Source organism: Bacillus sp. AFS040349 (genome assembly GCF_002577655.1).
Lineage (GTDB): Bacteria > Bacillota > Bacilli > Bacillales > Bacillaceae > Metabacillus.
Map to the genome: position 1 here is coordinate 1 of NZ_NUMC01000113.1, position 45,969 is coordinate 45,969.

Sequence of the window (45,969 nt, forward strand, 5' to 3'; positions counted from 1 at the left end):
TGGTCCGGTAGTTCAGTTGGTTAGAATGCCTGCCTGTCACGCAGGAGGTCGCGGGTTCGAGTCCCGTCCGGACCGCCATATATTGATTGCTTGCGAAACAATGATGTTTCGTTTTTTTTATGTTTATTCATAATATTTTTGTACATAGATAAGAATTTAAATAATACCACCATAAAGCCTTATATGGTACGATAGAATAGATAAAACTTGGTTAAACTAAGTTTAAATGCTTACACGCTAACAGTGACTCCTTAGGAAACAATTCCTAAGGTTTTTTCGTAATATTAGCGAATAACTAAAAAAGATGGAGTATGAAATGGATGAATTTGATTTTATTCTTAAAGTAAAACCAAATCGTACTTTTCAAAAGAATGTAAAAGTAGCAATTGGGGATGATGCAGCTGTTTACGAACCGAGTCTGAATCGCAACCAAGTTGTTTGTGTAGATACTATGGTAGAAGGAGTTCACTTTCTTAAACATTTATCTACTCCTTTTGAAATAGGCTATAAAGCATTGGCAGTTAATATTAGTGATATTGCTGCTATGGCAGGTATCCCTCTTTATTATCTAGTTTCTATTACTGTTCCCTCTAGTTGGAAAGAAGAGGAACTAGTAGGGATTTATAAAGGCATGGACGAGCTTGCAAAGGAATATAAAATGGATCTATTAGGTGGAGATACAGTTTCTACATCTGACAAACTTGTTATATCGGTTACTGTTATAGGAGAAGTTGAACAAGAAACACAGACTCTTAGAAACAAGGCTTGTGATGGAGATATTGTTTTTGTAACAGGTAATGTAGGAGATTCATCTGCAGGTTTAGCTATTTTATTAGATCACGTACAAATACATAATCAACAATCGAAAGAATACCTTATAAACCGTCATAAAAAGCCTACACCTCGTGTAAATGCAGGTAGACTTATAGGTGGATTATATCGCGCTTCATTAAATGATGTTAGTGATGGGCTAGCTAGTGAATTAAATGAAATTAGTGAAGCAAGTAATGTTGGTATAACAGTCTTTAAAGATCAGCTTCCTGTCAGTGATGAACTTTTATCATTGAGTTCATCAAATGATATTTACAAATGGATTCTTTATGGTGGCGAAGATTTTGAATTAGTCGGGACCACCTCACGGAACTCATGGGAAAAGTTAAAACAAACTTGTGATAAAATGGATTTGAAAATAACACAAATTGGTTTAGTAGATCAAAAACATTCTGGAGTTATGCTACAGACTGTTAATCAAGAATTAGTCAGAATTGAAAAATCAGGGTATAACCACTTCAGAAATAAGTAAGGTGAGTAGAAGAGTGGAAAAATATGAGTTTATAACAAAAAGTACTGAAGATACAACTATGATTGCCATAAATCTTTCAAAAAAACTAGAGCCCAATGCTGTCATTACTTTAGAGGGAGATTTAGGTGCCGGTAAGACTACTTTTACTAAAGGCTTGGCAAGGGGGTTGGGGATTAAACGTAATGTTAACAGCCCGACATTTACTATTATAAAGGAATATCATGATGGACGACTGCCTTTATATCACATGGATGTTTATCGAGTAGAAGATTCTGATGAGGACCTAGGTTTCGATGAGTATTTTCATGCAAGTGGAGTTACTGTTGTAGAATGGGCTCATCTGATAGAAGAACAGTTACCTAGTGAACGGTTAGATATAAAAATTCTTTATGTAGATGATACAACAAGAACGATTATCATGAGTCCTAAGGGATCTTATTATGTTGGACTGTGTAAGGAGTTAAATGATGAAAGCATTAGCCATTGATACAACCAATAATGTGTTGGGAATCGCAATTGTTGAAGAAGATAAAGTCATTGGAGAATATATCACAAATTTAAAGAAAAACCATTCTGTACGAGCAATGCCAGCTGTTGAAAGACTTTTAAGTGATTGTGATATAACACCGAAACAGCTAGATAAAATTATTGTAGCAACTGGTCCTGGGTCTTATACTGGTGTTCGGATTGGTGTTTCAATTGCTAAAACAATGGCATGGGCCCTTCAACTTCCCATTGTAGGTGTTTCAAGCTTGGAAATATTGGCGGCAAATGGGCGTTTCTTTAATGGACTGATCTCTCCAATATTTGATGCTAGAAGAGGACAAGTTTACACAGGTTTATATCAATATGATAATCAGGAATTAGTTACTGTGGAGAATGATCAAAATTTATTGTTAACAGATTGGTTAGAGATGTTAAAGTCTAAAAATGAGCGTATTCTATTTCTAGGTAATGATCTCCCTATACATGAGAAAGCAATTACACATGTACTTGGTGAAATGGCGGAAAGTGCACAAGTAGCTCTGCATAATCCGAGACCAAGTGAGTTAGCAATTATAGGGCTTAAAAAGAATGCTGAAGATGTTCATAGTCTTGTACCAAATTACATAAGACTAGCTGAAGCTGAAGCGAAATGGCTAGAACAGCAAAAATAAGATGGTGGCTATTGTGGATAACGAGTTTACAATAAGAAAAATGGTAAGAGAAGATATTGAAGAAGTATATCAAATAGAGTGTCAATCTTTCTCAGCACCATGGACGAAGGAATCTCTATATTATGAGCTTGAGCAAAATTTATTTGCCAAATATCTAGTAGTTGAACTGGATGGTAAAGTGGTTGGCTATTGTGGCTTATGGGTCATCATGGATGATGCCCAAATAACAAATATAGCAGTTCACCCTGAATACAGAGGGAGAAATATAGGTGAAGCTCTTTTAAGATTTACTATTCAATTAAGTAGAGAAATGAATGCAAAAAGACTATCTTTAGAGGTTAGAGTGTCTAATCACATCGCACAGTCCCTATACAAAAAGGTGGGATTTTTACCTGGTGGTATAAGGAAGCGTTATTATACAGATAATCAAGAAGATGCTTTAGTAATGTGGGTGAATTTAATATGATTGAAAAAGACCAATATATACTGGGAATAGAGACAAGCTGTGATGAAACTGCTGCTGCGATTATTAAAAACGGCCGTGAAATTGTCGCAAATGTTGTTGCATCACAAATTGAAAGTCACAAACGGTTTGGTGGGGTAGTTCCAGAGATTGCTTCCCGACATCATGTTGAGCAATTAACAATTGTTTTTGAGGAAGCAATGAAACAAGCAGATCTTACTTTTGCGGATCTATCAGCAATTGCAGTTACTGAAGGACCTGGACTAGTAGGAGCACTATTAACAGGCATTAATGCAGCAAAAGCCTTAGCCTTTGCACAGGGTATTCCTTTAATAGGAGTCCATCATATTGCCGGCCATATTTATGCTAATCGACTTATTCATGAATTGGAATTTCCTTTACTTGCTCTGGTGGTTTCCGGTGGACACACAGAATTAGTATATATGAGAGAGCATGGAGATTTTGAGGTAATTGGTGAAACTCTCGATGATGCTGCCGGGGAAGCTTATGACAAGGTCGCACGAACTCTTGGCCTTCCATACCCGGGTGGTCCTCATATTGATAAATTAGCTCATGAAGGTCAAGCCTCTATCGATTTACCAAGGGCTTGGCTAAGTGAAGGGTCCTTTGATTTTAGCTTTAGTGGCCTTAAATCTGCCGTTATTAACACACTCCACAATGCAAAACAAAAGGGGATTGAACTTGATCCCAAAGATGTGGCAGCAAGCTTTCAAGCAAGTGTTATCGACGTTTTAGTCACAAAGACTGCACAAGCTGTGGATAAATATCATGTTAAACAGTTGTTATTAGCAGGCGGTGTTGCAGCTAATAAGGGTTTAAGAACTGCTTTAGAAAAAGAATTTTCTTCAAGAGATGGATTAACATTAACAATCCCACCACTATCTTTATGCACAGATAATGCTGCCATGATTGCTGCTGCTGGAAGCATTTTATATGAAAAGGGAGTAAGAAGTGATTTGGCACTAAATGCAAATCCCGGCTTAGAATTAACATCTTATCAACAAAAGTGAATAAATAAATAAAATAAAACAGGATCTGAGGGTCCTGTTTTTTCTATTTCTTTTGACAAAAGCTGAGTGTATTCACAGAGAATCTCCTAATTTCTATAAAAATAGGATTATTCACATAGTTATCCACAGAATGTACACGATTTTTGTAGAATTGTGTAAAACTATTTAAAATGCTGTCAAATCAATGTTTTTTAGAATGTGTATAACTTAAACAAATTAAAGAAAATATGTGGATAATGTGTATAAGTCTGTTGATATGTTGGAAATAAAGGATTTGTAGTGTGGATAAAAAGTGTAGATGTGAATAAATAATAGTTATTCACATGAACTTAAGAGAAGATTGTCGAATACGTTTTTGAGATCTTACTTTTCTGAATGAAACAATAAAAAAACAGCGAGGAACCCGCTGTTTATTAAATATTACGTTGATTACCTAAAAATTAATGTAATTGCTCCCATTCTGCCATTAGATCTTCTAGTTTGGAATGAATTTGTTCATTTTCTTCGTTAATTTTTTGTACTTTTTCATGATCTTGATAAACATCTGGATCACAAAGCAGGGCTTCGTTACCTTCAACTTTTCCTTCAAGTTCACTTATTTCATTTTCAATTTCTTCAATTCTTCTTTGCTTTTGTCTTTCAAGTTTTTTTAATTCTTTTTCTTGTTGATAACTTAATTTCCCCTCAGGTTCTTGTCCTGATTTTTTTTGTGTGGGAGAGTTATTTCCTTCTTGCTCTAATCGTTCATGTTCAAGTTGTTCTTCCTTTTTTGTAAGATAATAATCATAATCTCCTAAGTACTCAGTAAGATGAGTGCTAGAAAGCTCATAAACTTTTGTGGCAATTCTATTAATAAAGTATCTGTCATGAGAAACAAAAAGGATTGTACCTGGAAAGTCAATTAAAGCATTTTCTAAAATTTGCTTACTATCTAAATCAAGATGGTTTGTTGGCTCATCAAGAATTAGGAAGTTCGCTTTTTGTAGCATCAGTTTAGAGAGTGCCACTCTTGCTTTCTCTCCTCCACTTAGAGCAGAAACAGGCTTTAATACATCATCACCAGAGAATAGAAAGTTTCCTAGTATTGTTCGAATTTCTTTTTCGGTCATTTGTGGATATTCATCCCACAGCTCGTCTAAAACTCGTTTATTTGATGTAAGATCGGCTTGTTGCTGGTCATAGTAACCTATTTGTACATGTGAACCAAGAGAAAAGGTACCAGTCAACGAATCTAATTTCTGAATGATTGATTTTAGTAAAGTTGATTTACCTATTCCGTTTGGTCCGACTAAGGCAATGCTATCACCGCGAGATATAGAAAAGGAAATGTTTGAGATAACAGGATGAACATTGTCATAGGAAACAGAAATGTGATCGGCTTTTAGCACATCGTTTCCACTTTGTCTGTTAATATCAAACTGAAAGCTTGCTGATTTTTCATCGCCAAGGGGTTTGTTCATTAACTCCATCTTTTCTAGCTTTTTCCTTCTACTTTGGGCAAGCTTTGTTGTTGAGGCACGAGCTAGGTTTCGTTGAATAAAGTCCTTTAGCTTGGCAACTTCTTCTTGTTGTTTTTCAAAGCTTTTTAACTCTTTTTCATATAAGTCAGCTTTTTGTTTTAAGTATCGACTATAATTTCCAATATATCTTGTGCTTGTATGACGGCTGATTTCATATACTTGTGTAACAATCTTATCTAGGAAATATCGATCATGGGAAACAATTAGAATTGCTCCAGGATAGTTTTGTAAATATTGTTCTAACCAGGTTAATGTTTCAATATCAAGATGGTTTGTTGGCTCGTCCAATATTAATAGATCTGGCTTAGTAAGTAATAGCTTACCTAAAGCAAGCCTTGTTTTTTGGCCACCGCTTAGAGAAGAAATTTTTGTCAGCGGATCAAAATGATGAAATCCAAGGCCATGAAGAACAGAACGTATATCAGCTTCATATTGATATCCGCCTTCTTCCTTAAATCTAACTTGAAGGGTGTCATATTCTTTTAAAAGTTGTTCAAACTTTTGTGTTTCATTACTTGGATCAACTGTTGCCATTCTTTGTTCTAGATTTCTCATTTCTTGTTCCATTGATTTGAGATCTTTAAATACTAAATTCATTTCGTCCCAAATCGATAATTGAGATTCTAGTCCGGTGTCTTGAGCTAAATATCCAATTGAAACATCTTTAGGCTTAATAATTTCACCCGAATCATGGGACATGGCTCCGGAAATAATTTTTAAAAGTGTTGATTTCCCAGCTCCATTGCGACCAACAATCGCAACTCTATCTCTAGTTTGTACTTCCAACTTAATATTCGATAAAATAGGGTCAGCACCAAAGTATTTACTAAGTTGATTTATTTGTAACAATATCATTGTTTTCACCTCTACTAATGCTTTAAGTGTAGCTTAGTTTTGGGGTGCCTGTCACCACCCGAATTTTGTCGACGGAAAAGAAAAGTGCTCTTGATTCAAGTGTGTCATATACTCTTAGATGTTAAACGGGTGATTCTTGCTTTTTGTATCCATATAATTGTCACAATAACAAAACAGACAGAACCTAAAAAATAGTGTATAGTCTAATTTAAGGAGATTTGTATATGTCAGAGTTTACTCATTTTAATGAACAAGGCCGAGCAAAGATGGTTGATATTTCGGCTAAAGAAGAGACTGTTAGAACAGCTCAAGCTAAGACAAGTATTCAAGTAACAAAAGAGGTTTATGAAAAAATGATCAACCATGAAATAGGGAAAGGTGATGTATTATCGGTTGCACAAGTAGCTGGAGTTATGGCAGCTAAGCAAACATCACAGGTTATTCCTATGTGTCATCCAATTTCAATAAAAGGTGTAAACATTGAGTTTGAATGGGATGTTCGTGATACGAATCATTATACTCTATTGATCTCAGTTACTGTGAAAACAAAAGGAAGTACAGGTGTTGAAATGGAAGCGTTAACCTCTGCTAGCATAACAGCACTAACTGTTTATGATATGTGCAAAGCAGTGGATAAAGGAATGATTATAGGCCCAACCTATTTAGTAGAGAAAACAGGTGGTAAAAGCGGCGATTTCCTAAGAAACGAAATATGACATGGATTTTACTAGTATCTCCAAAATCCTATAAGCATTGTCATATGTGTTTGTGTGAATGTGAGGGATAAGATTGAATATAGACCAAACGAAAATACCACAGGCAACTGCTAAGAGATTGCCTTTATATTATCGGTTTTTAAAAAATTTACACTCGTCAGGAAAGCAACGTGTCTCATCTGCCGAGTTAAGTGATGCAGTAAAGGTAGATTCCGCTACAATCCGAAGAGATTTTTCATATTTTGGAGCTCTTGGAAAAAAAGGATATGGATATAATGTGAATTATTTGTTATCCTTTTTTAGAAAAACATTAGATCAAGATGAGATAACGAAAGTATGTTTAATTGGAGTAGGGAATTTAGGAACGGCATTTTTACATTATAATTTCACTAAAAATAACAATACTGTTATTTCTCTAGCTTTTGATGTAGACGAAGATAAGGTAGGTAGTGAGATTGGCGGGGTACCGGTCTTCCATTTAGATGAGATGGAAAACCATCTTCCTGATGATGTTACAGTTGCGATTTTAACTGTACCAGCTCCAGTTGCACAATCAATCACAGACCGTCTCATTACAAAGGGTATTAAAGGAATATTAAACTTTACACCAGCACGGTTAAACGTGCCGGATGAAATAAGAATTCATCATATTGATTTAGCAGTGGAGCTACAGTCTCTAGTATATTTCTTAAAACATTATCCTCATGAGGAGAAATAAATAATAGCCCAGAAAAGGAGGTGGATTCGATGCCAACAGTAGGAATCGGAAGCCTTTTACTTATCGTATTCGTAGCATTACTTATCTTTGGACCAAAAAAGCTACCTGAACTTGGAAAAGCAGCAGGTAATACACTTCGTGAATTTAAAAATGCAACAAAAGGTTTAGCAGATGATGATGATGAGCAAGACAGCAAAAAAGAGAAAAAGGAAGAAGTCAAGTAAGATAGGATGAACCGATATGAAACATGATGATATGTCGGTCATGGAACATATAACCGAACTAAGAAAACGACTCGTTATTGTTGTCGTTTTCTTTTTCGTAGCGGTTATTGCCGGATTTCTCCTTTCCAGACCGATCATTATTTATTTGCAGCAAACTGATGAAGCAAAATCACTAACATTAAATGCTTTTAATTTAACAGATCCATTAATGGTTTATATGAAGTTCGCTTTCATAATAGCATTTGTTATTACTTCACCGATTATTTTGTATCAGCTCTGGTCGTTTGTTAGTCCAGGTTTATATGAAAAAGAAAGAAAAGTAACACTAAGCTATATTCCTATTTCACTTATGTTATTCTTTCTCGGGATTTCCTTTTCTTACTTTATCCTATTTCCGTTTGTGATCGACTTCATGGAAAGAATATCAACTGACTTGGATATTAATCAAGTCATCGGAGTAAATGAGTATTTCTCGTTCTTATTACAGCTAACGGTGCCATTTGGTATACTGTTTCAATTACCGGTTGTAATAATGTTTCTGACTAGATTAGGAATTGTTACCCCAATGTTTTTATCAAAGGTTAGGAAATACGCATACTTTATATTATTGGTTATTGCAGCTTTAATCACACCGCCTGAACTAGCATCCCATTTGATGGTTTCCATACCGTTGTTTATTTTATATGAAATTAGCATATGGATTTCTCGTATTTCCTATCGAAAAGCACAGAAGATGCGTTTTGAAGAAGAAAACATAAAAAAATGAGACTCGTGAAAAGTCTCATTTTTTTATGTTCATTTTTTTAATTTTTCTTGATAAAGTAAACATACGAATCGCAACACCAATATCGAAGGTTGCGATCAGCATTAATAAAATAGTTGGAAAGGTAAAGATCCCATTCTCGGCACTGTTTATTGCTAAGTAAGTAAATAGTAACCCCATGACCAAATAAAATATGGCCATAGAAATAGGATTAGTTCTCATGATAAAAAGCCTCCAATAATTACTTGCATTTGTTCCATTTGCTTCATCATTCTTTCTATATCTTCCTGGAATACAGTCTGGATAATCACGACCATTGTATTCATAGCGACATGAGCAAAGATTGGGACGAGTATTCGTTTTGTTTTAACATAAAGAAACGCGAACGTAAATCCCATTGAACCGTACAACAGAACATGCTGTGGTTCACCATGTAATAGTGAAAAAATAAGTGAACTAATAACAGCAGCAATAAAGAAGTTTGTTTTAGTATAAAGTACCCCAAAAAGAATTTTTCGGAAAATAATTTCTTCAAGTATAGGACCTAAAATTGAGGTCACAATGATAACCAGGGGTGAAACCTTAATAACATTAACAATCATTTGAGTGTTCTCAGACCCGGCTTCGACCCCAAATACATTTACTTCTATGTTTGCTGCAACACTTTGTACAAATAAAGCTAAAAAGAAACCTGCAACAGCCCACCCGATTGAAGCCCCAACAGAAGATGGTTCCCCTCGGAAGCGGCTTTCTGTATGACGTTCGTGTCTTAAAAGAAAGAGAATAATGAAGAAAGCCAATGAAAAGCTGAGGATTGTCCAATATGCAAACCTCTCAACTGTGGTTTCTCCTATATTTAATAGGTCTAATAACCTTATTCCTAGAAACGATGATAGCTGTAGTAGCATATATGTTAATAAAATAAACCAATAATGCCTTTTCATATTAGCCTCCTTGTAAACCATCGGTGATATAACAACGAATAATTATACCAAACTTTATTGTAACATACCCACATTCAATCTTATGTATGATATCTCTTTTCATGAGACAAAATGGTGAAATAATAACGTTTTCGATAAGAAGTTAGCCGAGTCGAAAAATAATAGAAAAAGTTCTCAAAAAAATTAAGCTTCATACTTGAAATTAAAAAGGATCTTATATAATATATTAATTGTGTTAGCACTCAAGATTAGCGAGTGCTAATAAAAAGGAAAAATTAATCAATTATTTATGAAATTGAGGAGGTTGTTTCACTTGTTAAAGCCATTAGGTGATCGCGTTATTATCGAGTTAGTTGAATCAGAAGAAAAAACTGCTAGTGGTATCGTCCTTCCTGATAGTGCGAAAGAGAAGCCACAAGAAGGTAAGGTAGTTGCTGTTGGTACAGGTCGTGTACTAGATAGCGGAGAAAAAGTGGCGCTTGAAGTAGCAGAAGGCGATCGTATTATCTTCTCAAAATATGCTGGTACTGAAGTGAAGTATGAAGGTACTGAATACTTAATTTTACGTGAAAACGACATTTTAGCTGTTATCGGTTAATAGAACAGCCCTATATCATAGAACATTTTATAATCTTGAGGAGGTTATGTAAAAATGGCAAAAGATATTAAATTTAGCGAAGAAGCTCGCCGTTCGATGCTTCGTGGTGTTGACGCTTTAGCGGATGCTGTAAAAGTTACATTAGGACCTAAAGGACGTAACGTAGTATTAGAAAAGAAATACGGTTCACCTTTAATCACAAACGATGGTGTAACAATTGCTAAAGAAATCGAATTAGAAGATGCATTCGAGAACATGGGTGCAAAACTAGTAGCTGAAGTTGCTAGCAAAACAAATGATGTTGCTGGTGACGGTACAACTACTGCAACTGTTTTAGCTCAAGCAATGATCCGTGAAGGATTAAAGAACGTAACTGCTGGTGCTAACCCAATGGTAGTTCGTAAAGGTATCGAAAAAGCTGTAGCTGTTGCATTAGAAGAGCTTCAAGCGATTTCTAAACCAATCGAAGGTAAAGAATCAATTGCACAAGTTGCTGCGATTTCTTCTGCTGATGATGAAGTGGGTCAATTAATCGCTGAAGCAATGGAGCGCGTTGGTAACGACGGTGTTATCACAATCGAAGAGTCTAAAGGTTTCTCTACTGAATTAGAAGTAGTAGAAGGTATGCAATTCGATCGTGGGTATGCTTCTCCATACATGGTAACTGATTCTGACAAAATGGAAGCAGTTCTTGAAAACCCATATGTATTAATTACTGACAAAAAAATCACAAACATTCAAGAAATCCTACCAGTATTAGAGCAAGTGGTACAACAAGGTAAACCACTATTACTAATCGCTGAGGATGTTGAAGGTGAAGCATTAGCAACTCTAGTTGTGAACAAGCTTCGTGGAACATTCAATGCTGTAGCTGTTAAAGCTCCAGGATTCGGTGATCGTCGTAAAGCAATGCTAGAAGACATTGCGATCTTAACTGGCGGTGAAGTGATTACTGAAGAACTAGGCTTAGATCTTAAATCAGCTAACATCGATCAATTAGGACGCGCTTCTAAAATTGTTGTTACAAAAGAAAACACAACAATCGTAGAAGGTGCTGGCCAAGCAGATCAAATCGCTGGTCGCGTAAGCCAAATCCGTTCTCAATTAGAAGAAACAACTTCTGAGTTCGATAAAGAAAAATTACAAGAGCGTCTTGCTAAATTAGCTGGCGGTGTAGCAGTTATCAAAGTTGGTGCTGCAACTGAAACTGAATTAAAAGAGCGTAAACTACGTATTGAAGATGCCCTTAACTCTACTCGCGCTGCAGTAGAAGAAGGTATCGTTTCTGGTGGTGGTACTGCTCTAGTGAACGTATATAACAAAGTTGCTGCTATTCAAGAAGAAGGTGACACTCAAACAGGTGTTAACATCATCCTTCGTTCTCTTGAAGAGCCAGTTCGTCAAATCGCTCACAACGCTGGTCTTGAAGGATCTGTTATCGTTGAGCGCTTGAAAAACGAACAAGTTGGCATCGGCTTCAACGCAGCTAACGGCACATGGGTAAACATGTTCGAAGCTGGTATTGTTGACCCAACTAAAGTTACTCGTTCTGCACTTCAAAACGCAGCATCTGTAGCAGCTATGTTCTTAACAACTGAAGCTGTTATCGCTGACAAACCTGAAGAAGGCGGCGGCATGCCAGATATGAGCGGCATGGGCGGCATGGGTGGAATGGGCGGCATGATGTAATAACGCCCTCAAACCAAGTTATTACTAACATTGAGGTTTTAATAGAGGCTCCTCATAAGTTGACCAAACTTATGAGGAGCTTTTTTATTATTCCTAAAGGTAACTTTTCCGCGATCTGATTAATCATCCGAATAACTCTTCAAGATTTACAGCCTACATAAATTCCTTAGAGGGAAACTAGGCCTCCTATTCTTATTCTATATTTAGGTATTTCGAATGATGAATAAAACTCACAATTCAATAAATGGTTTTTATTACCCATTTATTATAATAATTACCATTTGATATCATAAACACGAAACAACTTCCGAATTATTCATGGAAGGAGCATATGATATGTCCTATTTATCCTATTTGCTTCAGCAATTAATTGAGAAAAGGGAACAGCTTATTAGACTTAAAAATACGAAAACTACTATACTAAATCTTCAAGATATACTTGTTAAGCAGGAATTATCGGTTGATGAACCTGCATTAACTGCTTCTCTATGGAATGGGAATACAGCTAGGAGCTTTGTTGATAAACGTGAAGTTGTAAAGTCTTCCTATATAGACATTACCTATTCGCAAGTAGGGAATGCAATTAAGGTGATTGATGATAAAATTTCCTCAATTCAAGTAGATATTCAAACATTAGAAATAAAAATAGAAATGGAGAAAGCTCGGATTGAAAATGAAAGGAGAGTTGAAAATCGTTGAATCAGCCAATCAAGGTTGTATACGAAGACGTCATAAAGTTAGTCTCGAATATCCAAAACGCTAATGAGCATTTTGATACATCAATCAAAGATGATTTTGCCCTACAAAATGAATTGGAAGTTGTGAAAACAATAAATGGACTAAATCAAATGTTAGAGAGAATTCGGGAGGAATATAAACACATACTTTTACAAAATAATCAATCAGCTATTCAGGCTGTTGAGTCAAATAAAGAAACCGATCAATCAATTTCTCAATCTTTCTTTCTAAACTCTGGAGAATAACATATGAAATTATTAGATAACCATTCATTACAATATAGTATTTCTGATTTAATATCCAAATTAGATTCTCAAAAAGCGCAATTGAACCAAGTAATCATTTCGATAAATGAACTTTTTAACTATCAAGATTCTTTTACTGGCAAAACCGCAGACGCAATAAGGCTATTCTATCAGGATATACATATCCCCTTCCTTACTTTTTATTCTACTCTTCTTGAAGATTATAAAAAAGTACTTATAACACTAAAAGATCGTTCTTTAGATTTAGAAAATGAGCCTAATGGTCTTATTAAACAAAGTTTCTTAGAAGGGGAACTAAGTGATGGGTTAACTCAATCGGAAAAATCCTTGGTGAAACTAGTTAATGAAACTAATGAGAACTTAAACACTATTGAAGATATTGTTCATGTACCTAGAGTCAATGATCAAGATTTTCTAAATGCTACGGAAGATGCCCATAAAGAGATTAATCAAACAGTTACTGATTTGATTAGCTTTGATACTGAAAATAGTAAAAACTTAGAAACCGTGGGTAAGGATATCCATATGATGGAACAGTATATCCTTGAAATGCAGAGTATTTTAAGATCAGGCAGAATAAGTGTGGGGAATTATTCCACCGTTCAAACAAGTGTATTCACCCAACGTTTGTCTTTACTTCAATCACTACATCAAAAGCAAAATTTTGACTATATGTTATTGCGTAGTACAGTTCCAAGTGAATATGAATCTATGCGTAAGCTCCTCTATCTAAATAATAATAGCTTCTATAGAATAATGACTAACTCTGAGGACATAGCGATTTCTGGTACAGGAGTTGCTCAGAATCCCGATGGAGCAGGTACTAAAAGGAAAAGTGATAACATTATAACTATTGAAGATAAAGTAGAAGATGGTTGGGGTTCGGATGGAGTTGGTAACGCAGGCTACTCACTTGAAGCTGATATAGAAGAAAGAAATATTCAGGGAGAAATTGGCGCTTCAGTCGTTAACACTGATAATATGGATGATATTCCAGATCATGTTAGCCAGAAAATCTTATATGGCGATATGGGAATTTCTGTTCCTTATGGTCTGGAATCTTTTACCAAAAGTACAATTTATGGGCAAAACATTGGATTTAAGTCAGAGGCAGGAGTGGCGAAGTCTTCTTTTTCGCACGAAAACTCACCATTAAATGGTACATTTAATTTTGCTCAAGGAGAAGCAAAATTAAATTACGAAGATTATACATATAGTGCAGGAGCTGGAGTTTCAGCAGCAAAAGTAGAATTAAAGGTGGAGCCACTAAATTTCTTTGGCTATGAGCCACTAGAGGAATGGTTTGGATTTAATTATGACCCGTTTGTTGGTGTAGATATTTCATTAGGAAGCATAGGTGTAAGTGGTTCAGTAGGTTTAGAGACTAGTATCTATGCTGCATACGGTGTAGGTGTTGGCGTAAAAGCAGGACTAGAAAAAGATGAGAATGAGTAATTATAAAAGTGTTTAATAAGGTGGAGATTTATAACATGTTTCCAAATAAGCCGCAGGTAAAAAAAGCAACAAGGTTTGCGTTATTATTTTATAGTATTTTTATGGGGATTAGTGGAACAATCTTCTTATCAGTACTGATATTCTGGGGTATACCAAAAGACCAACTTTCTGATCTTTTTGTTCCTTTACTTTTTATGTTTATTCCTTTATATGGAACATGTATAGCGGCTTTAATCATCCGTGCAATATTTTTTAAGAAAGAGGGGATTTCTAGTGACTGACTTATCATTAGACCTTTTACCAATAGGAACGGTTGTAAAATTAAAAGATATCACAAAGCCTGTCATGATCTACGGAAGGCATCAGATACAAACTAAAACGAAAGAAATCTATGATTATATTGCTGTTCCATATCCAGAAGGGAATCTATCGGAGGAATTTAATGTATTCTTTAACAGGCAATTAATCGAGAAAGTTATATATAAGGGTTTCATCTCTCCAGAAGAAAACCTGATGAAAGAAAAAGTGGAACATGATTTGAAAATAGGTCAAGGAAATGGTGTAAATATATGAAATCAAAGTTCTTTTTTTTATTTATTATTTTAGTACTTACACTGATAGGCTGTAGCGAACAAAAGGCAAGTCAAAAAGTCGAATCGGAAAAGGAAGAGGAACAAACCGAGAGTCTCGACCCTGCTAAGCTGGTTCCGATTGGTACCGTCGTAAAATTAAAAGAAATGGATAAGCTTGTCATGGTTTATGGCTATAATCAAATTCAGACAAGTACTGGTAAGCAATTTGACTATATTGCAGTACCATACCCTGAAGGAAATATCTCACCAGATTATAATGTCTTTTTTAACAGAAATATGATCAAAGATATAATACATAGTGGTTATGTCACTTCAGAGGATAAAGAAAATCGTGAAAATGCTGATAGTGAAGGCCATACATATTGATCCAAAATAAGGAAGATTTTAATGTGTTAGCAGATCATTGAAATCTGCCCCTTAAACCCTTGATATGAAAGGGTTGAAAGTCATTTGCTAACAAAATGCTAACATTCGGTTTATAAAAGAGGCTTCTCAATTAGTTGATTGAACTTATTGAGAAGCCTCTTTCTTTAGTAAACGGACCAGTTGGGGCAAGACTTGTTATATTATGAGTGCTTGAAGTGAATCTGTGTAATGCTCTTGAATATGCTAAAATATGATTAAGCTTGAATTGAAAGGGATGATTTAATGACCATTCCGGATAAAAAAGAGAAGTATTCGTATGCCGATTATCTAACATGGGACGAAGGTGGAAGATTCGAATTAATTGATGGGGAAGTTTTTAATATGTCTCCTGCTCCATCACGCAGGCATCAACAGGTTCTCCGAGAGCTATCTACAGCTTTTTCGATTTTCTTGCGAGAAGAAGAATGTGAAGTTTTTTTTGCGCCATTTGATGTACGGCTATTAGTGGAAAATAAACAAGATGATGATATAAATAATGTTGTTCAACCCGATTTATCGATTGTGTGTGACCAGAAAAAGCTTGATGACAAGGGGTGCAATGGAGCACCGGATATGATTATTGAAATCCTTTCACCTTCATCTGTTAAGTTAGATCGTTGGATAAAGTTCCAACTTTATGAAAAAGCAGGGGTGAAAGAGTACTGGCTTGTTGACCCGGTTAACGAATCTGTAGAAATATATCTTTTAATCAATGAGCAATACAAATTTCAAGGAGTCTTTACAAAAGTTGATAAAATTTCTGTAAATATATTAACCGGATTAGAATTAGACCTAAATCAAATTTTTGAATAAATTAATGTGACTGACCCCAGTACTATAACGCCTTATCGTACTGGGGATTGCAGGCCCCTTTTTTCATTTAAATATTTATCACAGCGACAGCCTGGATATTTTGTTCCAATAGATTTCTTATATTCATTAGTTGATGAAACTTTTAGGAAAGCTCTTTCTATTTTTTACATGTTTTAGTTGTTTATAATTGGACAAATTCAGGGGCGTCACTATTTCCTGAGTCAAAAATCTAAGAAATAGTTAATCTTTTTCACCTTTTTTTAAACTAGTCATGTAAATGTATAGACTACTTCCTGATTTGAGGAGATAGTCTCTTTTTGTTTAATTTTACCTTCCGAGAACTCTAGGATGCCAGACGCTATAAGGCTTTCTCGTGTATAATTAAAACGCAATGTTGGAAGAGTAAACGCGGACCTTAATATACTCAAGGGGGAAATAGAATGCGAAGGATCATCTTATCGACCGAAAGCGGTGCCGACGTACCGAGTGATTTAGCTGAAAAGTACGATATTCAAATAGTTCCAATGCATATCATTATGGATGGAAAAGATTATTTAGATGGTTATCTTCCAGTACAGGATATTTATGACTATTACGGACGTACGAAGAAAATACCCTCTACTACCTCCACAAATTCACATGAGTATCAAGAGTTCTTTGCAAATATAAGAGAGAGTATCCCAGATTGTATTATTGTACATATTGGTTATACATCAAAAGCTTCTTCTTCTTTTCAAAATGCTGTTATTGCTGCGGAAGAATTTGAAGATATTTTTCTCATTGATGCTCTGAACGTTACTGGAGGATTAGCTGCGATTGTACTGTATGCTGCTGAGTTACTAGAAAGGGAACCTTCCATTGAACCGGAACATTTAGTTGAAAAAGTAGAGGCAATCGTTCCTAAATCAAGATTGGTTTTCATCCCAGGGAGTCTTGAGTTTCTTAAAGCAGGAGGACGAGTAAGTAATATGGCTTCTTTGATTGGGACTTTGTTGAAAATAAAGCCATGCATAGAGTTGAAGGACGGAAAGCTTATGTCTACAAAAAAGTACCGCGGGAATATGAGTGGAGCTACTGAAAAACTTTTTAGTGATTACTTAAATACATACAACATCGATAGAAAGCAGCTATATTTTATTTACTCAATAGGGTTTGATGAAAGAATCAAGCAGCGGATGGACGAGATTGCCAAAGAAAATGGATTCCACAATATAAGATGGATCCAAGCGGGCGGTATGATTTCAACACATTCTGGAGCTGGGGGCTTCGGGGTAGCGGGATTGGAGCGATAATACGGGAGAGAGATTATATGCCAATAAGCAATTGATTGAAATGATTGGAATTATGAAAATTAAAGTGTAGAAAAATGAGAAAAGTATCTTCTCTAACTGCTAATATCTTGCTAACGGTCTAGTGAAAAACGGTTAATTCTGTTAAAGATGTTACAGTAGGAATTTAATAATACATTGAATATTGTACTCTATCCACACCAAATAAGAGAGGCTTTTCATAAGTTGACTAAACTTGTGGGAAGCTTTTTTTGCTATTTGATCATTGCACTTGTTTTGAAATTTTTCTAACTTCAAAAGTGCAATGGAATAACTTAATTTATCGGTTCAGCCTTGGCTTATAAGAAGGGTTCAATCTCCACAATAACTTCAACCCAGAGTGTGGTTTTTAGTAGGAGATATATGTATTGGTGAACATATACTTACAAGTTAAATATGGTAAATGTAGTTGTCATGATGAATAGTTAAATGCTGGTTTTATTTTAAGGGCATGCATAAATAGTCCTAAATATAGCCGAATAACAAGATTAGACAAATTTTTCATTATATACAAAATAATCAGAAAGTACTTGAAATTAAATATTCAGTTATTTATAATCAAGATGTACCTAACATATGCGTATGAGTGGGTGAGAAATTATCTTTATATTTGTTCGTACAAAATTAATTACATTATTATTGGTACGTATGTAATATTTTTTGGTTAGTAGTGTAAGCGTTGTCAATTTTAATCTCAAGGGGAGGTCGTTTAATGTAATTCAAATATTATAAATAACATGACTTTCATACTTTTATTCTAGAACTCATTTCTATCTCGCTTTAAACAGTCTTAGGCCATGATGAAAATGTATTGTGTGTTTTTGGCATGCTCCTAAGAGGTTTTCAGCTACTATGTATCAAAGGGAGGTTTTTTACATGTTACCTACTTCGAAGAATACATCACCTGAAATGACAGTAACAGCAAATAGATCAAATAAAGTGTTGAAATTTCTCAATTCAAAAAAAGTAGTACCGTATATTTTTGTCTCTCCGTTTATCCTTTCTTTTTTGGTTTTATCTTTATATCCTTCAATACAAGCAATCATCATGAGCTTTCAGCGAGTACTTCCAGGACAAACAACATTTATAGGAATGTCTAATTATTCGCGGGTTCTTAATCCAACCTTTTATAAGGCACTATCAAATACATCAATCTACGTTTTACTAACCGTTCTCATTTTAGTCATAACACCAATCATTTTAGCTGTATTACTAGATTCAAAGCTTGTTAAATTTAAAACATTTTTCAGGGCATCTTTGTTTTTACCTGCATTAGCTTCAACGATTGTAGCTGGTATGGTGTTTAGACTTATGTTTGGTGAAACCGATGCAGCAGTGGCTAACCAAATTTTAAATTGGATAGGTTTAGAGTCTGTTGATTGGAGATATAACGCTTGGTCAGGCATGTTTCTCATGGTTCTTCTATGTTGTTGGCGTTGGATGGGTGTGAACATTCTTTATTTCTTAGCTGCTCTTCAAAATGTTCCTAAAGAATTATACGAAGCAGCAGAAATGGATGGCGCATCAACAATCAAGAAGTTTTTCTATGTCACATTGCCATTTTTAAAGCCGGTGACAATCTTTGTAACAACCATTTCCGTCATCAATGGTTTTAGAATGTTTGAAGAAAGCTTTGTTTTCTGGGAAGCAGGTTCTCCAGGAAATATTGGATTAACAGTTGTTGGTTATTTATATCAACAAGGGATTCAGCAAAATGATATGGGGTTTGGTGCAGCAATCGGGGTTGTTTTAATGTTAATCATCTTTGCGGTTAGCTTCATTCAACTTATTTTAACTGGAGCCTTTAAGAAAGGGGATGAGTAAATGAAAAAGAAAAAAAGTTCACTAGTCGTTTGGTTAATAAACATTGGCTTTTGCATCATTTCATTTATTGCGTTGTTCCCTATTTTAAATTTGTTAATTTCATCACTAAGACCTTCGTCCGAATTAATGAGAAATGGAATTAGCTTGGTTTTTGATCCTAGTACACTAAGTTTTAATAACTACACGTATATTTTTACACAAGCTGGTAATTATTGGGGCTGGTATATGAACAGCTTGACCATTTCAGCGATTACGATTGTACTATCGTTATTTTTCTCTTCAATGGTCGGGTATGCACTTGCGTTATATGACTTTAAAGGAAGAAATCTAATTTTTGGGTTTGTGCTATTTATTTTAATGGTTCCATTTGAAATTCTTATGCTTCCACTCTTCCAATTAATGATTAGTATGAATTTAATTAATACGTACACAGCTGTTATTCTACCTGCTGTAGTTGCACCGATAGCAGTATTCTTCTTCAGACAATATGCCATTGGTCTTCCAAAAGAATTAATGGATGCGGCAAGGATTGATGGAGCTACAGAGTATGGAATTTTCTTTAGGATTATGCTACCGCTTATGGGGCCATCAATGGCAGCAATGGCAATTCTTCAGGGATTAGGAAGCTGGAACAATTTCTTATGGCCATTAATTGTTTTAAGATCGAACGATATGTTTACATTACCAATCGGCTTAGCAACGTTACTAACACCTTATGGAAATAATTATGATGTGCTCATTGCAGGTTCTGTTATGACCATTATTCCAATCATTATTCTCTTTGTCTTTTTCCAACGGTACTTTGTTGCAGGACTTACAGTTGGTGGAGTGAAGGGATAAACCTATTTCGGATCTAAAGAGGTGGAGTATTGATATGAATGGGAAAGAAATTGTATCAAAATTAGATTTTATACTTCAATGGATTTTCCGCCTTGTTGTGCTGAATGTAATGTGGATTTTCTATTCAGTTCTTGGACTAATTGTAGCAGGTATCTTTCCATCTACTGCCGCTATGTTAAGTGTAGCTCGAAAGTGGATTCTGGGTGAACATGATATCAAGATTTTCCAAACATTTAAGAAAACATATCGTCAAGAATTTGCTACAGCCAATATATTGGGATGGATTTTAACAATAACTGGAGTTATTCTGTATTTTAATTTTCAATTAATGAAGAATTCGGTAAGTGTGTTCTCTATTGTAACTCCTTTTGCCTTTTATTTAATGGTTTTCTTCTATATGATTCTATTAATTTGGGCTTTTCCAATGCTTGTTCATTATAAAGCTACCTGGAGACAGCATCTTAAGAATGCCATTATTGTAGGTTTATCAAAACTTCATTATACCCTCATGTGTGGTTTGAAGATTTTTTTTGTATTGTATCTATCTTTAAGTTATCCGGGAATCATTCCATTTTTCACGATTAGTGCCTTAGGGATAGGGGTGATGTGGGTTACGTTGCGAGTCTTTACTAAAATGGATCAGGGAGTAAAGGTGAAGTCGCTATAAAGTGCGGAGGTTTCTATTATTTTCTACCTAAGTGAAAATACTTTCAGCTATGAGTATGCATAATTGTTAATTTGTAAGCGCTTATCCTGTAGTTAGCAAACTTAAGGGAGGTGAATCTATCGAATTAATTCTGTTATGAAAAAACTCTAGGCTTTTAAAAATGATAAACAAGGGGGAAGAAAATTGAAAAGGTCGTTATCGGTACTTTTAGGATTACTTATGTGTTTTGTATTAGCGGCATGTAATGGTGGAGGAGACTCGGCATCTGGTGAGGCAACTGAAAAGGAAGTTATAGGTGGAGATGTTGAAGATGCAACCGAATTAAAGTATTGGACATTTGTTGAACTGCACATGGATTTCTTTAAAGACGCGGTTCCTCGTTGGAATGAACTTCACCCAGATAAACCGATTAAACTTGTTGCTGAAACATTCCCTTACGATCAAATGCATAACAACTTATTATTAGCGCTACAGTCTGGTAAAGGTGCACCTGATATTTCTGATATTGAAGTTGGTCGTTTTCCGAACTTTTTACAAGGTGAACCACAGCTTTTACCTATGAATGAATATGTTGAACCAGAAATGGATAACTTCATCCAATCAAGATTTGACATATATGCTAAGGATGGTAATTACTACGGTATGCCTACACATGTTGGTGCGACTGTCATGTATTATAACAAAGAAATTATGGACCAAGCTGGTGTTGATATAGATTCAATCAAAACTTGGGATGACTATGTAGAAGCGGGTAAAAAGGTCGTTGAAAACACTGATGCTGTTATGACAACAGTTCATACGGGTGATGCAACTACTTTCCAGCAAATGATCAGTCAACAAGGTTCTGACTTATTTGATGATGAGGGTAATTTAACAATAGATAGCCCTGAAAACATCAAAACACTTTCTTTGTTGAATGATATGCTTAATACACATAAAATTGCAGAGTTAACACCTGGTGGCGAGCCACATGCTGAAGAGTTTTATGCATTTATGAATGAAGGAAAAGCGGCATCTATCTCTATGCCAATGTGGTATATGGGACGTTTCACAGATTATATGCCTGACCTAAAAGGTAAAATGGTGATACGACCAATGCCTGCTTGGGAAGAAGGTGGAGATCGCTCGGTAGGTATTGGTGGAACTGGTACCGTTGTTACAAATCAAACTGAGCATGCTGAGCTTGCAAAGGAATTCCTGGCATTTGCAAAACTTTCTAAGGAAGCAAATATTAAACTATGGACAGTTCTGGGCTTTGATCCACCTCGTTGGGATGTGTGGGAAGATCCGGCGGTTCAAGAGGATAACAAATTCTATCAATATTTCGGTACGGATATTTTTGATACATTACTTGAGATCAAAGACGAAATTAATGGTATTAACGTAACAGAACAATATCCAGATGTTCTAACCGAGTTAAATACCAATACATTAAATAATGTACTAAGACAGAAATCTGAATCTCCTGAAGATGCTTTAAAGAAAGCACAGGAAACAGTTGAAGCAAATATGCAGTAGGTATTTTTTAAAGGGTTGGAACACTTTCGTTTCAGCCCTTTTGGGTGTTATAGAATTAGATTGTTGGTGAAAGTCAGTTTAGAGTTAGCACCAAGATTCACCACCCATTTACTATGTAATTATATAATTATGAATCCTAAAATTCTATAATGCGTACTTCGACCATGAACAATTAGTAACACCTAGTGGTATAAAATTGGCTATGGTTGCCCTAAATGAATTGAAAACAAGGAAAAACTGTCATAAGACGACTTCAAACTGATTCTATCAAAGTGTCAAATTGGATTGTTGAAGTATGAATGAAAATAGCGAACAGTGGCTGCTGCCGTTCGCTAAAGAAATCCAAATTTCATTAATATTTCCTGCAAAATTCATTATAACTTTTCCATTAGACGTTTTTTGATTAATTCATAATCGTCCCTAGTAATACCAGGAGCAAATTCTTCAGGTAATTCCTCTAAGTCTGGTATGGGTCCCCCCTCAGGAGCACCAATTTTCACTTCCAGTGGATGCCCATTTTCCGGATTAGTTCCTTTCCAAATCATTCCAATATCCCTGTATTCTGTTTCGCTCCATGTGTAAAGCACATTGCTTAAGCCTTTTTCTATGAATGGCCTAGCATAATCAAATTTTGAGTTATCAAGATTTGGAACTGGAAGCATTTTCGTTAAGTCTACCCCTGTCACAATTTCGATTGCTTTCGCATAGGCGAGGACATGTGTTCCTCCACGAACAAGTAAATACCCAATCATTTCTCGAGCAACTGGGTTATCAGTCATCTCATAAACTCTCATTTTATGTGTACGTGCACCAATTTCTAGAAAAAAGTTATGTGTTAAATCTAAAACCAGATTACCACTATTAAATACATTATCACCAGTCCAAGGTCTTCCCATCGAATCACCTGGTATAGCCGTTTGAGCAGTAGAGATAAAGTGGTGGGTGTTTCTAGCATCCTTCCCATTTTGGAGTGGAGTGATATCCGGATCCCCCGGAAACGTATTACCTACCGATAACAAATTAATTGTATTAGAAACAAGTTCTACATGACCAATTTCTTCTGCTGTAATGCTAGCTACTAACTCATAGAATGGTTTTAGCTTTTTTTTATTTCTGAAGTTAAAAGACTGAAACATATAGTTATTTAAGGTAGACATCTCCCCAAACTTGCCACCCAAGAGCTCTTGTACTGCAGCAGCAGCATTCATATCACCGTGTTCAGGTATAGGAAGTTCAATTGGCAATTTATTTATTCTTTTAAACATTATTTTCCCTCCACTTCCTATTTGTTAACCAGGAAAAACCCAAATAATTTGCTGGGTTCGAATAAAAAAGGGAGTTCCGTTAGATTCGACAACAATGTGATCTGGCAATACATTTTTCAGGGAACCACGAACGCTACCTCTTATGGTTTGAACTGTAACCATCTTACCAACAATTGTTGTTAATGTCTGATAAACATAGGGATCATAAAAGGATAACATGTTGTTTGTCATTTAGATTCTCCTATTCTAATGTCATTCTTACTGAGTATATGTTTCTCGATATGAAAAAAGACTGAAAAACAACGGTTCAATTGACTGTTTTTTTCGAAGGTGCAAAAGTATTACTTAGCTTTACATTTCTTATAGACGTTCATGAGGAGATAATGGCAGAGGGAAAAACAATGGTAGGTGTTATTGAAGGAGATGCTGTGCCTCAATTAGCGGAGTATTATAAAAAAGGGATGTTTCCATTAGATAAAATTAGTAAAGTTCTATGAGTTTGCGAAGATTAATGAGGATTTTGAGGATTCTAAAAAGGTATGGCCATCAAACCGATTGTGCAATTAGGATGATGCACCTCTGTTCGTTTTGCTTATGGAACTAGTGTAATGATATTAATACTTAATAATGACCTTTTGTTTGTCTCTTGGAAGGAGAAATTGTCTTAACTTCAGGAGAAGGTCTTTCATCAGTTTATAAAACTCTTTGAAGACTTTTTCTTCATTTTAGTGACTTTAAATCTTCAATTTTATACTAATACCTGATATCCAAGACCTTGTTAACTTAGATTTTAAGGGATAAACTCTCTGTCCCCCTCGGATAAGATTTCGATTCCACCCTTGGCCTCTGTTGCTGCCCCAGCTGATTGTAATAAATCACCTAAAATGACCATTCTTTGAGCGTTTAATATAGATCTATTGTCAGATAAAGAAACCTGCTTGCTAACGCTTAATGTTTCTATTATTTGTCCGATGGTTTGTACCCATAAACCAGTTTCAATTTTCCTTTCGCTTATGTTTTCTTCCTTCAAAGAAAGCAATTTTGAATAAGAAATTGCTTCGGTTAATATACCAATTACTTGAATCCAAAGGCCCGCTTCTATTTGCTTTTCTAGCTGTAGGATAAGTTCATCTTTCGTATGATCTGTCCGCTTCTCCTTTTTATATTTAGACATAGCATGACCTCCAATATTTAGGAATAAAGTGATTTGATGAAATTATATTCTTATCTTTTCAATAGGTTACATTTCAGCCTCTATTTACATAGAATATGTGTATTTGTGTATATGTGGGGGAGGAAATGAATTTGCCAGGATGTATAGAGTATTTACCACTGAATATACGACAATGAAACTTATTTATAATTAAAACGTATAAATAAGGTAATTAAGAGGGTTCTTTAAAGTCATTTGCGAAAAGGGGAGTGAACCATGGAGTTATTTATCGGCTTTATTATCATTGCATTCTTTATTATTCTCGGAAGTACGTTATTTTCAACAAGAAAGAAAAAATCTTTAAAGAATGACCCAATCCCAAAACAGTTAGGTATACAGAAAGCAGAAGGAATCCCGATTGTAAAAAAGCTCGATCAATCCTTAACAAACTCGTATATTGATAATGTGAAAAACCGTGTTCTACAGGAACATCCGAAATGGAAGGACCATGAATTTGATTGGGGTATGTTTGAGTTAAAGCGTTATTTCTTAATGAATAGCTTATTAAAGTCAGTTCCGATGTTTAGCCATCATGTAGATGAAATTTGGCATGAGATGTTAATGTTTACAAGAGATTATGACAAGTTTTCGAAGGATTTTTATCATGATACACTGCACCACACTCCGAATATGGATATTACACCGATTCCTGGTGAACGAGCCTTTTTTGATTGGGTATATATTAGTTTATTTGAAGTAACTACGAACAGCAGAGTGATTTGGGGGCGCTTTTTACAGAATCCAATTAAGCGTGAAATAATAGACGATTTTCGCCAATTATCTGAAGATGAGTTGCTCTCAAAATATTTTAGGAAAAATGAAGACTGGCTAGAAGTAAAGACATATTTAATTCGTAAAATGAAAAATGAGATTTTTGAGGCAGAGCAGCAAAATACTGACTCAAAAAAGTTTACCCCACATACATCAACGAGTGATACCAATATTTATTCCTATGCAGCAATGGCGGCTATCTTTTATTCGTTATATGACGAAGATCAATTTCATGAGCATATGAGTGAAGTAGTACCTGAAGAATATGATAAAGGTGTTCCGTACAGTGGTGGCTCTTCTTGTTCTGGTTTTGCTTGTAGCAGTGGTTCAGGCGACTCAGGTGGCGGTGGAGATTCAGGAGGTTCCAGCTGCTCCAGTTGTGGAGGAGGTTGCAGTAGTTAAGATATTGTATGAAATCCTTTACATTTCATTGAGAGATTGATATATTAGAATCAAAGTTTATATTAATTTATGGATTGTTACTGATAAAGCAGGCAAAACCTAAGTTGCTTAGAAATAGAGGAGGAAATCCTTCTGTTTTCTTGAGCAATTTAGGTTTTTTTTATGCAAAAAATGACTTTTATTAGTGATGAACTATTTCATTTTTTAACAATGTTTCAAAATTTTAGATGAGGTGATAAATAATGACTAGTAAATTTCCAGAAGGTTTCTTATGGGGCGGCGCAACAGCAGCTAATCAGTTAGAGGGAGCATACCAAGAAGGTGGAAAAGGTCTTAATTTAGCGGATGTACTTCCAGGTGGAAAAGGAAGACTTAAGCTTTTAACTGATACTGGATTTGATTTTGAAATTGATCACTCAAAATATGTGTATCCTAATCATGAAGGAATCGATTTTTATCATCGATATAAAGAGGATATCGCATTATTTGCGGAAATGGGCTTCAAAACGTTTCGTTTAAGTATTGCTTGGTCTCGGATTTTTCCAAACGGTGATGAATTAGAGCCAAATGAAGAAGGTCTGGCATTCTATGATCGAGTGTTTGATGAACTAGCAAAATACAACATTGAGCCATTAGTAACGATTGCACATTACGAAACACCATTGCACTTAATAAAAGAGTACGGTGGCTGGAGAAATCGTAAATTAGTAGAATTCTTTGAGCGTTATGTAACAGTTCTTTTCAATCGCTATAAAGATAAGGTGAAATATTGGCTTACGTTTAATGAAATTAACGGAGCAACACATATGCCATTGTTTGGTCTTGGTTTTTCACCAGAAAGTGAAGAAACACGTCTTCAAGACAGCTTCCAAGGGCTTCATCATCAATTTGTTGCAAGTGCAAAAGCTGTTCAACTAGGACATGAAATCATTCCAGGTTCACAAATTGGCTGTATGCTTATCTATGCACCTGTTTATTCTTTTGATAGTAATCCTGAAAATATTATGTACGCACAGCAAGAGGCTCGTATTTTCAATAATTTCTGTGGAGATGTACACGTTCGCGGTGAATATCCAAGCTTTATTAACCGTTACTTCAAAGAGAATGACATTAACATCAAAATGGAAGACGGAGACCTTGAAATCATAAAAGAAGGTACAGTGGACTTTATTTCATTCAGCTACTATATGTCACGTACTGATAAGAAGAACAAAACTCCTGAAGAAATTGGTCAAGGAAACTTGATTGGCGGGGTGAAAAATCCATTCTTAGATGCAAGCGATTGGGGCTGGGAAATTGACCCTGTTGGTCTTCGTATTGCTTTAAATGAACTGTATGGACGATATCAAGTGCCTTTATTCGTTGTTGAAAACGGTCTAGGTGCTTACGATAAGGTAGAAGAAGATGGTAGCATTAACGATGATTATCGCATTGATTATTTAAGAGAGCATATTAGAGCAATGCGTGAAGCGGTAGAAGATGGTGTAGAATTAATGGGGTATACTGCTTGGGGATGTATTGACCTAGTAAGTGCTTCTTCAGGTGAAATGTCTAAGCGCTATGGTTTCATTTATGTAGACAAGCATGATGATGGAAGTGGAAGCTTAGAGCGTAGTAGGAAAAAATCATTCCATTGGTATAAAAATGTTATCTCTACTAATGGAGAAGAGCTTTAAGAATGATAACAGGTATGGTCAGGGAGGTTTCTATGTGATTTTTACATAGAAACCTCTTTTTTAATTGTTAATAATGCAAAGAAATAGCTTCATCAATTCTCAACTTGTTTATCAAAAGGTAATAATTGTTCTTTTTCTCAAGAATCATTCTGTAAAAAACGTGTTTTCTCACCTTATATCCTATAAATTTATACCATCTAAACAAACAAAAATAATAATAAAAAATTAACGTAATGAAAATATTTTAAAAATAACACGATGGTATAATTTTACAAAAGGTGGTGGAGAAATGGAGAAACAAATTCATGTAAATGTAAAGAAGAAAAGGTTCAGTTTTTTAAGATGGTTTGGGGTTTGTCTAGGTATGCTAATGTTAATTTGTTTTACTTATCAGCAAATTATGACTAGAGTAACAGCTGACATGTATCCTCCGGTAGGTGAAATCGTTGATGTAGGGGAATATAAATTACATTTGTATGCTATTGGGGATAAAACAAACCTTCCAACGATTATTCTTGAATCTGGTTTGGGCACACCATCTTCATATAAAGACTGGGAAGATATACAAGTGGAACTATCAAAATACACGAGAGTTATTTCATATGATCGCGCAGGATATGGCTGGAGTGAGTCTGCTTCAAATGAGCGAACAGCAGAACAAATTGCAGATGATTTATTTAGGCTGCTTGAAAAGGCAGAGGAAAAGGGTCCGTTTCTTTTGGTCGGCCACTCTTTTGGTGGGTTTACATCACAAGTATTTGCACATAAATACAAAGAGGATATGGCTGGACTTGTGCTTATAGATTCTTCACATGTTGATCAAGAGGGGGGATTTTCAAAAGGAGAAAGTTACCTAATCAGAGGGTTAAAAGAGTTAGGTGCCGGAAGAATATTAGAGTTGATTAATATGATGCCTATCTATTCAAATGATGAACTATCTGTTCACTTTTTTCATCAACATTTTTATAACGATAATCAAATAAGTGAACTTGAGTATATGATGACCAAATCAGTAGAACAGGTTCGTGTCGCTCAAGCGAAAGGCTTCGGTAATATCCCGTTATTTGTTTTGTCAGCCGAGCATGAAGAATACCCAGAGTGGTCTGAACTGCAAGCCCAAACTGCTTCGTTATCTTCAGATGGTAAACATATCGTTGTTAAGGATGCTAGTCATTATATCCACAAAGATGAACCGCAGATCGTTATTGATTCAATTATGAGCATGATCAAAAAAATACAATAGGTTAATGAGTAGAGGTACTCACTAATAACCATTTATGAAAAATCAGCTAGCGGGTTAGATAATAGACAAAAGGAAATGTGAAATGGTGGGTACATTTCCTTTTGTCTATGGCTCTATTTCACGAAATCTTATTATGTTATGCTTACATTTATATAGAAAAACATGATCAATTCATAGTCGAAAAGGCGCTCGTTTCAAAGTAAAGGCTATTCTTCCGTTTGTTCCCCACCAAAAGCCTCAGGGATCATTGTAAAGCCTTCTATCACGGTATCTTCTTCCACTTCAATCATCAAATAACGTTTGCCACCTAACTGTACTTGTTTAACATACCTTAAATCTTGTGGACTAATAGAAATGTTCGCTATTTTTGTATTGATTTTTATTGATTTTGAAGTGAACTTTGGTAGAACACTGTTTGCTTTTATCTCATACTTGTCATCATCAATTATTTTCTTGAAAGCTGTTTCTACCTTTTCAGTGTTTATATCTTCCAGACCGCTCATTTTTAAAACTCGTTCAACATCTTTTGTATCTAACTTTGGTAGTTCTTCCTCTTCATTTTCTACAATCATACGGTTTATTTCTTCATAAACATTTGAAAGAGTAGATGTACTTAGTTGATCACCGGTTACGTCTTTAATAATTTCTTCAAAAACAATTTTATCGTCTTTTGCGGTCATTGTTTCTTCGCCGTTTAACACTTCTTCTATGAACTGATGATCTGGCTCATGTACCTTACCTGCTGAATACAGAATGTGATTAACATCAGCTGCATTGTCCGTAAAGCACGGAAACAGAAACCCAGCAATTGGAGCATTAAGGTTAATAATCGGATCAACAACAAAATTATATTTGAACTCCCTCTCAACATAATCAAACAGTAGTTCTTTCTTTGGCTCTTGTGTGTTATTAATACTGCACAAAATAAAGGGATGAGAATAAACAGTATCTCGATCACTTTCCTCAGCTTCATCGCTTCGTCGTTTTGTTGGCTTGAGGTATTCTCCTTTTATAAATGTAACAACTATGTCCATCTCATATTGTCGTATAAGCAGCATTTTGCCTACTATTTGCAGCATTTGCTCTTTCCAGCCTTCAACATCATTACTAAGTAATCCTTGATGTAAGATAAGTTGGCTATTATTTTCAGTATTTCTTTGAAACTTTAATTCAAATAGCTTTTCATCCAGCTGGCCAGCTAGCAATTTTTTGAAGTTATTCATAAATAACTCCTGTTGATCTTGATCTAGCATTTCAAATGGTTGACTTTGGTGATGATAAATCTCACTTGATTCTTTCATAATATAAACATTAAAAATGTCAGAGATCTTGAGTAAATCATTATCTATTTTGAATTGTTTTCGTATAAGTGCAACATCTTTTTTGTTCATGACTTTCCACTCCTAAGCTACCTTAAGGTATTCTCACCTGTTTCGTAATTCATATATTTTACCATATTGTATTAGTGTTATTAATTATAATGGAATATTTAAGGTCTTTCATTGGCTTACAGTGAAAGACCTTTTCAATTTTTTTCGAAAGTTCATTTGAGTCAAAATATTCATTCATGTATTATAAATATAAATATCTCAAATTATATTATTTTGTTTAATCTAGTAGTTTACAAGTAAAATGGAGGTTGATATGAAGGTTCAGTTTACATTACAAACTAAAATTTTAGGTCTCATTTTCTTTCTTATTTTACTTGTTATTGGAGTTCTTACAGCTACATTTGCGTTCAATGAAACAAAAGAGGATGTGAAACAGGCAGAAGAATTGGCCCTTCAAACAGCTCAAACTCTGTCGTTTATGCCTGCAGTCCAGGAGGGTTTTCGAGAACAAAATGCTAATAGGCAAAGTATGAATTTGGTTATAACTAAAATGATGAATCAAGTAGATGCTACAAGTATTTTTGTTGAAAATCGGGAGAAAAAAATAATTGCTGGAGAAAAGCCTATATCAGAATCTCATGAAACATATAAGGCTCTTGTATTTGGTAGTTCATATGTTACTCATGTTGGGAAGGAAGAAGAAGAGGTTTTAAGAGGGATAGCTCCGATCATTCTTAATCATGGTGATTATACAAAGGTAGAAGGAGCAGTAGTTGTTGAGTTTCAGATGCTAGAAATCCGAGACCGTATTTCAGGTGAAGTAAAAGGAATGGTGATGACTTCTGCAATTGTATTAATAATAGGAGTTATCGGAAGTATTGTTCTTGCACGTAATATTCGAAAAGATACTCTTGGGCTGGAGCCTTATGAAATCGCTTTATTATTTAGAGAGCGTAATGCCATTTTACAATCAGTCAAAGAAGGTATTATTGCCATTGATCAATACGGCAGGGTTACGATGATGAATAAATCAGCTCAACAAATTTTAGACATTTCAAGTCGAGATGAAGTTCAGAGAATTAATGAAATGATCTCATCTGATACTATTTTAAAACTAATGGAATCAAAAAAAGATGTTGTAAATGAGGAAGTGCAGTACAAGGATCGAACTCTTATCGTTAATACTCAGCCAGTTTTAGAGGATGGGGAAAGAGTTGGAACAGTTGCCACCTTTAGAGACAAAACGGAAATGAAAAAGATGGTTGACGCATTTTCTGAGGTGAAGCAGTATTCAGAAGATTTACGGGCACAAGCACATGAGTTTACAAATAAGCTTTATGTCATATTAGGATTAATTCAACTTGGTAAAAAAGAGGAAGCCATACAACTCATTCAAGAAGAAACAAAATCACAAGAACATCATGGTGAACTAATCTTTAATTCAATACAAGATGAGAAAATTCAAGCAATTTTACTAGGAAAACTTGCTAAGGCATCTGAAAAGAAAATTGTCTTTCATATTGATGAAGAGAGTTCACTATCTCCTCTATCAGAAAAATTTAAACTTGCACCGCTAATTATTATTCTAGGAAATATACTAGATAATGCGTTTGATGCAGCTGCTGATAGCAAAGAAAAAAAAGTTTCTTTTTTTGCAACCGATTTTGGGAACGATGTTTTGTTCGAGATAACAGATAGCGGCAAGGGAATACCAGATGGCATGGAAGAAGCCATATTTGATAAAGGTGTCTCATTAAAGGGAGAAAAAAGAGGGTATGGCCTTGCGAATGTGAAAGAGGAAGTGGAGCTTTTAGGTGGCTTTATTGAATTGACAAGTACGGAAGATGAGGGGACTGTATTTTCGGTATTTTTACCAAAGGAATAGATAAAGAGGGGGAACGGGTATGATTAACGTCATCATAGCTGAGGATGACTTTCGGGTTGCTCAAATTCATGAGGCATATTTAGCAGAAGTTAAGGAGATGAATTTAGTAGGAAAAGCAAGCAATGCTAAGGAAACGTTTGAATTATTGGAGAAACTAGATGTTGATTTACTTTTATTAGATGTGTATATGCCTGACCAGCTAGGCACAGAGCTTTTAGCCAAGGTAAGAGAAAACTATCCTGAAGTTGACATCATAATGATTACAGCGGCAACAGACAAAACCTTTATAAATAAAGCACTAAACTATGGAGTAGAACATTACTTAATAAAGCCGATCACCATTGAACGATTTAAAGAAGTAATGGATCAGTATAATAAGAAAAAAGAGTTGTTGAAGTCTGTAACGGATGTGAATCAAGATTTTCTTGATTCTCTATTTGGAGCAGGTGAAAAACAAATAGAAAAGCCTTTGCTTCCTTCAGGCATTGATTATGTTACATTAAAAAAAGTAAAAGAAATCATTGGACTTGAATTCGATGGAATAACATCAGAGAAAGTCGGCAAAAAAATGGGTGCTTCACGAACAACGGCGAGGAGATATCTCGAATATTTAGTTGGAACGGGTGAAGCTATATCAGAGCACGTGTATGGAATTGTTGGAAGACCAGAGAGACGTTACTACTCGAAAAAAGCGGAGTAGTAGCGTCTCTCTGCTGCTTGGTGAACAAAATGAACAAAACTAAATTTAATTTATTTATTACTCAATATTTTGAAAACGTTTACATAAAAAAGCTTAATCGATACGATATTCATAGGTAAAGCAACACACATTTTATAGCAAGAGGGTTTGTGTATCAAAAATTGTTAATAAGGGGTGTTAGTTTTTATGAAAAAGATAGGAATCTTACTTTTATTAATGGCGATTTTAACAGCATGTTCAAATTCAGCCTCAGGCAACAAGGAATTTCCAAATAAAAATATTGAAATCGTTGCTCCTGCATCACCAGGTGGTGGATGGGATTTAACGGCAAGATCTATTCAGCAAGGTTTAAAAGATAATAGTTTAGTAGATAGCAATATAAATGTAATCAACAAGCCTGGTGGCGGAGGAGAAGTTGGTTGGAAGTACTTAGAATCTAAGGATGCTCACTTCTTATCTGTAAATTCAAGCTTACTTCTTACAAACAACTTACTAGGACAAAGTCAGTTAACACACAAGGAATTTACACCAATAGCAACACTTGCAACGGAATGGATTTCGATTGCTGTTCCAGTTGATTCGGAATTTAAATCAGCAGAAGAAGTGATGAAAAAGTTAAAAGAAGATCCTAAATCATTAAAAATTGGAGTAGGTCCAGCACTAGGAAATAATGACCACTTATCATTTGTTCAAGCTTTTAGTGAATACGGAGGAGATCCTTCTCAACTTGATTTTCTTGTTTATGAAGGTGGCGGAGATGTTGTAACAGCATTACTAGGAAATCACGTAGATGTGATTACAACTGCATTATCTGAAGTAAAAGATCAGCATTTAGCTGGAAAGCTTAAAATTCTAGCTGTTTCATCTGAGGAAAGAGTAGAAGAGCTTGATGATGTCCCAACATGGACAGAACAAGGAGTTGACATGGTTTTCCCTCACTGGAGAGGAATCATGGGACCACCTGATATGACTGAAGAAGAAATTGCGTACTGGGATGAAAAAATTGGTGAACTGGTAAAAACAGAACAATGGCAAAAAGTACTTAAAAATAATGATTGGGACGATTTTTATAAAAATAGTTCAGAAACAAAAAGCTTCTTAGAAGAACAAGAAAAATCATATACAGAGTTAGTGAATGATTCTGGACTTGTAAAATAATTAAAAAGTTAACCTTCCCCATAACGGGAAGGTTAACTTTTCATAAGTAAGAATACTTTAGTTAGAAATAAATAGAGAAAGGGGCGAGTTCTAATGAAAATAATTAAAATGGGAATGCCGATCTTTTTGATCCTACTAAGCGTTGTTTTCTTAATCGGATCTTTCAATCTACCAAAAGCAAATTTAGGCAATCCAAATGGTCCTCTTTACTTTCCAATCGGATTAAGTTTTTTATTATTGATTTTTAGTGTTTTATATCTCTTCCAAGAACTTAAAACATTAAATAAAGAAAACAAGAAAATCACACAAATGCTTTCCGGGCGCACTCCTAAACTTATTGGTTTAACCGTTTTATTAGGTGTAGGGTATGCGTTCATTTTTGAGATCATTGGATTTTTATTTTCTACAGTTCTGTTTCTAGGCGCACTATTATTTTTCGTGAATGGCAAACAAAAGTGGAAAGTTAATTTGATTGTAACGGTTTGTTTCTCATTTTTATCCTGGTATGCATTTAGTGTGTTACTAGGTGTTAGCTTACCATAGGAGGTGACTTAAATGGATATGAATAATTATCTCGAAGGATTAATGACATCCTTAGAGCCAATGAATATATTATGGGTTATTGTTGGCGGATTTTTAGGAACAATCGTAGGGATGTTACCAGGGCTTGGGCCAGCAACAGCTGTAGCGGTATTGATACCCATTACTTTTGGAATGGAGCCGATCAGTGCAATCATCTTAATGGCTGCAATTTACTATGGTGCCATGTACGGTGGATCTAGGAGTTCGATTTTATTAAACACACCTGGTGATGGATCAGCTATTGCCGCAACCTTTGATGGATATCCTATGGCTAAAAAGGGTCAAGCGGGTGAAGCAATGGCCATTTCAGCGGTAGCTTCCTTTATTGGTGGAATTATGGCTGTTATAGGATTTGTCTTCCTTGCTGAGCCACTTGCAAATTTTGCTTTGAAATTTGGACCAGCGGAATACTTTCTATTAATGCTTCTGACACTTTCTGCAATCGTATCACTTTCAATTGGCAAAATGATCAAAGGGTTTTTAGCCATGTCACTGGGATTGCTATTAAGTACAGTCGGAATTGATACGCAAACAGGTGTTTACCGTTTTACTTTAGGGATCCCTCATTTCAGTGAAGGAATCGATTTCCTAATTGTGATTATTGGGGTTTATGCAATTGGAGAAGTGTTGTACAATTTTCTCACAATTGATCAGCTTAAGAAAGAGAAGAAAAAGGTAGGGAAAATTTGGTTTAACAAAGAACAATGGAAACGTTCAAAGTGGCCTATTCTAAGATCTGGACCACTTGGTTTTATTATTGGGGTGCTTCCTGGAGCAGGTGGTTCTATTGCGTCCATGATCAGTTATTCCACAGAAAAGCAAATGTCTAAAAAGCCTGAGGAATTTGGTAAGGGTGCTGTTGAAGGACTTGCTGCACCGGAATCTGCCAATAATGCTGCATCTGTAGGTGCGATGATTCCGTTATTAACAATGGGAATTCCGGGGTCTGGAACAACAGCAGTTATGCTTGGGGCACTTATTATGCTAGGAATTAAACCCGGACCACTTCTATTCGAAAATGATCCAACAACTGTTTGGTCTTTAATTAATAGTATGTTTATAGGGAATATTGCCTTAGTAATAATTAATATTTTACTAGTGGGTGTTCTTGTCAAAATTCTTGATACACCAGCGAAGGTGCTTTATCCAATCATCGTGTTACTAGCTTTCATTGGGACCTATACACTAAGTTATAGTGCTATTGACTTCTTTTTATTGCTAGTTTTCGGATTATTCGGACTCATGCTTAAAGTATTGGATTTTCCAATTGCCCCACTTGTTTTAGCTTTAATTGTTGGAGCGGATATGGAGCAAAACTTCCGAAAGGCCGTATTATCATCTAATGGAAGTATCGACATTTTCTTTGCATCACCAATTTCAATTACACTCATTTTCTTAACGATCCTATCAATTAGCTATCCAGCTATTATAAAGTTCTTTCAAAAACGTAAAGAGAGAAAAAATATCAATATAAATATGTAAGGAAAAAGCCAGTGTTATTTTGTATTTAGCAGAATACACTGGTTTTTTAGGCTCCTGTGATCAGGACATAGGAGCCTTTATATCTTATACCCTCACTCTCACTTCAAAGGAAGTCTTTCCATTTAACGACTCAACTATAATTCTCCCATTATATTTCTCAATAATTTGCTTTACAATATAAAGTCCTTGTCCTCTCACTTGAGTATTTTCCCCTGATTTCGTCGAGTATCCTGGTATGAAGATCTTCGTTAATTCTTCTTTAGATATCTCAGATCCTGAGTTTATTACTCTAAAGATATACTCATCATTTCTTTTCTCACAATACACCTCAATTGATCTATTTTCCTTTGATATCTGTTTAGTCGCATCAATTGCGTTATCAATGAGATTCGATAAAATTTTAACTAAATCAGTTGGTTGGATCAACTCAAATGAAGCGTTTGAGTTATGAAATCGAATATTGATGTTATGACTTTGTGCCGATAGAGATTTTGTTTGAAAAAGAACAGATAATGCTGGATTATTGGATTGAATTGGAATTTTATAGAGTAATTGTGCCTCTTCGCGCATTGAGTTGGAATAATCAATCGCTTCCTGCTGCTTTCCTAGCTTTAACAATCCGTTGAGAACTTGAATGTGATTAGCAAAATCATGTCTTAACGAGCGTACAGATTGTATTAATGAATGAATTTCAGAATGATAGGTCTCTTCTGTGTCATCCACTTGTTTTTTTAGCTCATGGTTATACCATTTTTGAATAAGCATGAATGATGATACTAATACGATGATTAACAGTCCACTTAGAATGAAACTTAGAGTGCTATTTTTAACAACAGTATGATCAATTCGGTCCAGCATCGTTGTTTCGATATCAATGCTTAGAAAGCCTATGGTTTCCCCAGTTTTATTTACAATTGGTGCTCCAGCTGAAATATATTCTCCATAATGAGGATCATTAATCTTCCCTGTAAAGTAAGGATGACCAGCATATGCCTCTTTAATTTGATCGAGAGGAACAAGACAATCCATGCCTATATCATAATAGTCGCCATCATCTAATGGAAACCCAGCAATCATTACTTTAGGACGTGAAGTGGGATCCTCAAACGACAAAGTGTACACATATAAAGCAGCGATATGATGCTTTGCTTCATTTAACGATTTTCTTATCTTCCAGTAGTCTGTATTTCTTTCTGGATTTTCAAGGAAACGCTCATAAGCCTCTACATCAATCGATTTAGCGATTGAACTTGCCATTTCCATTGCGTTATTTGCTACGGAAACTTCTGCTGCTTTTTTCGCTGTAAAATATGAAACTAGTATGTTAAGAGTAATTAAGCATAGAAGGATTGTTATCGATAGGAAAATGATAAATTTAATTTTTTTGTTTTGCTTAATAATTGGAACCTCCTATCGTCTATTATACTAATAACGAAATTCTACATAATTATACAAGATACTACAATAGGAAGGTATGAGCACGACAAATTTCATCAAATTTATTAATTATATGTAAAATTAGAACATATTGCTAAATACAAAAGGATTTTGTTAACTTTTTCAGAATACTATAATAGAAGATAAGGAGAAATTCACCCTAGGAGGATAATCATGTCTCAATATGAAGCAATGCATCCAAAACTCGGTCGAGTTATTGAAAATATTGAAAATGTAATGGTAGGAAAACGTGATGTTAGTATTCTAAGTCTTGTGGCCATTCTTGCTGGAGGCCATGTGTTGCTAGAAGATGTTCCAGGTGTCGGAAAAACGATGATGGTTCGTGCTCTTTCAAAATCGATAGGAGCAGAATTTAAGAGAATTCAGTTTACACCAGACTTACTTCCCTCGGATGTGACGGGAGTTTCTATTTATAATCCAAAAGAATTGAAATTTGAGTTCCGTGAAGGACCTATCTTTGGAAATATCATCTTAGCAGATGAAATCAATCGTACTTCTCCAAAAACGCAGTCCGCATTGTTAGAAGGAATGGAAGAAGGAAGCGTTACTGTTGATGGTACAACGAGAATTCTTGCGAAACCATTCTTTGTAATGGCTACACAAAATCCAGTTGATTATGAAGGAACATATCCGCTTCCGGAAGCGCAGTTGGATCGCTTTTTATTCAAGTTGAGGATGGGATACCCAACTAAAGCAGAAGAGTTTGAAGTGTTAACATTAGCAGAAAGAGAAAGACCTATCTATAAAATAGATAGTGTAATCAGCAAAGAAGAATTAGCTGAGTTACAAAATGAAATTCAGTTTGTCTACGTGGATGAAACAATTAAAAGCTATATCATTGAAATAACTGGAAAATCAAGGAAGCATCCATCTGTTTATCTTGGGGCAAGTCCACGTGCATCAATTGCTTTAATGAAGGCAGCACAAGCCTATGCTTTTATTTTAGGTAGAGATTATATTATTCCTGATGATATTCAATACCTTGCTCCATATACGTTAGCACACCGGATTATTTTAAGGTCAGAGGCAAAATTTGAGGGGAAATCTGCTGATGATCTTATACATGAGATTATTTCTAAAACACCAGTGCCGGTTCAAAGGTCTTTAAGTGGTAAATCATGACGTTATTGACGAGACTTAAAGCTGGCTGGAAGGTCTTATCCCTCTTATTTCTTACCTTAGCAGCATTTAGTTATGCGATGTTTCAAGGTGGATTTGTAAGCTGGTTTCTCTTTTATAGCTTTCTACCATTTGCTCTCTATTCTTTCTTATTAATGATCTACCCAATCCGCTCTTTCCAAGTAACCCGGAGGATTAATCAGGAACAATTTTCGGTTGGACAGAGGTTTATTGGTACAATAACGGTTAAAAGATCTTTCCCTTTCCCGTTATTTTATTTACTAGTTGAAGATGAGCTTAATGATAAATTAAAGGTTGCTCAAAAACTTAAAGAGCCTAAAAAACTTTTTTTTCCATGGTTTAAGAAATCGATCTCCTTTAGTTATGCTCTCCTCGAGATGCCACGTGGCGAACACCACTTTAAATCCGTCCGCTTAAGAACAGGGGATTTATTTGGTCTTATTGAAAAGGAAGTCACTTTAGAGGTAGAAAACTATTTTCTTGTTTACCCTTCAACTGTAGATTTAGCCTATCATTCAAATCAAAAACAGTATGAACAAGGATCAGCATCAACATTAACTAAGTATTGGCAGGATTCAACAATGGCTGTCGGTGTAAGGGAATATCAGCCAGGCGATAAATTTGCTTGGATTGATTGGAAAGCTACGGCGAGAAGAGATTCGATTATGACAAAGGAATTTGAACAAATGCAAAGTCATGATGTTGTTGTATTTATTGACCGGTCACAGTCAGAGCTATTTGAATCAATTGTTTCCTATTCCGCATCATTGATTCGCACTATTGTTAAAAGTGGCGCTAGGGTAGGGGTAGTTTCAGTTGGGCAGCAGCAAAAAGTGTTTCCGCTCCAGGCTGATGAGCAACATGTAAGCAGCATCTTTTATCATTTGGCAAAAGTTGATTGTGATAGTCAAACACCTTTTTCTTCTGTTCTTGGAGGGAGCTTTTTAAATACGGAAATGAAACAAGTTACCAGTATTCTTGTTACTTCAACTCTAAACTTAGAGGTCGTAAGAAAGCTCGAGTTTTTATCAGCTCGTCAGCAGACATTTATTTTATATTTTGTTAAAGAGAAGCATCACGGGCTTTCAAAAGAAGAGTCTGTATTAGTTGAAAGATTGAAGCAACGTCAAGTTCATGTAAATGTAGTAATAGAACAGGATGCAAATAAGCGTTTTAAAGAGGTGAATATCTAGTGACAACACCTAAGGACCAAGAAGGGATATCTGTTACTCTTCTATATTATCTGTTTGCATTTATCCTGCTATGGGAATGGTTAAGGCCTCTTGGAGAATTTACTGATACAGCGAACACATTTATTTTCGTGTTTTTTATTGCTGTTAGTTTTGTAATGACATTTTTCAGATTGCGTTGGTTCATCACATTCCCGGTAAAAATGCTCATTATTTTGTTTATGCTTCACGGGTTATATTTTGAAGGAATGTTTTTTAGTTTTCTTTGGGTAAAGGATTTAATTGGTGATATTGCCTTCAATCTTTCGTTAGTACCAAGTGCAGAATGGATGGGGATGACTTCATCTTTTCGTTCATTGTTATTTTTTATTTTGCTTTGGTTACTTGTTTATTTAATTCATTATTGGATTCTTTTTCAAAAGAGAATTTTCTTTTTCTTTGTGTTAACGCTCCTTTATATTACAGTGTTGGATACCTTTACTCCATACGATGCATCCTATGCAATTGTTAGAGTTGTTTTAATAGGTTTCTTTATGCTTGGTCTCCTGTACTTTGATCGATTAAAGAAACTGGAGAATTTAAAAATGAAAAAGCTAGCTTCCCTTAGATGGATAATGCCACTACTTGCTTTTATAATGCTTTCGATGATTCTAGCCATTTTAGCTCCTAAGGCATCACCTCAGTGGCCTGATCCAGTTCCATATATTACAGCTGTTGGGCGAGAAGATGAGGGTGGAACTGGTACGAAAAAAATTGGGTATAGTCCAAATGATGAAAATTTAGGAGGATCATTCGTAGGAGATGATACTGAAGTTTTCACCCATATATCTAGTGATCGACATTATTGGCGAGTGGAATCCAAGGATGTTTATACAGGGAAGGGATGGGAGGCTTCCGACCCTGATGCAGAACGTGAATTAATCACATCAATTCAAGATGAAGTTATTTGGACAGATGAGCGTGTAGAGACAAAAAGTTTGGAATCGACCGTTACAATAAATGAGGAATACCGTTATTTGCATGTTATTTATCCTTTAGGTTTAACAGCTATAAGCACAGAGGTAAATTTACCAATTTACCTAAACCGAAATACAGAGTTAATCTCCCCTTTTCAGAAGCAGGGTGACGGATCTAGAGAGGAATTTCTAACTTATCAGGTTGAGTATGAACTTCCCTCTTATCCATTAAATGAGATGAAAAAAGCACAGGTTTTTGAAAATGTACCTGAAGGGTTTGTTGAAAGATACACACAATTACCTGAAACATTACCTGAACGGGTAAGAGAACTTGCTGTATCTCTTACAGAAACAGAATCTAATCAATATGATAAAGTGAAGGCGATTGAAGACTACTTAGGAAGGCCGGAATTTACGTATGATAAAGAAGATGTGGCCATTCCTGAAGGTGAGCAAGATTATGTAGATCAATTTCTCTTTGAAACATTCAAAGGTTATTGTGATAATTTTTCTACTTCTATGATCGTTTTATTAAGATCACTTGATATTCCTGCAAGATGGGTGAAAGGATATACAGAAGGTGACTTTGTTCAAACTGTAGAGAACAGTAAAAGTGAATATCAAGTTACAAATAATAATGCCCATTCGTGGGTTGAAGTGTATTTCGCTGGAGTAGGATGGGTCCCATTTGAACCTACTAAAGGCTTTGTAAATCCTTATGATTTGGTAAGTGATTATAAAGATACGCCTGGTCAGGAAGAGATAGAAGAGGAGGAACCTGTTGAAGAAGAAGAAAAGGAGCCTGAAACAACTCCAGAAAAGCCTGAACAAACTAACTCAGAAACATCTTCTTCTACAAGTGATTTCTTTGGTCTCTTTAGTCTGCGTCTAGGGAGTACCGGTTTATATGGCATTATGATTGTTACAGCAATACTCGCTTTTGTGATTTTTAAATCTAGGATGAAATGGATACCGAAACTCATCATTTTAAAATATAAAAATCGTAACGATGATCAAGTGTTCTTTCAAGCTTATGAATCACTATTAAAACAATTTGCCCGCCGTGGTATTAAAAGAAAAGAAGGTCAAACCTTGCGGGATTATGCTCGTTATATTGATCGATATTTTCATATGGTCCATATGACAGCCTTAACGGAAAACTATGAAAGAGCATTGTATCGACGAGATGATGCAAAAGAAGAATGGAATAAGTCAATTGAATTGTGGGAAAATTTAATTAAAAGGACATCATCTTGACCAATTGTATAAGAGATTGATAGAATAGAAAAAATTAATAGACCCTTCATATATCCTCGATAATATGGTTCGAGAGTCTCTACCGGGTAACCTTAAAACACCCGACTATGAAGGCAGAATGAGTTCGAAAGTCAGCTGGATTCTGCCTTCTTTTTATATAAGGAAATTAGACTCTTACCTATAATTGGTGATAAGTCCTGTTTCTTTATTGAAGGTGGATTCAGTTTTTTTGCTATATAGACATATTAGTAAGTATTTCTTGGGTTATGATACTTTTTGTATGATCTTAATAGTCTTAATAGCATACTAACAATAGTGCATGAAAATACGATGAGGTGACGATGGTGGCAAACATTCATGAAATGGTAGTAGTTTTAGACTTCGGTAGTCAGTATAATCAATTAATCACAAGACGTATTCGTGAATTTGGTGTATACAGTGAGTTACACCCTCACACATTGACGGCTGAAGAAATTAAAAAAATGAATCCTAAAGGAGTAATCCTATCAGGTGGGCCGAACAGTGTTTACGGTGAAAATGCTTTTGATTGTGATGAGGCTATCTTTGATTTAGGCATCCCTGTATTAGGGATTTGTTACGGTATGCAGTTGATGACTCATAAGCTTGGCGGAAAAGTAGAACCTGCAGATCACCGTGAATATGGAAAAGCAACAATTGATATTCATGGAAAACCAGCATTATTTGCAGAGTTACCGGAACAACAGGTTGTATGGATGAGTCACGGTGACTTAGTTAAAGAAATTCCTGAAGGATTCCATGTAGATGCTACGAGTACATCTTGTCCATTTGCTGCAATGAGTAATGAAGACCGTAAGTTTTATGGTGTTCAATTCCATCCAGAGGTACGTCACTCTGAATATGGTAATGACTTATTGAAAAACTTTGTTTTTAACATTTGTGGTTTTGCTGGTAACTGGTCAATGGAGAATTTCATTGAAATGGAATCAGATAAAATCAAACAAAAAGTAGGCAATAAAAAGGTGCTTTGTGCGTTAAGTGGTGGTGTTGATTCTTCAGTTGTTGCCGTGTTAATTCACAAAGCGATTGGTGATCAACTAACATGTATCTTTGTAGACCATGGACTGTTACGTAAAAACGAAGCTGACAGTGTTATGAAAACATTCACTGAAGGTTTTAATATGAATGTTATTAAAGTTGACGCAAAAGATCGCTTTATGAATAAGTTAAAAGGCGTTTCAGATCCAGAGCAAAAACGTAAAATTATTGGTAATGAGTTCATCTATGTATTTGATGACGAGTCAGCTAAATTAGAAGGAATCGAATTTTTGGCACAAGGTACTCTTTATACAGATATTATTGAGAGCGGAACAGCAACAGCTCAAACGATTAAATCTCACCATAACGTTGGTGGGCTACCAGAAGATATGGAATTCGAACTTATTGAACCTCTAAATACATTATTTAAAGACGAAGTTCGTGCATTAGGAACGGAACTTGGTATTCCAGATGAAATCGTTTGGAGACAACCATTCCCAGGTCCAGGATTGGGAATTCGTGTTCTAGGTGAAATTACGGAAGAAAAACTAGAGATTGTTCGTGAATCAGACTATATTCTACGTAATGAAATTAAAAAAGCTGGATTAGATCGTGATATTTGGCAGTACTTCACGGTCCTACCTGATATTCGTAGTGTTGGTGTAATGGGTGATGCTAGAACTTATGATTACACGATTGGTATTCGTGCAGTTACATCAATCGATGGAATGACTTCGGATTGGGCAAGAATTCCTTGGGATGTACTTGAAGTGATTTCGACAAGAATTGTAAATGAAGTAAAGCACATTAATCGTGTAGTTTATGATATTACAAGTAAACCACCTGCTACTATTGAGTGGGAGTAAAAAACGAACGAAACGAACATTATTTTGAATAATGTTCGTTTTTTGTATTGACGAAAAAACGATACACTGATAAAATAAAAAAGTAATCAATATAGTCGAAATACGTCGTATAATGTCGAGGATATGGCTCGAAAGTTTCTACCAAGCTACCGTAAATGGCTTGACTACGAGGTATTAATAGCAGAGGTAACTACTGTTTGTTACCGGCCATTAATATTTTCAAAGTCAAGCGCTCACGTATAGGTGTGCGCTTTTTTATTTGGAAATATTACTGGGGGACAATGTATTTGGTAGTAAAAGCTTTTGAACTAATACTGAGGAGGAACACCTATTTATGAAGAAGTTTTTTCAGTTTGATGAATTAGGTACAAATTATCGACGTGAAATTATTGGTGGTTTAACAACGTTCTTATCAATGGCTTATATTTTATTTGTTAATCCTAACACATTAGCAATGACTTCAATTCCAGATCTACCTGCAGAAATGCGAATGGATACAGGAGCTATCTTCACAGCAACTGCTATTGCTGCGGCTGTAGGTTCGTTGTTAATGGGTCTTATAGCCAAATATCCAATTGCTTTGGCGCCGGGTATGGGGTTAAATGCATTTTTCTCATTCACAGTTGTCTTAACAATGGGAGTACCTTGGCAAACAGCTTTATCAGGGGTTTTAGTATCAGGACTTATTTTTATTCTTCTTACTTTATCAGGTCTTCGTGAAAAGATAATTAACTCAATTCCAGCTGAACTAAAGTTTGCTGTTGGTGCCGGAATTGGATTATTCATAACATTTGTAGGTTTTCAAGGTGCAGGCATTATTGTTAATAATGATGCTACTTTAGTTGGGTTAGGTGACTTCACTGATCCTCAAACACTTTTAGCTATATTCGGTATTATTGTGACCGTTATTTTAATGGTTCGTGGAGTAAATGGTGGTATCTTCTACGGAATGCTAATTACAGCAATTGTAGGAATGATCTTTAATCAAATTGCTGTTCCGACAGAAATTGTTGGTCAAATACCAAGCTTAGCGCCAACGTTTGGACAAGCATTTATGAACTTAGATCAAATCTTTACTGTTCAAATGTTAGTTGTTATTTTGACATTCTTATTCGTAGATTTCTTTGATACAGCTGGAACACTTGTTGGAGTAGCTAATCAAGCTGGTTTAATGAAAGATAATAAGTTACCTAGAGCAGGAAAAGCATTATTCGCAGATTCAGCTGCAACAGTTGTAGGTTCTATCTTAGGAACATCAACAACAACTTCATATATTGAGTCTTCTGCGGGAGTAGCTGCTGGAGCTCGTTCAGGTTTCGCATCAGTCGTAACTGCGGTACTATTCTTATTGGCTTTATTCTTCTCACCACTTTTAGGAGTTATTACTTCAGCAGTTACTGCACCTGCATTAATAATTGTAGGGGCACTAATGGTTTCGTCTCTAGGACAGATTGACTGGAAACGATTTGAAATTGCTGTACCAGCATTCTTAACGATTATTACAATGCCTTTATCTTATAGTATTGCAACAGGTATTGCGGTTGGATTCATCTTCTATCCAATTACAATGATCATGAAGGGTAGAACAAAAGAAATTCACCCGGTTATGTACGGATTGTTTGTCATCTTTGTACTATATTTTGTATTCTTAGCTTAATAATAGGAAAAAGAAGAGGGGGGACCCTCTTCTTTTTTTGTATAATTTATTTTAATGAAAAATGTTGACTCTAATCTTTTTTGTTGTTATAGTAATAAAAGTCATTCGACGAGGTCATATTAACTTTTAGTCGAATGAAAGTTTTTTAAAAAACATGTTGACTTAAAACGAGTTGATGTGTTAAATTAATAAAGTCGCTTCTGAGAGAGCGGCATTAAATGATCTTTGAAAACTAAACAAAACCGAGCGTGCCAACGTTAATTTCGATTAACAAAACAACGTACTATATAGT

Annotated in this window: 44 protein-coding genes, 1 tRNA gene and 2 riboswitches; of the genes, 37 read left to right on the forward strand and 8 right to left on the reverse strand. The window is 35.4% G+C overall.

What is annotated here, in order from left to right:
• Nucleotide 1 precedes the first annotated feature (1 nt).
• The 6 genes from COD11_RS21165 (at nt 2) to tsaD (ending at nt 3,954) form a co-directional block, all read left to right on the forward strand.
• Nucleotides 2-78: transfer RNA gene (locus tag COD11_RS21165), tRNA-Asp, on the forward strand.
• Nucleotides 79-316: 238 nt separating this feature from the next.
• Nucleotides 317-1,303, forward strand: coding sequence for a thiamine-phosphate kinase (gene thiL, locus COD11_RS21170; protein WP_098798899.1), 987 nt, complete (start codon nt 317-319; stop codon nt 1,301-1,303).
• 13 nt (nt 1,304-1,316) lie between these two features.
• The gene (gene tsaE, locus COD11_RS21175; RefSeq protein ID WP_098798900.1) at nt 1,317-1,790 is read left to right on the forward strand and encodes a tRNA (adenosine(37)-N6)-threonylcarbamoyltransferase complex ATPase subunit type 1 TsaE; all 474 of its coding nucleotides are present in this window, start codon (nt 1,317-1,319) and stop codon (nt 1,788-1,790) included.
• Entirely contained in the window at nt 1,771-2,460 is a 690-nt protein-coding gene (gene tsaB / locus COD11_RS21180; protein ID WP_098798901.1) for a tRNA (adenosine(37)-N6)-threonylcarbamoyltransferase complex dimerization subunit type 1 TsaB, read from the forward strand. Before tsaE ends, tsaB begins: the two co-directional genes overlap by 20 nt.
• Nucleotides 2,461-2,473: 13 nt before the next feature.
• Complete coding sequence (gene rimI / locus COD11_RS21185; RefSeq protein ID WP_442920009.1) at nt 2,474-2,926, forward strand: ribosomal protein S18-alanine N-acetyltransferase; 453 nt, start codon at nt 2,474-2,476, stop codon at nt 2,924-2,926.
• Nucleotides 2,923-3,954, forward strand: coding sequence for a tRNA (adenosine(37)-N6)-threonylcarbamoyltransferase complex transferase subunit TsaD (tsaD, locus tag COD11_RS21190; protein WP_098798903.1), 1,032 nt, complete (start codon nt 2,923-2,925; stop codon nt 3,952-3,954). The genes rimI and tsaD overlap by 4 nt, the downstream gene beginning before the upstream one ends.
• Before the next feature lie 440 nt (nt 3,955-4,394).
• Here the strand turns inward: tsaD and COD11_RS21195 are convergent, their stop codons facing one another.
• Nucleotides 4,395-6,329, reverse strand: a complete 1,935-nt coding sequence (locus COD11_RS21195) for an ABC-F family ATP-binding cassette domain-containing protein (protein WP_098798904.1) — start codon at nt 6,327-6,329, stop codon at nt 4,395-4,397.
• A gap of 224 nt (nt 6,330-6,553) precedes the next feature.
• On the opposite strand from COD11_RS21195, the gene moaC reads away from it, so the two are divergent.
• The 4 genes from moaC (at nt 6,554) to tatC (ending at nt 8,753) form a co-directional block, all read left to right on the forward strand.
• Nucleotides 6,554-7,045, forward strand: a complete 492-nt coding sequence (gene moaC / locus COD11_RS21200) for a cyclic pyranopterin monophosphate synthase MoaC (RefSeq protein WP_098798905.1) — start codon at nt 6,554-6,556, stop codon at nt 7,043-7,045.
• 73 nt (nt 7,046-7,118) lie between these two features.
• The gene (locus COD11_RS21205; protein WP_098798906.1) at nt 7,119-7,763 is read left to right on the forward strand and encodes a redox-sensing transcriptional repressor Rex; all 645 of its coding nucleotides are present in this window, start codon (nt 7,119-7,121) and stop codon (nt 7,761-7,763) included.
• 29 nt (nt 7,764-7,792) lie between these two features.
• Nucleotides 7,793-7,987 carry a twin-arginine translocase TatA/TatE family subunit gene (locus COD11_RS21210; RefSeq protein WP_098798907.1) on the forward strand — a complete coding sequence of 65 codons (195 nt, stop codon included), beginning with the start codon at nt 7,793-7,795 and terminating at the stop codon, nt 7,985-7,987.
• Between the two features lie 16 nt (nt 7,988-8,003).
• A complete protein-coding gene (tatC, locus tag COD11_RS21215) occupies nt 8,004-8,753 on the forward strand; it encodes a twin-arginine translocase subunit TatC (RefSeq protein WP_098798908.1) in 750 nt (249 codons plus the stop codon).
• A gap of 15 nt (nt 8,754-8,768) precedes the next feature.
• Here tatC and COD11_RS21220 read toward each other — a convergent pair whose 3' ends face one another.
• Nucleotides 8,769-8,972, reverse strand: coding sequence for a YdiK family protein (locus tag COD11_RS21220; RefSeq protein WP_176551189.1), 204 nt, complete (start codon nt 8,970-8,972; stop codon nt 8,769-8,771).
• On the reverse strand, nt 8,969-9,694 hold the full coding sequence (locus COD11_RS21225) for a CPBP family intramembrane glutamic endopeptidase (protein ID WP_098798910.1): 726 nt from the start codon (nt 9,692-9,694) through the stop codon (nt 8,969-8,971). Before COD11_RS21225 ends, COD11_RS21220 begins: the two co-directional genes overlap by 4 nt.
• A gap of 313 nt (nt 9,695-10,007) precedes the next feature.
• On the opposite strand from COD11_RS21225, the gene groES reads away from it, so the two are divergent.
• From groES to COD11_RS21295, 14 genes are all read left to right on the forward strand, one after another.
• Nucleotides 10,008-10,292: a co-chaperone GroES gene (gene groES, locus COD11_RS21230; protein ID WP_026561982.1), complete on the forward strand. Its 285-nt coding sequence runs from the start codon at nt 10,008-10,010 to the stop codon at nt 10,290-10,292.
• A 54-nt stretch (nt 10,293-10,346) separates the two neighbouring features.
• Entirely contained in the window at nt 10,347-11,981 is a 1,635-nt protein-coding gene (groL, locus tag COD11_RS21235; RefSeq protein ID WP_098798911.1) for a chaperonin GroEL, read from the forward strand.
• A gap of 336 nt (nt 11,982-12,317) precedes the next feature.
• Complete coding sequence (locus COD11_RS21240; RefSeq protein WP_176551190.1) at nt 12,318-12,680, forward strand: YwqH-like family protein; 363 nt, start codon at nt 12,318-12,320, stop codon at nt 12,678-12,680.
• Nucleotides 12,677-12,964 carry a DUF5344 family protein gene (locus tag COD11_RS21245; protein ID WP_098798913.1) on the forward strand — a complete coding sequence of 96 codons (288 nt, stop codon included), beginning with the start codon at nt 12,677-12,679 and terminating at the stop codon, nt 12,962-12,964. Before COD11_RS21240 ends, COD11_RS21245 begins: the two co-directional genes overlap by 4 nt.
• A gap of 3 nt (nt 12,965-12,967) precedes the next feature.
• Nucleotides 12,968-14,440 carry an LXG domain-containing protein gene (locus COD11_RS21250; protein ID WP_098798914.1) on the forward strand — a complete coding sequence of 491 codons (1,473 nt, stop codon included), beginning with the start codon at nt 12,968-12,970 and terminating at the stop codon, nt 14,438-14,440.
• Nucleotides 14,441-14,475: 35 nt separating this feature from the next.
• Nucleotides 14,476-14,721 carry a hypothetical protein gene (locus COD11_RS21255; protein WP_098798915.1) on the forward strand — a complete coding sequence of 82 codons (246 nt, stop codon included), beginning with the start codon at nt 14,476-14,478 and terminating at the stop codon, nt 14,719-14,721.
• A complete protein-coding gene (locus COD11_RS21260; protein ID WP_098798916.1) occupies nt 14,714-15,013 on the forward strand; it encodes a DUF4176 domain-containing protein in 300 nt (99 codons plus the stop codon). Before COD11_RS21255 ends, COD11_RS21260 begins: the two co-directional genes overlap by 8 nt.
• Complete coding sequence (locus COD11_RS21265) at nt 15,010-15,399, forward strand: DUF4176 domain-containing protein (RefSeq protein WP_098798917.1); 390 nt, start codon at nt 15,010-15,012, stop codon at nt 15,397-15,399. Before COD11_RS21260 ends, COD11_RS21265 begins: the two co-directional genes overlap by 4 nt.
• Nucleotides 15,400-15,681: 282 nt before the next feature.
• Nucleotides 15,682-16,251 carry a Uma2 family endonuclease gene (locus COD11_RS21270; protein ID WP_098798918.1) on the forward strand — a complete coding sequence of 190 codons (570 nt, stop codon included), beginning with the start codon at nt 15,682-15,684 and terminating at the stop codon, nt 16,249-16,251.
• Nucleotides 16,252-16,691: 440 nt separating this feature from the next.
• Nucleotides 16,692-17,543: a DegV family protein gene (locus COD11_RS21275; RefSeq protein WP_098798919.1), complete on the forward strand. Its 852-nt coding sequence runs from the start codon at nt 16,692-16,694 to the stop codon at nt 17,541-17,543.
• Nucleotides 17,544-18,455: 912 nt separating this feature from the next.
• Nucleotides 18,456-19,403 carry a carbohydrate ABC transporter permease gene (locus tag COD11_RS21280; protein WP_098798920.1) on the forward strand — a complete coding sequence of 316 codons (948 nt, stop codon included), beginning with the start codon at nt 18,456-18,458 and terminating at the stop codon, nt 19,401-19,403.
• Nucleotides 19,404-20,243 (forward strand): carbohydrate ABC transporter permease, encoded by an 840-nt coding sequence (locus COD11_RS21285; RefSeq protein WP_098798921.1) that lies wholly within the window; start codon nt 19,404-19,406, stop codon nt 20,241-20,243.
• Between the two features lie 34 nt (nt 20,244-20,277).
• Nucleotides 20,278-20,910: a YesL family protein gene (locus COD11_RS21290; protein ID WP_098798922.1), complete on the forward strand. Its 633-nt coding sequence runs from the start codon at nt 20,278-20,280 to the stop codon at nt 20,908-20,910.
• 183 nt (nt 20,911-21,093) lie between these two features.
• Entirely contained in the window at nt 21,094-22,428 is a 1,335-nt protein-coding gene (locus COD11_RS21295) for an ABC transporter substrate-binding protein (RefSeq protein WP_442920010.1), read from the forward strand.
• 374 nt (nt 22,429-22,802) lie between these two features.
• On the opposite strand, the gene COD11_RS21300 is transcribed toward COD11_RS21295, so the two are convergent.
• From COD11_RS21300 to COD11_RS21315, 3 genes are all read right to left on the reverse strand, one after another.
• The gene (locus tag COD11_RS21300) at nt 22,803-23,693 is read right to left on the reverse strand and encodes a manganese catalase family protein (RefSeq protein WP_098798923.1); all 891 of its coding nucleotides are present in this window, start codon (nt 23,691-23,693) and stop codon (nt 22,803-22,805) included.
• A gap of 24 nt (nt 23,694-23,717) precedes the next feature.
• Nucleotides 23,718-23,924, reverse strand: a complete 207-nt coding sequence (locus COD11_RS21305; RefSeq protein WP_098798924.1) for a YuzF family protein — start codon at nt 23,922-23,924, stop codon at nt 23,718-23,720.
• Between the two features lie 559 nt (nt 23,925-24,483).
• Nucleotides 24,484-24,867, reverse strand: a complete 384-nt coding sequence (locus COD11_RS21315) for a hypothetical protein (protein WP_098798925.1) — start codon at nt 24,865-24,867, stop codon at nt 24,484-24,486.
• Nucleotides 24,868-25,122: 255 nt separating this feature from the next.
• Between COD11_RS21315 and COD11_RS21320 the strand changes: the two genes are divergently transcribed.
• The 3 genes from COD11_RS21320 (at nt 25,123) to COD11_RS21330 (ending at nt 28,998) form a co-directional block, all read left to right on the forward strand.
• Nucleotides 25,123-26,079 carry a glycine-rich domain-containing protein gene (locus tag COD11_RS21320; RefSeq protein WP_098798926.1) on the forward strand — a complete coding sequence of 319 codons (957 nt, stop codon included), beginning with the start codon at nt 25,123-25,125 and terminating at the stop codon, nt 26,077-26,079.
• 242 nt (nt 26,080-26,321) lie between these two features.
• Nucleotides 26,322-27,755: a glycoside hydrolase family 1 protein gene (locus COD11_RS21325; protein WP_098798927.1), complete on the forward strand. Its 1,434-nt coding sequence runs from the start codon at nt 26,322-26,324 to the stop codon at nt 27,753-27,755.
• 289 nt (nt 27,756-28,044) lie between these two features.
• Complete coding sequence (locus tag COD11_RS21330) at nt 28,045-28,998, forward strand: alpha/beta fold hydrolase (protein ID WP_098798928.1); 954 nt, start codon at nt 28,045-28,047, stop codon at nt 28,996-28,998.
• A 206-nt stretch (nt 28,999-29,204) separates the two neighbouring features.
• Here the strand turns inward: COD11_RS21330 and COD11_RS21335 are convergent, their stop codons facing one another.
• Nucleotides 29,205-30,389, reverse strand: coding sequence for a DUF4317 domain-containing protein (locus COD11_RS21335; RefSeq protein WP_098798929.1), 1,185 nt, complete (start codon nt 30,387-30,389; stop codon nt 29,205-29,207).
• A gap of 253 nt (nt 30,390-30,642) precedes the next feature.
• Here COD11_RS21335 and COD11_RS21340 point away from each other — a divergent pair, with 253 nt between their 5' ends.
• The 5 genes from COD11_RS21340 (at nt 30,643) to COD11_RS21360 (ending at nt 36,136) form a co-directional block, all read left to right on the forward strand.
• Entirely contained in the window at nt 30,643-32,214 is a 1,572-nt protein-coding gene (locus tag COD11_RS21340; RefSeq protein ID WP_231308832.1) for a sensor histidine kinase, read from the forward strand.
• Nucleotides 32,215-32,233: 19 nt separating this feature from the next.
• On the forward strand, nt 32,234-32,914 hold the full coding sequence (locus tag COD11_RS21345) for a response regulator (protein ID WP_098798931.1): 681 nt from the start codon (nt 32,234-32,236) through the stop codon (nt 32,912-32,914).
• 186 nt (nt 32,915-33,100) lie between these two features.
• Nucleotides 33,101-34,072 carry a tripartite tricarboxylate transporter substrate binding protein gene (locus COD11_RS21350; RefSeq protein WP_098798932.1) on the forward strand — a complete coding sequence of 324 codons (972 nt, stop codon included), beginning with the start codon at nt 33,101-33,103 and terminating at the stop codon, nt 34,070-34,072.
• A gap of 93 nt (nt 34,073-34,165) precedes the next feature.
• Nucleotides 34,166-34,615, forward strand: a complete 450-nt coding sequence (locus COD11_RS21355) for a tripartite tricarboxylate transporter TctB family protein (RefSeq protein ID WP_098798933.1) — start codon at nt 34,166-34,168, stop codon at nt 34,613-34,615.
• Nucleotides 34,616-34,633: 18 nt separating this feature from the next.
• Nucleotides 34,634-36,136 (forward strand): tripartite tricarboxylate transporter permease, encoded by a 1,503-nt coding sequence (locus COD11_RS21360; protein ID WP_098798941.1) that lies wholly within the window; start codon nt 34,634-34,636, stop codon nt 36,134-36,136.
• Between the two features lie 84 nt (nt 36,137-36,220).
• Here the strand turns inward: COD11_RS21360 and COD11_RS21365 are convergent, their stop codons facing one another.
• Nucleotides 36,221-37,399 carry a sensor histidine kinase gene (locus tag COD11_RS21365; protein ID WP_098798934.1) on the reverse strand — a complete coding sequence of 393 codons (1,179 nt, stop codon included), beginning with the start codon at nt 37,397-37,399 and terminating at the stop codon, nt 36,221-36,223.
• Between the two features lie 348 nt (nt 37,400-37,747).
• Between COD11_RS21365 and COD11_RS21370 the strand changes: the two genes are divergently transcribed.
• The 5 genes from COD11_RS21370 to COD11_RS21390 all read left to right on the forward strand — a co-directional run bounded on the left by COD11_RS21370 (nt 37,748) and on the right by COD11_RS21390 (nt 45,677).
• The gene (locus tag COD11_RS21370) at nt 37,748-38,716 is read left to right on the forward strand and encodes an AAA family ATPase (RefSeq protein ID WP_098798935.1); all 969 of its coding nucleotides are present in this window, start codon (nt 37,748-37,750) and stop codon (nt 38,714-38,716) included.
• Nucleotides 38,713-39,927: a DUF58 domain-containing protein gene (locus COD11_RS21375; protein ID WP_098798936.1), complete on the forward strand. Its 1,215-nt coding sequence runs from the start codon at nt 38,713-38,715 to the stop codon at nt 39,925-39,927. Before COD11_RS21370 ends, COD11_RS21375 begins: the two co-directional genes overlap by 4 nt.
• Nucleotides 39,927-42,137 carry a DUF4129 domain-containing transglutaminase family protein gene (locus COD11_RS21380; protein ID WP_098798937.1) on the forward strand — a complete coding sequence of 737 codons (2,211 nt, stop codon included), beginning with the start codon at nt 39,927-39,929 and terminating at the stop codon, nt 42,135-42,137. Before COD11_RS21375 ends, COD11_RS21380 begins: the two co-directional genes overlap by 1 nt.
• 26 nt (nt 42,138-42,163) lie before the next feature.
• A riboswitch (purine riboswitch) is annotated at nt 42,164-42,265 on the forward strand.
• Between the two features lie 213 nt (nt 42,266-42,478).
• The gene (guaA, locus tag COD11_RS21385) at nt 42,479-44,020 is read left to right on the forward strand and encodes a glutamine-hydrolyzing GMP synthase (RefSeq protein ID WP_098798938.1); all 1,542 of its coding nucleotides are present in this window, start codon (nt 42,479-42,481) and stop codon (nt 44,018-44,020) included.
• Between the two features lie 85 nt (nt 44,021-44,105).
• Nucleotides 44,106-44,207, forward strand: a riboswitch (purine riboswitch).
• A gap of 147 nt (nt 44,208-44,354) precedes the next feature.
• Nucleotides 44,355-45,677, forward strand: coding sequence for an NCS2 family permease (locus COD11_RS21390; RefSeq protein ID WP_098798939.1), 1,323 nt, complete (start codon nt 44,355-44,357; stop codon nt 45,675-45,677).
• Nucleotides 45,678-45,969 lie beyond the last annotated feature (292 nt).

Coding starts and splice junctions, on each gene's coding strand:
- thiL (WP_098798899.1), top strand. CDS start 317: ATGGATGAATTTGATTTTATTCTTAAAGTAAAACCAAATCGTACTTTT.
- tsaB (WP_098798901.1), top strand. CDS start 1,771: ATGAAAGCATTAGCCATTGATACAACCAATAATGTGTTGGGAATCGCA.
- tsaD (WP_098798903.1), top strand. CDS start 2,923: ATGATTGAAAAAGACCAATATATACTGGGAATAGAGACAAGCTGTGAT.
- COD11_RS21195 (WP_098798904.1), bottom strand. CDS start 6,329: ATGATATTGTTACAAATAAATCAACTTAGTAAATACTTTGGTGCTGAC.
- moaC (WP_098798905.1), top strand. CDS start 6,554: ATGTCAGAGTTTACTCATTTTAATGAACAAGGCCGAGCAAAGATGGTT.
- COD11_RS21210 (WP_098798907.1), top strand. CDS start 7,793: ATGCCAACAGTAGGAATCGGAAGCCTTTTACTTATCGTATTCGTAGCA.
- tatC (WP_098798908.1), top strand. CDS start 8,004: ATGAAACATGATGATATGTCGGTCATGGAACATATAACCGAACTAAGA.
- COD11_RS21220 (WP_176551189.1), bottom strand. CDS start 8,972: ATGAGAACTAATCCTATTTCTATGGCCATATTTTATTTGGTCATGGGG.
- COD11_RS21225 (WP_098798910.1), bottom strand. CDS start 9,694: ATGAAAAGGCATTATTGGTTTATTTTATTAACATATATGCTACTACAG.
- groL (WP_098798911.1), top strand. CDS start 10,347: ATGGCAAAAGATATTAAATTTAGCGAAGAAGCTCGCCGTTCGATGCTT.
- COD11_RS21240 (WP_176551190.1), top strand. CDS start 12,318: ATGTCCTATTTATCCTATTTGCTTCAGCAATTAATTGAGAAAAGGGAA.
- COD11_RS21250 (WP_098798914.1), top strand. CDS start 12,968: ATGAAATTATTAGATAACCATTCATTACAATATAGTATTTCTGATTTA.
- COD11_RS21255 (WP_098798915.1), top strand. CDS start 14,476: ATGTTTCCAAATAAGCCGCAGGTAAAAAAAGCAACAAGGTTTGCGTTA.
- COD11_RS21265 (WP_098798917.1), top strand. CDS start 15,010: ATGAAATCAAAGTTCTTTTTTTTATTTATTATTTTAGTACTTACACTG.
- COD11_RS21270 (WP_098798918.1), top strand. CDS start 15,682: ATGACCATTCCGGATAAAAAAGAGAAGTATTCGTATGCCGATTATCTA.
- COD11_RS21275 (WP_098798919.1), top strand. CDS start 16,692: ATGCGAAGGATCATCTTATCGACCGAAAGCGGTGCCGACGTACCGAGT.
- COD11_RS21280 (WP_098798920.1), top strand. CDS start 18,456: ATGTTACCTACTTCGAAGAATACATCACCTGAAATGACAGTAACAGCA.
- COD11_RS21285 (WP_098798921.1), top strand. CDS start 19,404: ATGAAAAAGAAAAAAAGTTCACTAGTCGTTTGGTTAATAAACATTGGC.
- COD11_RS21290 (WP_098798922.1), top strand. CDS start 20,278: ATGAATGGGAAAGAAATTGTATCAAAATTAGATTTTATACTTCAATGG.
- COD11_RS21300 (WP_098798923.1), bottom strand. CDS start 23,693: ATGTTTAAAAGAATAAATAAATTGCCAATTGAACTTCCTATACCTGAA.
- COD11_RS21305 (WP_098798924.1), bottom strand. CDS start 23,924: ATGACAAACAACATGTTATCCTTTTATGATCCCTATGTTTATCAGACA.
- COD11_RS21315 (WP_098798925.1), bottom strand. CDS start 24,867: ATGTCTAAATATAAAAAGGAGAAGCGGACAGATCATACGAAAGATGAA.
- COD11_RS21320 (WP_098798926.1), top strand. CDS start 25,123: ATGGAGTTATTTATCGGCTTTATTATCATTGCATTCTTTATTATTCTC.
- COD11_RS21325 (WP_098798927.1), top strand. CDS start 26,322: ATGACTAGTAAATTTCCAGAAGGTTTCTTATGGGGCGGCGCAACAGCA.
- COD11_RS21330 (WP_098798928.1), top strand. CDS start 28,045: ATGGAGAAACAAATTCATGTAAATGTAAAGAAGAAAAGGTTCAGTTTT.
- COD11_RS21335 (WP_098798929.1), bottom strand. CDS start 30,389: ATGAACAAAAAAGATGTTGCACTTATACGAAAACAATTCAAAATAGAT.
- COD11_RS21340 (WP_231308832.1), top strand. CDS start 30,643: ATGAAGGTTCAGTTTACATTACAAACTAAAATTTTAGGTCTCATTTTC.
- COD11_RS21345 (WP_098798931.1), top strand. CDS start 32,234: ATGATTAACGTCATCATAGCTGAGGATGACTTTCGGGTTGCTCAAATT.
- COD11_RS21350 (WP_098798932.1), top strand. CDS start 33,101: ATGAAAAAGATAGGAATCTTACTTTTATTAATGGCGATTTTAACAGCA.
- COD11_RS21355 (WP_098798933.1), top strand. CDS start 34,166: ATGAAAATAATTAAAATGGGAATGCCGATCTTTTTGATCCTACTAAGC.
- COD11_RS21360 (WP_098798941.1), top strand. CDS start 34,634: ATGAATAATTATCTCGAAGGATTAATGACATCCTTAGAGCCAATGAAT.
- COD11_RS21365 (WP_098798934.1), bottom strand. CDS start 37,399: ATGGAAATGGCAAGTTCAATCGCTAAATCGATTGATGTAGAGGCTTAT.
- COD11_RS21370 (WP_098798935.1), top strand. CDS start 37,748: ATGTCTCAATATGAAGCAATGCATCCAAAACTCGGTCGAGTTATTGAA.
- COD11_RS21375 (WP_098798936.1), top strand. CDS start 38,713: ATGACGTTATTGACGAGACTTAAAGCTGGCTGGAAGGTCTTATCCCTC.
- guaA (WP_098798938.1), top strand. CDS start 42,479: ATGGTGGCAAACATTCATGAAATGGTAGTAGTTTTAGACTTCGGTAGT.
- COD11_RS21390 (WP_098798939.1), top strand. CDS start 44,355: ATGAAGAAGTTTTTTCAGTTTGATGAATTAGGTACAAATTATCGACGT.